The sequence below is a fragment of the Bradyrhizobium sp. 22 genome (assembly GCF_000482425.1).
Taxonomy (GTDB): Bacteria; Pseudomonadota; Alphaproteobacteria; order Rhizobiales; family Xanthobacteraceae; genus Bradyrhizobium; species Bradyrhizobium japonicum_B.
Window position 1 is genome coordinate 4,071,912 of the sequence record NZ_KI519399.1, and the last position, 53,175, is coordinate 4,125,086.

Annotated in this window: 43 protein-coding genes and 1 pseudogene (1 of these 44 cut by a window edge); 27 read left to right on the forward strand and 17 right to left on the reverse strand. The window is 65.7% G+C overall.

Annotated features, from left to right (window positions below; all coding sequences use genetic code 11):
- The 4 genes from tyrS to K410_RS0120795 form a co-directional block, all read left to right on the forward strand.
- Positions 1-535, forward strand: the end of a protein-coding gene (tyrS, locus tag K410_RS0120775) for a tyrosine--tRNA ligase (RefSeq protein WP_028136656.1). 719 nt of this gene lie to the left of the window's left edge; only the last 535 of its 1,254 coding nucleotides appear in the window; its start codon lies off the left edge, out of view; the stop codon is at positions 533-535.
- Between the two features lie 56 nt (positions 536-591).
- The gene (locus K410_RS0120780; RefSeq protein WP_028136657.1) at positions 592-1,863 is read left to right on the forward strand and encodes an MFS transporter; all 1,272 of its coding nucleotides are present in this window, start codon (positions 592-594) and stop codon (positions 1,861-1,863) included.
- Positions 1,864-2,071: 208 nt separating this feature from the next.
- A complete protein-coding gene (locus tag K410_RS0120785) occupies positions 2,072-2,476 on the forward strand; it encodes a DoxX family protein (protein ID WP_028136658.1) in 405 nt (134 codons plus the stop codon).
- Positions 2,477-2,851: 375 nt separating this feature from the next.
- Positions 2,852-4,546, forward strand: a complete 1,695-nt coding sequence (locus tag K410_RS0120795; protein ID WP_028136659.1) for a methyl-accepting chemotaxis protein — start codon at positions 2,852-2,854, stop codon at positions 4,544-4,546.
- A 169-nt stretch (positions 4,547-4,715) separates the two neighbouring features.
- Here the strand turns inward: K410_RS0120795 and K410_RS0120800 are convergent, their stop codons facing one another.
- Positions 4,716-8,537 carry a YhdP family protein gene (locus K410_RS0120800; protein WP_049820282.1) on the reverse strand — a complete coding sequence of 1,274 codons (3,822 nt, stop codon included), beginning with the start codon at positions 8,535-8,537 and terminating at the stop codon, positions 4,716-4,718.
- A 204-nt stretch (positions 8,538-8,741) separates the two neighbouring features.
- Between K410_RS0120800 and K410_RS0120805 the strand changes: the two genes are divergently transcribed.
- Both K410_RS0120805 and K410_RS0120810 read left to right on the forward strand, forming a co-directional pair.
- On the forward strand, positions 8,742-9,431 hold the full coding sequence (locus tag K410_RS0120805; protein WP_080672184.1) for a peroxiredoxin: 690 nt from the start codon (positions 8,742-8,744) through the stop codon (positions 9,429-9,431).
- A gap of 111 nt (positions 9,432-9,542) precedes the next feature.
- Complete coding sequence (locus tag K410_RS0120810) at positions 9,543-10,895, forward strand: M23 family metallopeptidase (RefSeq protein WP_028136662.1); 1,353 nt, start codon at positions 9,543-9,545, stop codon at positions 10,893-10,895.
- 91 nt (positions 10,896-10,986) lie between these two features.
- Here K410_RS0120810 and K410_RS0120815 read toward each other — a convergent pair whose 3' ends face one another.
- The 5 genes and pseudogenes from K410_RS0120815 to K410_RS0120840 all read right to left on the reverse strand — a co-directional run bounded on the left by K410_RS0120815 (position 10,987) and on the right by K410_RS0120840 (position 18,123).
- Positions 10,987-11,898, reverse strand: a complete 912-nt coding sequence (locus tag K410_RS0120815) for a DMT family transporter (RefSeq protein WP_028136663.1) — start codon at positions 11,896-11,898, stop codon at positions 10,987-10,989.
- Between the two features lie 86 nt (positions 11,899-11,984).
- Positions 11,985-12,856: pseudogene (locus tag K410_RS0120820) on the reverse strand (NAD(P)-dependent oxidoreductase).
- Between the two features lie 2 nt (positions 12,857-12,858).
- Positions 12,859-13,990 (reverse strand): peptide chain release factor 2 gene (prfB, locus tag K410_RS0120825; protein WP_155253526.1). Its coding sequence is split into 2 segments (ribosomal slippage): positions 12,859-13,920 and positions 13,922-13,990, totalling 1,131 coding nucleotides; the frame shifts between segments, so codons are not numbered across the junction.
- A gap of 107 nt (positions 13,991-14,097) precedes the next feature.
- On the reverse strand, positions 14,098-16,596 hold the full coding sequence (locus K410_RS0120835; protein WP_028136665.1) for a penicillin-binding protein 1A: 2,499 nt from the start codon (positions 16,594-16,596) through the stop codon (positions 14,098-14,100).
- Between the two features lie 231 nt (positions 16,597-16,827).
- The gene (locus tag K410_RS0120840; RefSeq protein ID WP_028136666.1) at positions 16,828-18,123 is read right to left on the reverse strand and encodes an N-acetylmuramoyl-L-alanine amidase; all 1,296 of its coding nucleotides are present in this window, start codon (positions 18,121-18,123) and stop codon (positions 16,828-16,830) included.
- A 703-nt stretch (positions 18,124-18,826) separates the two neighbouring features.
- Here K410_RS0120840 and K410_RS0120845 point away from each other — a divergent pair.
- The 3 genes from K410_RS0120845 (at position 18,827) to K410_RS0120855 (ending at position 24,851) form a co-directional block, all read left to right on the forward strand.
- A complete protein-coding gene (locus K410_RS0120845; RefSeq protein WP_028136667.1) occupies positions 18,827-21,967 on the forward strand; it encodes an Rne/Rng family ribonuclease in 3,141 nt (1,046 codons plus the stop codon).
- Between the two features lie 104 nt (positions 21,968-22,071).
- Positions 22,072-23,568 carry an amidase gene (locus K410_RS0120850; RefSeq protein ID WP_028136668.1) on the forward strand — a complete coding sequence of 499 codons (1,497 nt, stop codon included), beginning with the start codon at positions 22,072-22,074 and terminating at the stop codon, positions 23,566-23,568.
- A gap of 50 nt (positions 23,569-23,618) precedes the next feature.
- Positions 23,619-24,851: an NAD(P)/FAD-dependent oxidoreductase gene (locus K410_RS0120855; RefSeq protein ID WP_028136669.1), complete on the forward strand. Its 1,233-nt coding sequence runs from the start codon at positions 23,619-23,621 to the stop codon at positions 24,849-24,851.
- 164 nt (positions 24,852-25,015) lie between these two features.
- Here K410_RS0120855 and K410_RS0120860 read toward each other — a convergent pair whose 3' ends face one another.
- Positions 25,016-25,573 (reverse strand): biotin transporter BioY, encoded by a 558-nt coding sequence (locus tag K410_RS0120860; protein WP_028136670.1) that lies wholly within the window; start codon positions 25,571-25,573, stop codon positions 25,016-25,018.
- Between the two features lie 92 nt (positions 25,574-25,665).
- Positions 25,666-26,853 (reverse strand): pyridoxal phosphate-dependent aminotransferase, encoded by a 1,188-nt coding sequence (locus K410_RS0120865; RefSeq protein ID WP_028136671.1) that lies wholly within the window; start codon positions 26,851-26,853, stop codon positions 25,666-25,668.
- Between the two features lie 189 nt (positions 26,854-27,042).
- On the opposite strand from K410_RS0120865, the gene K410_RS0120870 reads away from it, so the two are divergent.
- From K410_RS0120870 to aat, 10 genes are all read left to right on the forward strand, one after another.
- Positions 27,043-28,440 (forward strand): M48 family metalloprotease, encoded by a 1,398-nt coding sequence (locus K410_RS0120870; RefSeq protein WP_028136672.1) that lies wholly within the window; start codon positions 27,043-27,045, stop codon positions 28,438-28,440.
- A gap of 109 nt (positions 28,441-28,549) precedes the next feature.
- Complete coding sequence (locus K410_RS0120875; RefSeq protein WP_028136673.1) at positions 28,550-29,317, forward strand: DsbA family protein; 768 nt, start codon at positions 28,550-28,552, stop codon at positions 29,315-29,317.
- A gap of 213 nt (positions 29,318-29,530) precedes the next feature.
- Positions 29,531-30,382 carry a DUF1236 domain-containing protein gene (locus K410_RS0120880; RefSeq protein ID WP_028136674.1) on the forward strand — a complete coding sequence of 284 codons (852 nt, stop codon included), beginning with the start codon at positions 29,531-29,533 and terminating at the stop codon, positions 30,380-30,382.
- A 227-nt stretch (positions 30,383-30,609) separates the two neighbouring features.
- Positions 30,610-31,077 carry a type II 3-dehydroquinate dehydratase gene (gene aroQ, locus K410_RS0120885; RefSeq protein ID WP_028136675.1) on the forward strand — a complete coding sequence of 156 codons (468 nt, stop codon included), beginning with the start codon at positions 30,610-30,612 and terminating at the stop codon, positions 31,075-31,077.
- A gap of 37 nt (positions 31,078-31,114) precedes the next feature.
- The gene (accB, locus tag K410_RS0120890; RefSeq protein WP_028136676.1) at positions 31,115-31,603 is read left to right on the forward strand and encodes an acetyl-CoA carboxylase biotin carboxyl carrier protein; all 489 of its coding nucleotides are present in this window, start codon (positions 31,115-31,117) and stop codon (positions 31,601-31,603) included.
- Positions 31,604-31,683: 80 nt separating this feature from the next.
- The gene (gene accC, locus K410_RS0120895) at positions 31,684-33,042 is read left to right on the forward strand and encodes an acetyl-CoA carboxylase biotin carboxylase subunit (protein WP_028136677.1); all 1,359 of its coding nucleotides are present in this window, start codon (positions 31,684-31,686) and stop codon (positions 33,040-33,042) included.
- Positions 33,043-33,146: 104 nt separating this feature from the next.
- A complete protein-coding gene (locus K410_RS0120900; RefSeq protein WP_028136678.1) occupies positions 33,147-34,673 on the forward strand; it encodes a sensor histidine kinase in 1,527 nt (508 codons plus the stop codon).
- Positions 34,670-35,110, forward strand: a complete 441-nt coding sequence (locus tag K410_RS0120905; RefSeq protein WP_028136679.1) for a response regulator — start codon at positions 34,670-34,672, stop codon at positions 35,108-35,110. Before K410_RS0120900 ends, K410_RS0120905 begins: the two co-directional genes overlap by 4 nt.
- Positions 35,107-36,210 (forward strand): sensor histidine kinase, encoded by a 1,104-nt coding sequence (locus K410_RS0120910; RefSeq protein WP_028136680.1) that lies wholly within the window; start codon positions 35,107-35,109, stop codon positions 36,208-36,210. Before K410_RS0120905 ends, K410_RS0120910 begins: the two co-directional genes overlap by 4 nt.
- A gap of 60 nt (positions 36,211-36,270) precedes the next feature.
- On the forward strand, positions 36,271-36,951 hold the full coding sequence (gene aat, locus K410_RS0120915; protein ID WP_028136681.1) for a leucyl/phenylalanyl-tRNA--protein transferase: 681 nt from the start codon (positions 36,271-36,273) through the stop codon (positions 36,949-36,951).
- Positions 36,952-37,010: 59 nt separating this feature from the next.
- On the opposite strand, the gene K410_RS0120920 is transcribed toward aat, so the two are convergent.
- Positions 37,011-38,036 (reverse strand): DUF2155 domain-containing protein, encoded by a 1,026-nt coding sequence (locus K410_RS0120920; RefSeq protein WP_028136682.1) that lies wholly within the window; start codon positions 38,034-38,036, stop codon positions 37,011-37,013.
- Positions 38,037-38,239: 203 nt separating this feature from the next.
- On the opposite strand from K410_RS0120920, the gene lipP1 reads away from it, so the two are divergent.
- The 3 genes from lipP1 to K410_RS0120935 all read left to right on the forward strand — a co-directional run bounded on the left by lipP1 (position 38,240) and on the right by K410_RS0120935 (position 40,587).
- Complete coding sequence (lipP1, locus tag K410_RS0120925; RefSeq protein WP_028136683.1) at positions 38,240-39,187, forward strand: LipP1 family hormone-sensitive lipase; 948 nt, start codon at positions 38,240-38,242, stop codon at positions 39,185-39,187.
- 13 nt (positions 39,188-39,200) lie between these two features.
- Positions 39,201-40,208: a hypothetical protein gene (locus K410_RS0120930; RefSeq protein WP_028136684.1), complete on the forward strand. Its 1,008-nt coding sequence runs from the start codon at positions 39,201-39,203 to the stop codon at positions 40,206-40,208.
- Positions 40,209-40,332: 124 nt separating this feature from the next.
- Entirely contained in the window at positions 40,333-40,587 is a 255-nt protein-coding gene (locus K410_RS0120935) for a PepSY domain-containing protein (protein WP_028136685.1), read from the forward strand.
- 63 nt (positions 40,588-40,650) lie between these two features.
- Here K410_RS0120935 and K410_RS0120940 read toward each other — a convergent pair whose 3' ends face one another.
- Positions 40,651-41,589 (reverse strand): GlxA family transcriptional regulator, encoded by a 939-nt coding sequence (locus K410_RS0120940; protein ID WP_028136686.1) that lies wholly within the window; start codon positions 41,587-41,589, stop codon positions 40,651-40,653.
- Positions 41,590-41,683: 94 nt separating this feature from the next.
- Here K410_RS0120940 and K410_RS0120945 point away from each other — a divergent pair, with 94 nt between their 5' ends.
- Entirely contained in the window at positions 41,684-42,370 is a 687-nt protein-coding gene (locus tag K410_RS0120945; protein ID WP_028136687.1) for a DJ-1/PfpI family protein, read from the forward strand.
- Between the two features lie 492 nt (positions 42,371-42,862).
- Here K410_RS0120945 and K410_RS0120950 read toward each other — a convergent pair whose 3' ends face one another.
- Positions 42,863-43,270, reverse strand: coding sequence for an NADH:ubiquinone oxidoreductase subunit NDUFA12 (locus K410_RS0120950; protein WP_028136688.1), 408 nt, complete (start codon positions 43,268-43,270; stop codon positions 42,863-42,865).
- Between the two features lie 241 nt (positions 43,271-43,511).
- Here K410_RS0120950 and K410_RS0120955 point away from each other — a divergent pair, with 241 nt between their 5' ends.
- The 4 genes from K410_RS0120955 (at position 43,512) to K410_RS37095 (ending at position 48,052) form a co-directional block, all read left to right on the forward strand.
- On the forward strand, positions 43,512-44,171 hold the full coding sequence (locus tag K410_RS0120955; protein WP_028136689.1) for a BA14K family protein: 660 nt from the start codon (positions 43,512-43,514) through the stop codon (positions 44,169-44,171).
- A gap of 243 nt (positions 44,172-44,414) precedes the next feature.
- Entirely contained in the window at positions 44,415-44,831 is a 417-nt protein-coding gene (locus tag K410_RS0120960; protein WP_028136690.1) for a response regulator, read from the forward strand.
- Positions 44,828-47,077 carry a CHASE3 domain-containing protein gene (locus K410_RS0120965; protein WP_028136691.1) on the forward strand — a complete coding sequence of 750 codons (2,250 nt, stop codon included), beginning with the start codon at positions 44,828-44,830 and terminating at the stop codon, positions 47,075-47,077. Before K410_RS0120960 ends, K410_RS0120965 begins: the two co-directional genes overlap by 4 nt.
- A 219-nt stretch (positions 47,078-47,296) precedes the next feature.
- On the forward strand, positions 47,297-48,052 hold the full coding sequence (locus K410_RS37095; RefSeq protein ID WP_049820141.1) for a hypothetical protein: 756 nt from the start codon (positions 47,297-47,299) through the stop codon (positions 48,050-48,052).
- Between the two features lie 101 nt (positions 48,053-48,153).
- Here K410_RS37095 and K410_RS0120975 read toward each other — a convergent pair whose 3' ends face one another.
- The 6 genes from K410_RS0120975 to K410_RS40805 all read right to left on the reverse strand — a co-directional run.
- A complete protein-coding gene (locus K410_RS0120975) occupies positions 48,154-48,780 on the reverse strand; it encodes a hypothetical protein (RefSeq protein WP_028136692.1) in 627 nt (208 codons plus the stop codon).
- Positions 48,781-48,815: 35 nt separating this feature from the next.
- Positions 48,816-49,415 carry a papain-like cysteine protease family protein gene (locus K410_RS0120980; RefSeq protein WP_028136693.1) on the reverse strand — a complete coding sequence of 200 codons (600 nt, stop codon included), beginning with the start codon at positions 49,413-49,415 and terminating at the stop codon, positions 48,816-48,818.
- An 18-nt stretch (positions 49,416-49,433) separates the two neighbouring features.
- Entirely contained in the window at positions 49,434-50,681 is a 1,248-nt protein-coding gene (locus K410_RS0120985; RefSeq protein ID WP_028136694.1) for a lanthionine synthetase LanC family protein, read from the reverse strand.
- Positions 50,671-51,669 (reverse strand): T3SS effector HopA1 family protein, encoded by a 999-nt coding sequence (locus K410_RS40460; protein ID WP_196236028.1) that lies wholly within the window; start codon positions 51,667-51,669, stop codon positions 50,671-50,673. Before K410_RS40460 ends, K410_RS0120985 begins: the two co-directional genes overlap by 11 nt.
- The gene (locus tag K410_RS0120995) at positions 51,666-52,778 is read right to left on the reverse strand and encodes a phosphotransferase family protein (protein ID WP_196236029.1); all 1,113 of its coding nucleotides are present in this window, start codon (positions 52,776-52,778) and stop codon (positions 51,666-51,668) included. Before K410_RS0120995 ends, K410_RS40460 begins: the two co-directional genes overlap by 4 nt.
- A gap of 118 nt (positions 52,779-52,896) precedes the next feature.
- The coding region (locus tag K410_RS40805; protein ID WP_210164237.1) for a hypothetical protein at positions 52,897-53,175 on the reverse strand (279 nt) is incomplete at its 5' end.

Genomic DNA, 53,175 nt, shown 5'->3' on the forward strand with positions numbered 1-53,175 from the left:
CGCGCAAGGCGCGGTGTGGCTCAACGCCGACCAGTTCAGCCCCTACGATTTCTGGCAGTACTGGCGCAACACCGAGGATGCCGACGTCGGCAAGTTCCTGAAGCTGTTCACGACGCTGCCGATGGCCGAGATCAGGAAGCTCGAGGCGCTCGGCGGCTCGGAGATCAACGAGGCCAAGAAGGTGCTCGCCACCGAAGCGACCGCGCTGCTGCACGGCCGCGACGCCGCGAACGAAGCCGCCGAAACCGCGCGCCGCACCTTCGAGGAAGGCGCGCTCGCCGAGAGCCTGCCGACGGTGGAAATTCCGCGCGGCGAACTCGATGCCGGCCTCGGCGTGCTCAATGCTTTCGTCAAGGCGGGCCTCGTCGCCTCCAACGGCGAGGCACGGCGGCAGATCAAGGGCGGCGGCCTGCGTGTGAACGACGCGCCGGTCACCGACGAGAAGATGGCGCTCTCTGCGGCCAATCTGACGCCGGAAGGCGTGATCAAGCTGTCCTTCGGCAAGAAGAAGCACATCCTGATCAAGCCTGCATAGGCGTATGAGCTTTTCGCTGCTTGTCAGTGTGGGCGGATGCGCGCTCCCTGACGGCAATGGATCAGAACACGCCCAAGGGAACGACAGCGGAAACGCGCAAGGAACAGGGCGCAAGCACGCGGCGGCAGGCGGTGCGCACCGCGCTCGTGGTGCTCTGCCTGTGTTTCACGCTGGCTGTTCTTGGCCGCGGGCTCAGCGAGAGCTTCACCGTCTTCCTCAAGCCGATCTCCGAGAGCTTCGGCTGGGACCGCGCGCAAGTCGTCTCGATCTATTCCCTGACATGGCTGATCAGCGGACTGACCGCGCCGCTGGTCGGGCGGCTGTTCGACCATTCCGGTCCGCGCGTCGTCTACGCACTCGGGCTGCTCCTGCTCGGCTCGGCCTTCCTGATCGCAAGCCGGGCCCAGGCGCTGTGGCAATTCCAGCTCTCGATCGGGCTGTGCGTCGGCATCGGCGTTGCCTTCATCGGCAACGTGCCGAACTCGATCCTGCTCGGCCGCTGGTTCGGACCAAAGCTGCCGACCGCCATGGCGGTGGTGTACTCGGCGATGGGCGGCGGCGTGCTGGCGCTGCTGCCGGCCTCGCAGCTGCTGATCGACCATCTCGGCTGGCGCGAGACCTACCAGGTCTACGGCCTCGCCGCGCTCGCGCTCTTGGTGCCGCTGCTGCTGCTGCCCTGGCGGATGTTTTCGGCAGGCTCCCCGCATGTCGCCAAGAGAAGCGACCCTGATTTCATCGACCATGGCTGGACGCTGGCGAGCGCCATGCGCCACCATGCCTTCTGGGCGCTGTTCTCGACCTTCTTCTTCACCGCGGTCGGCATGTACGCGATCGCCGCCCAGATCGTGGCCTATCTGATCGACGCCGGCTTCCCGCCGCTCCAGGCTGCGACCGCCTGGGGGTTTTCAGGCGTCGTGCTCGTGTTCGGCATGATCGGCGTGTCGGCACTCGACGGACTGATTGGACGGCGCCCGTCGGTGCTGCTCAGCTACGCCATCTCGATCCTCGGCATCGTGCTGCTCTGGCTGCTTCAGTATTATCCTGATGTCATCCTGCTCACCGGCTTCGTCGTCTGCTTCGGCAGCATGATGGGCTCGCGCGGGCCGCTGATCACGGCGACCGCGATGAGGATCTTCCGCGGCAAGCGCGTCGGCACGATCTTCGGCACCATCTCGATCGGCAGCGGCCTCGGCTCTGCCGTCGGCTCATGGAGCGGCGGCCTCATCCACGATTTCACGCACGGCTACAATCTGCTGCTCGTTTTCGCACTTGCGAGCGTGATCCTCGGAATGATTCCATTCCTCATCGTCCCCGCCTTGCGGGAGTAAGTCTCCCCAACGTAACCTGCGCCCCTCGATGTCACCGGGGAATTACGCACGTCATGCGGACACCGTAAGCAATCGCTCGGACGCGAACGGAGGAAGTGTGGTGTCGCGTCCGACATGACGAAAATGTCAGCGCGAAATTGATCTGAGATGACTTGCGAGGCGGCGCTGAATACGGTCCTAGTCACAGCATTGGATGGAGGGCAAACCAATGGACTTTCCTTATCTCACTCGCTTTCAACCGGTTCTCCTGAGCCTGTTTCGCTTCATGACCGGCTTGTTGCTGTTTCAGTACGGCGTCGCCAAGATCTTCAAGTTTCCGGTGCTTCCCTACTTCGCCAACATCCCGCCGCTGATCTGGACGGCGGGCGCAATCGAGCTCGTGCTCGGCGCGCTCTTGATGATCGGGCTGTTCACCCGCCTGACCGCATTCATCCTGTCGGGTCAAATGGCGTTCGCCTATTTCATCGGCCACATGTTCAAGGGCGAGACGCCGGTGTTCCTTCCGCTGCTCAACGGCGGCACCTCGGCGATCCTGTTCTGCTTCGCCTGTCTCTATCTGTCGGCAGCCGGCGGCGGCTCGGTTAGCGCCGACGCAGCGATGGGCAAGGACTAGCGACCCGGGCCCGCGGCGCTGCGGCGCCGTCGTCGACCCCGCAAACGGACGGCACCGGCAGACCGGCGGTGCCGTCTCAGCGCGCCCCCAGCACGTTCCAGATCAGAACGAGGGCCGCGACGAGCAGCACGGACATGATGATGCGATGAACGAATCGAGTCATTGCAGGTCCAGCCAGGCTGTTTAGATCCCAAAGTCCAAAATCGATTCTGTCCCCCGGACGGGCTTGAGCCGGTCGGCAAGGCGATTTGCCTGCACGATTGCGCATGAGGCTGCAAATGCCGCGCGCCCGGTAGGCCGCCGCATGCCTACATTCATGATTGGTAAGAACTTCATGCTACCCAGGCGAGCAATAACCATTCCGTAGGGGCTGTGATGAAACTGCTGAGCCATCTGACGATCCGCACCAAGCTTGCCAGCATGGTCTGCCTTGCGGCCCTCACAGTCGCGGCCATCATCGGCGTATCGTCCGTGCTGAGCAAGAGCCGCATGATGGAGGATCGCGTCCAGCAGATGCGGACCGCGGTCGAGTTGCTCTACAATTACGCACAATCGCTTCAGGACGAGGTGACCGCCGGCAAGCTGACATTGGCCGATGCCAAGGCTCAGTTCCACCAGCGCGGACGCCGTATGAATTTCAACGGCAACCAGGGCTACCCCGTCGTCTACAATCCCGACACGTCGATCCTGGTGAACGGCGCCAACCAGCAGCTCGAGGGCAAGATCACCGGAGCCAAGGACTCCAACGGCGTCCTGATCGCCGACGCCATTGTCAAGGCGGGCGAGCAGACGGCGCAGGGCGGGGTCACCTCTTATCTCTACCCCCGTCCCGGCCAGACCGAGCCGGTCCGCAAGACCGTGTTCGCGCGCAAATTCGCGCCCTGGAACGCGACCATCAGCTACGGCCTCTATGTCGACGACATCGACGCCGACGTGCGTGCGCTGACCCTGGAGCTTGCCGCGATCGGCACCGGCCTGATGCTGCTGATGGCGGCATTGTCCTGGCTGATCGCCCGCGACGTGCTCAGCGCGCTCGAACGCCAGAAGAACCGCATGCAGAAGATTTCCGAAGGTGCCATCGACAAGCCGGTCGAGGAAACCGACCGCGGCGACGAGATCGGCCGCATGGCCGAGACGCTCGAGGTGCTGAGGCAGACCGCTTTGACGGCCCGCGCGCTGGAGGCCGAACAAGCCGCCACCAAGACGCGCACCGAGCAGGAGAAGCGCGACGCCCTGATCGCCCTTGCCGACCGCTTCGATGCCTCCGTCGGCCAGCTCGTCGGCCTGATGGCCTCCGGCTCCGGGGAGCTCGAGCATACCGCCCAATCGATGTCCTCGACCGCCGAAGGCACCAACCGCCGCGCCGCATTGGTCGGCTCTGCCGCCACCGAAGCCAGTCAGCGCGTCCAGACCGTCGCGGCCGCCGCCGAGGAGCTCTCCTCCTCCATCACCGAGATCAGCCGCCAGGTCGCCCAATCCGCAGAGGTCACCGGACGCGCGGTCGACAGCGCCCGCCGCACCGACACGATCGTGCGCGCGCTCTCGGACGGCGCCCAGCAGATCGAACACGTCGCCGAGCTGATTTCCAACATCGCCGCCCAGACCAATCTGCTCGCGCTCAACGCCACCATCGAGGCCGCGCGCGCCGGCGAAGCCGGCCGCGGCTTCGCCGTCGTCGCCTCCGAGGTGAAGTCGCTCGCGAGCCAGACCGCGGAAGCCACCCGCGAGATCGGCGACAAGATCGCCCAGATCCAGGGCGCGACCAGGGAGGCCGTGGACGCCATCGGCGGCATCACCGCCACCATCGAGGAGGTCAGCCGCATCGCCACCTCGATCGGCGCCGCGATTGAGGAGCAAGGCGCCGCCACCGCCGAGATCGCCCGCAGCGTCTCGCAGACCGCGGAGGCGACCCAGGAGGTCACCACCAATATCGGCGGCGTCTCGACCGCCGCGAACGAGACCGGCAATGCCGCCGGCATGGTGCTAGCCGCGGCCAGCAACCTCTCCAAGCAGGCCGAACAGCTCTCCGGCGAAGTCGGCACGTTCCTGGCGGGCGTGCGCGCGGCGTAGACCTTCAGGCCCGAATATCTCCACGTGCGTCATGGCCGGGCTTGTCCCGGCCATCCACGTTTTGGCCGCGTGGCAGGAGAACGTGGATGCCCGAAGCTTCGCCGCGCAAAGCGGCTACGGCCGCGCAGGCGGGACAAGCCCGGGCATGATGGAGTCTGGGCTTCGCGCTTTACCGCCGCGTGAGGCTGCAGCCGCTCGAGAGCTGACGCGTCGAGCCGGTCGAGCCGTCGTTCGACTGCGAAGGGAATTCCTCGAACGGCGTGTTCTGCTTGCCGGTGTTGAACTCGAAGATCTTGCGGAACACGCCCGGCACCATGGCAGAGACCGGATTGACGCGCATCACGGGCGCGGCCGGCGTGCCGATGACCTCGTAGGTCACGCCGATCAGTCCCTCCTTGTCGCCACCGCCCAGGAACAGTCCGAGCACCGGAATCTGTCCGAACATGTTGTTCAACCCGTACATCGGGACGAAGGTGCCGCTCATGCAGACCTGGTTGCCGGGATAGTCGATCGAGCCTTCGATGGTGGCGCCGATCATCGGGCCCTTGACGACGCCGTCGCGGATCGTCAGCGCGCCGTTCTGCCGGGTGAACTCGGCGCGCAGCGCACTGAAGGAGACGCCGTTTCCGGTGCCGTTGGGCGCGCCGGCGGCGACGCGCTCGAGCTGCGCCTCGCCCTTCACCGTGAAGTCGCGGACGTTGATGAGGCCCTCGCGCGAGGTGTTCGGCTCGGATGTCGGCGGCTCCATCGCCACCACCATCTGGCCGCCGACCGCCTTGGTGTAGGTGTCGGTGAAGCGCAGCAGCGCGCCGGCATCGTTGGTCTGGAGATAGATCACCTCGCGGCTGCCCTGCGCACGCCCGCCGCGCAGATCGGCCGCCACCGGCGTATCGCGGCCGATCTTGCCGCTCAGGGTAAAGGCCTTGATGGCGCCGTTGCGCTTCGACATCTTGGCATCGACGCTGCGCATCGCCTCGCCGTTGAAGCCCGCGACGGCACCGAGCTTCACGTCGATGTCGAAATCGACGCCCTTCATCTTGTTGTTTTTGTCATCCTTGGAATTGCCTGAGATCGCCGACTTCAGGAAGCCGCGGCCATCGAACACGTCGCCGCGTATGGTGCCCCTGATGACGCCGTCCTGACCACGCTCGGCCTTCAACGAGGTCTTGTCGCCGTCGGACGGCGAATAGATCGGGAAGTTCGCGTTGACGAGGTCGCCGTTCGCGTCGACCTCGAGCGACCCCTTGATCGAGGCGCCGCCGCCTTCGATGACGATATCCTCGATACGCGTCGATTGCGCCGTCGGCACCACCTTGAAGCTGGCCTTGCCCGACTTGCCCGGCAGCTTGACCCAGCCCGGCAGGATGTTGTCGAGCTTGACCGACGTCAGGTCGGCCTCGACGCCGAGCTTCGTGGTCTGGTCGGGACCGCCGGCGATCTTGCCCGACAGCTTGATCGGCAACGATCCGCTGACGGCGGGGCTGAGATCAAAGCCGAGGCGCGCGCGGCTCGCATCGTCCAGCGTTGCCTGCAGCCTGACGTCCGCATCGCCTTCGGTCGGCTTGCGATAGTCGAGCGAGGCCGCCTGCCCGTTGATCTTGACGTCGCCCTTGACCTGATAACCCCCGTTGTTGGCGACGATCTTGAGGCTGTTGGCCTCGAGCTTCTGGTTCATCACCAGCTTGTCGGCGGCAAAGCCGTTGAGGTCGGCGGTGACGGCATAGATGGTGTCAGACTTGGTCAATTCGCCCTTCACCGGCAGGCCGAGCTGGATGTTCGCCGTGAACGTCCCCTTGCTGGTGTTGGGATCGATGATCGTCGACGACAGATCGCTGAGGCGATCATTGGACAGCATTTCAGCCGCCGCGGGCACCGGGCCATCGACGCGGAACCTGGTCCGCGACGGCGACGGCTTCGGCGCCATGTCGGGCACCTCGAAGACGAAATCGGAGATGGTGATCTTGCGGCCCGCAGGCGTATCGGCGATGCCCTGGCCGATCGTCACGGTCGCGGTGCGGCCGGTCACGCGCGCCTTCAGATCGGCATCGTGCACGACCGGCATGCCGTCCACCGGACGGACCGCGACGCCGCTCGCCACGATGTTAACCGAGAGGCCGTCGTCGGGAATGGGCGGGCCCTTGCGCGGAAGATTCTTCGTCGGCGAATTGATGCCGATCTCGATGCGCTGGAGCGTGCCGCGCTCGATCCGCTCGATCACCCATTCGCGAAGCTCGGGAACGACGAGCGTCGGCCACATCCGCTTCAAGGCGGAGGCCGACATCGGCGTTCCCGCAAAGCCCAGCGTCAGGCGCGGCTCGCCCGAATAATCGATCGCACCGGTGCCGGCGACGCCGATCTCGCCGTTGCTGATGTCGGCCTGCGTCAGCAGGAAGCGCTTGTGGTCGGTGTCGAAGCGGAATCCGATCGCGATGCGGTTGAAGACGAGCGGCGGCTCGTTGTCGATGCCGCCGAGCAGGATCGACCCGCCGCTGAAGCCGAGCTGCCAGTCGTTGACGGTGCCGTTGGGCGGCTCGAGATGGGCCAGCAGCGTCAGCCGGTTCGCGCCCGACAGGACCTTGAACGGCGCCACCAGCACCCGGCGGTTGGCATCCCATTCGAGATTGATCTCGGCCTGGTCGATCGCCATCGGATAGTCGGGCGTGTCGGTGTCGATGATATTGCCCGCGCCGACCGCGATCTTGCCGCGGAAGAAGGTCGGCACGCCGTCGCGGCCGAGCTCGCCCTTGAGCTCGCCGGTCAGCGGCAAATCGGCGGTATAGGTGAGGTCCTTGACCCGCAGCGCCAGGAGGATGTTGGAGGTCGAGACCTTGTCGGCCTTGATGTCGACCGAGCGCACGCCGTTCTCGGCTGGACCGATCGTGGCCCGCAGCATCCAGGGGCGCGCGCCCTCCTCGCCGAGGCTGAGCGTGACGCCGCCGCGGCTCGGCCGGCGCAGGCTGAGCGTGATGTTCTCGAACGACCATTTGCTGCCGCGCTGCTGATCGTCGACGATCAGATTGCCGTTCTTCAGACCGATCTCGTTGAGGTTCTGGCCGTCGAGACCCGTCATGCTCAGGCTGTCGAGCCAGTCGAGGCCCTGAAGAATGCCGCTCTGCGCGGTCGCCTGGGGCGCGCCCTGGGAAGCAGCTTGGGAGGCGGCTTGAGATGGATCCTGGCCGGCGGGCGCCGTGGCGAAAGGCGGCGGCGGAACGCCGCTGCGCGGGAATGTCGGCGGCAGGCCCGCATCCTTCTTCGAGGCGACGCCGGTGGCCAGCGGCTTTGCGGTGTCGCCGGCGGACACCGTGACAGTACCGTCGGGCGCGATCCGGATCGCGAGCTCGGCATCGACGAGATTGAGGCTTTCGGCCCGCAGGTGCCCCATCAGCAGGCCCGCCCCCGACAGCTTGACCTCTGCCTTCGGCGCGCTGGCGACGACGGCATGATCGCGGTCGCGGACGATGATGTCACGGATGCGGACGGCGATGCGGACGCGCCCGGCCCGCTCGATCTGGGTGCCCCCGATCTCGACTGTGTTGCCGTGGCCGATATTGTCCTCGATCGCGGCGGCCAGCCACGGGGTTGCGATGTCGAGATTGATGGGACCGGCGCCGAGCCGCCACCACAGCGCAGCGAAACAGCCGACGAAGATGACGGCGACAGTCCCGACGACGAGGACGAGGCGCTTCAGCCAGCGATCGGCGGCCAGCCAGCGGCGCAGCGCGCCAAACCCGTCACCGAAGCGAAGGAAGCGCGAGCTGGAACGCGCCAACAGCCGGCGCGCGCGATGACCCGCGGCCGCCTCCTGATCCGGATCCCAATCGGCGTCGTCCCATTCCTGCGGCTGTTGACCGCCGTGCCGATCGAAGTCCCGATTGTAATCCTGGGGCGACTTATTCCTTGCCATTGCCTCTCGATACAGGCGCCCGTCATGAGATTGAGCGCCGCCGGGACCACAGCCGTCCCCAGGGAGCAAAGCTCCCTGCGCCGGCATCGCAGCCATACTTCGAATATTCCTGCTGTTCGTCATTTCGCCCCGGGAGCGCGTTCAACGAGCAGTGGGGTGGTGCGTGGAATTCCTTGTAACCATACTCCGGCGTCGTCAGACTTGCCCAGCCAAGGGCGCCAGTCCGGCACACCGGACGAGAGCTGCAATACCGTTTCGGTTGACCCGCCGAAAGCGTCGAAAGGAAGGCGTATGTCCAAGAAATCCCGAAAGAAATCGTCCAAAGCGCCCTCCGGCAGTCCGACGGCTAAGAAGAACACCCTGAAACCGCGGGCATCGAGTCAAACAAAGTCCGCAAAGACGCAGCGGACACCGGCGAGCAAATCAGCCGGGACATTAGCAAAAGCAGGATCACATAAGGCCGCATCGAAACAGTTAAATTTCTCCAAATCGGCCTCCGCGCCCGCGACGGCGAAGGCCAGCCTGGCCGAGGGCCAGAAAGCCCCCGCCTTCCGCCTGCCCCGCGACGGCGGCGACGTCGTCACATTGGCGGACTATGCCGGCCGAAAGCTGGTCCTGTTCTTCTATCCCCGCGCCGACACGCCCGGCTGCACCCGGGAGGCGATCGACTTCACCCGCCTCGCCGGCGCCTTCGCGGCCGCCGGCACCGCCGTGCTCGGGATCTCCGCCGACCCGTTAAGGGCCCAGGAGAAATTCCGCGACAAGCACGGTCTCGGTGTCCCGCTCATCTCGGACGAGCAGCACGAGATGCTCGAGGCCTATGGCGCCTGGGGCGAAAAGTCCATGTATGGCAAGAGCTTCCTTGGAATTCTTCGCACCACGATCCTGGTCGGGGCCGACGGCAAGGTGGCCAGGATCTGGCGCAATGTCCGGGTCGACGGGCATGCCGATGCGGTGCTGGAGGCGGCAAGAAGCCTTTAACCAGTCCTTTGAATTCGCCTGTTCCCGTTTCCGGAAAATTAACCATGACCGGCCCAGATTGCTACGGCAATTAGGGCCGTACGGACTCATCCGACCGGCGCGGGAGTGCCGATGTCGAAAAGTTCTGCCCAATACTCGCAGTACCCCCAACATCATCCGCACGACCACGGCCGGGCCTTCCAACGCCGTCCCGCAGTTGCGCCCGCCGCAGCGATCCCCCTTCCCGCGACCGACGATGCCTACACCATCGTCCATGCCGGCAAGCAGGTCCGCTTCGGGCCCGTGGTGTTCTGGATCGTGGTCGGTACGGTGGTGCTGCTCGGTCTCTGGTCGGCGGCGACCGCCACCTACTTTGCTTTCCGCGACGACGTTCTGACCCGGCTGATCGCCCGCCAGGCCGAGATGCAATACGCCTACGAGGACCGCATCGCCGAGCTGCGCGCCAAGGTCGATCGCACCACCAGCCGGCAGCTGCTCGACCAGGAACAGTTCGACCAGAAGCTCGACCAGATCATGAAGCGCCAGACGGCGCTGGAGTCCCGAGCCACGGCGCTCGGGGCCATGCCCGACGTGACCGGCTCGATTCCCCGTGCGGTCCCGCAGCGCGGCGATTCGAGCCAGAGCACGCCAAAGCCATCGCCGATCAGCGACACCGTGATCTTCGTGGCGCCGCCGGACCGTGAGGCGCGGCTCGAATCGCGCGCCCCGGCCGTCGTGGCTCCACAGACCAATCAATTTGCGAAGAACCATGGCTTCGACAACGTTCTGGTCCGGCTCACCACCTCGCTCGATCAGGTCGAACGTCGCCAGATGGCGGTGCTCAGCGCGGTCGAGGAAAGCATGGATTCACGCATGCGCCGGATGCGCGGCGTGGTCAGCGATCTCGGTCTCAACCTCGCCAGTCTCGAAGCCGCCGTGCCGCGCAGCGCAATGGGCGGGCCCTTCGTTCCCATCAAGCTGACCGCCAATGCCGGGCCGTTCGAGAAGCAGCTCAATCGCATCAACATCACCCGCGCAGAGATGGATCGTCTCAACCGCACGCTGGCGCTGGTGCCCTACCGCAAGCCCGTCATCGGCGAGGTCGAGTTCACCTCAGGCTTCGGCGTCCGCAGCGATCCCTTCCTCGGCCGGCCCGCGATGCATACCGGGCTCGACTTCCGCGCCGCCAGCGGCGATCCGGTCCGCGTCACCGCCAACGGCAAGGTCGTTTCCGCCGGCTGGTCCGGCGGCTACGGCCGCATGGTGGAGGTCGATCACGGCAACGGGTTGTCGACCCGCTACGGCCATCTCTCGGAGATCAACGTCAAGGTCGGCGAGATCGTGAAGATCGGCCAGGTCGTCGGTCTGGTCGGCTCCACGGGCCGTTCGACCGGTCCTCACCTGCACTATGAGACCCGCATCGAAGGCGAAGCGGTGGATCCGCAAAAATTCCTGCGCGCCGGCGTCCGGCTCAGCGCGGGTTAGTTTCCGACCTGCACCGCGGAAAGCTCCACAGTCTCCCCCCGAACGATCACGTTCCATTCGCGTGGAGCACCGCCTCAGCCAGTGGTGTCCTTCAATGCGACCGAACGAAACGACGCAATACGCGTCCATCGATCACGAGAAGCGCGCTGGCAATGATCAGGGCGCCGGCAATCTCACGCGCCGAAATCGGCTCGCCCAGGACGAGATAGCCGAGCAGGATTGCCGTCACGGGAACGAGGAGCGTTACCAAAGTCACGTTGGTTGCGCCTGAGCGCCGCAGCACTTGGAAAAAAACGAGATACGCGAGCGCGGTCGAGAGACCAGCCGAGCCGAGCACGGCGAGCCAGGTCGTCACGCCGGGCATCGGCAGGCGCCATGGCCGGTCGAACACGAAAGCCAGCACCGTCATCATGACCGTCGATGCGAGCAACTGACATGTCGCCGTCGCAAGCGGAGGTGATTTCGACAGCCAGCGCCGTGCCACCAAGGCCGCGAATCCGTAGCTGAGAGCCGCACCGATGCAAAGCAGGATCCCGATCCCCTGACCAGTCAGCAACTCGATCCCAGCTCCCTTCAGAATGATGACGCCGATCAGGCCCACGACAACACCGGCAGCGCGACGCGCTATCAGCCTCTCCTCTCCGACAACCGCCATGACGACGACGGTGAACAAGGGAGTGGTCGCGTTGAGGATCGACGCCAGCCCGCTCGAAATGTACAATTGCGCCGTCACGATCATGGAAAAAGGCAACACGTTGTTCAGCAACGCCATGACGACATACGGCCGCCAACTCGCGACGTCTTTCGGAAGGCTGATCCGATAAAGCCGCAGCAGCGGCAGAAGCAGGGCCGCACCCGCCGCCACTCGCAGCAGCACCAGCGTCAATGGCGGCAATTCCCTCAAGGCCGCACTGTTGAAGAAGAACGAGCCGCCCCACAGGATCGAAAGGAGACCCAACAGCAACCAGTCGCGTGCGTCGATCCTGTTATCCGTCGGAAGCATGAGGTCTCGCATCTGGCGCCCAGAGCCTTCGCCTAGCCCGAAGCCATGGAAGTGACCACCCGATTTCCGGAACAGCGCCAAGCGGCTTATTTCGGCCGCGACACCAGCTCGATCATCCTGCCTTCATCATCATCAGGCATCGCCGCCTTGGCCTGCGCGTAGGCCTCGACCGCAGCGCGCGCGACCAGCGGCTTGCCGGCCAGGAGGCTCTCGGCGAGCTTCACCGCGTAAGCAGCATCCTTGTGCCGCAGCGCCGCGGTGAAGGTCGCGCCGGAAAAATCGCGGCCGACCATGCGCTTGGAATGACGCAAGACCTGCGGGCTGGCAGCGACACCCGCCTGGATCGATTCCAGCACAAGGTTCATGTCGAGCCCGCCTGCTCGGCAATCGCAAGGCCCTCGGCGAGGCCGGCGATCTGGATCGCACCCATCAGATTGTTGATGAGCTTGTAGACGGTGCCGGAGCCGACCGCGCCGAAATGGCGGATGGTCGAGCCGATCGGCTCGAGATAGGGCCGCGCGCGTTCGAGATCGGCGCTATCTGCGCCGACCAGCAGCGTCAGCTTTCCGGCGGCTGCCGCATCGGGCAGTCCGGTCACGGGGCAGTCGATGTAGATCAGCCCGCGCGCATTCAGCTCGCGGCCTATCTCGCGGGCATGGTCATAGGAGACGGTCGAGCACTCGATCGCGATGGTGCCGGCCTTGGCGGTCTTGGCCGCGCCCTTCGGCCCGAGCCAGACCGCGCGCGAGGCCTCGTCGTCGGCGACCATGGTCACGACGGCGGCGGCATCGATCGCGGCATCCTCCGGCGAGGTCGCCCAATGGGCGCCGCGGGCGATCAGGTCTTCCGCTTTTGCCCTGCTGCGATTCCACAGCGTCACGGTGAAGCCGGCATCGAGATAGCGGCCGGCCATGCCGTGCCCCATCCGCCCCAATCCGATGAAGGCGACACGGGGCATGATCAGTCCACGTCCTCGATCTCGCCGGTCGTGGTGCCGAACGCGCGCTGCGCCAGCGTCGCGGCCATGAACTCGTCGAGCTCGCCGTTGAGCACGCCCGATGTGTCGGAGGTCTGCACGCCCGTGCGCAGATCCTTCACCATCTGATAGGGCTGCAGCACGTAGGAGCGGATCTGGTGGCCCCAGCCGATATCGGTCTTGGCGGCCTGGTCGGCGGCGGCCTTCTCCTCGCGCTTCTTCAGCTCGATCTCGTAGAGACGCGCGCGCAGCATGTCCCAGGCCTGTGCCCGGTTCTTGTGCTGGGAGCGGCCGGCCTGGCAGACCACCGCGACGCCGGTCGGAATGTGCGTCAGGCGCACCGCGGATTCGGTCTTGTTGACGTGCTGGCCGCCAGCGCCGCCGGATCGCATCGTATCGACGCGAACGTCGGATTCCTTGATGTCGATCTTGATGCTGTCGTCGATGACGGGAAACACCTGCACGCTGGAGAACGAGGTGTGGCGCCGTGCGTTGGAATCGAACGGCGAAATGCGCACCAGGCGGTGCACGCCGGCTTCCGTCTTCAGCCAGCCATAGGCGTTGTGGCCGGAGACCTGGATGGTCGCCGACTTGATGCCGGCCTCTTCGCCCTCGGACTCTTCGAGATATTCGACCTTGAAGCCGTGATTTTCCGCCCAGCGCGTGTACATGCGCAGCAGCATCTGCGCCCAGTCCTGGCTCTCGGTGCCGCCGGCGCCGGCGTGGACTTCGAGGTAGGAATCGAAGCGGTCGGCTTCGCCCGACAGCAGCGCTTCGAGCTCGCGTCGCGCCACTTCCTTCTTGAGGTTCTTCAGCGCGGCTTCGGCCTCGGCGACGACGCCGTCATCGCCCTCGGCCTCGCCGAGCTCGATCATGCCGATATCGTCTTCGAGCTCCTGCTCGACCTTGCCGATGCCCGAGAGCGAATCCTCAAGCGAGGTGCGCTCCTGCATCAGCTTCTGGGCTTTCTGGGGATCGTTCCAGAGATTGGGATCTTCAGCGAGCTTGTTCAGCTCAGCGAGGCGCGCCGTCGATTTCTCGACGTCAAAGATGCCTCCTCAGCAGCCCGACCGACTGCTTGATCTCTTCTACCAACCGTTCGATTTCGGCGCGCATGTTGTTCTCTGTCTTGCGGAATCCCGCGTGCAGTTCGAGAGGGGATGTAGCGGCGGCGGCCGTAAAGCGCAACCGCCGGGCCTGTGATCGTCGACCTTATCCGCGGCCTACCACAGCCCGCCGGTGCCCGGCCGCATCAGGAAGCCGGAATCCGGCTGCTGCTGCGAGACCGGCATGCGCCCTTCGGCGTCGGCCACGCCGATGACCGAGTAATTGTCCGGCGGCGCCGTGCCCGGCTTGAAGGCTTCGAGGATGGTGCCGCCGGTCTCGCCGGGACCGGCGCGCATGCCGGTCTTGGAGACGACGCGGACGAGCTTGATGCCGGCTGGCACCTTGAAGGGAACCGCAGGCTTGTCGGCGAGCGCGAGCTTGAGGAAATCGCGCACGATTGGCGCGGCGAGATGGCCGCCAGTTGCCGCATTGCCTCTGCCGAGCGGACGCGGCTTGTCATAACCCATATAGACCGCGACCGCGATGTCCGGCGAGAAGCCGACGAACCAGGCATCCTTGGCCTCGTTGGTGGTGCCGGTCTTGCCTGCAATCGGCTTGCCCACGTCCTTGAGTACCGTTGCCGTGCCGGCCTGGACCACGCCTTCCAACAGTTCGGTGATCTGGTAGGCAGTCATGGAATCCAGCACCTGCTCGCGGCGGTCGATCAGCTGCGGCTCGGCCTGGTTCTTCCAGCCGCCCGGGGCGTCGCAGCCGCGGCATTCGCGCTGGTCGTGCTTGAAGATGGTGCGGCCGTAACGGTCCTGGATACGGTCGATCAGCGTCGGCTTCACGCGGCGGCCGCCATTGGCGAGCATCGAGTACGCCGTGACCATGCGCATCGCCGTCGTTTCGCCGGCGCCGAGCGCATAGGAGAGATAGTTCGGCAGCTCGTCATAGACGCCGAAGCGGCGGGCATATTCGCCGATCAGCGGCATGCCGATGTCCTGCGCAAGCCGCACCGTCACCGTGTTGAGGGATTGCCGCAGCGCGTTGCGCAGCGTCACCGGTCCCTGGAATTTGCCCGAGGAGAAGTTTTCCGGCCGCCATACGCCGGCGCCCTGCCCCTGATCGATCTCGATGGGAGCGTCGAGCACGACGGTCGAGGGGGTATAGCCGTTGTCGAGCGCAGCCGAATACACGATCGGCTTGAACGACGAACCGGGCTGCCGATAGGCCTGCGTGGCGCGATTGAACTGGCTCTGGTCGAACGAGAAGCCGCCGACCATCGCGAGCACGCGGCCGGTCCAGGGATCCATCGCCACCATCGCGCCGGACACTTCGGGGATCTGGCGCAGGCGGTACTGGCCCTCGACCGGCTGGCCGTCCTTGTAGAGCGGATCGGCATAGATCACGTCGCCCGGCTGCAGCACCTGCGAGACTGCCGTCGGCGTCTTGCCCTTGGTACCGCCCTGCGCGGCTCGCGCCCATTTGACGCCGTCGACCGTGATGATGCCGGTCTCGCGCTGCTTGCTGACGGCGCCGCCAAGCTCGCGGCTCGGCTGGAAGCCGATGCGCGCCGACTGGTCGCTGGTTTCCAGCACGACCGCCATGCGCCACGGCGAGATGTCGGAGAGCGACTTGATCTCGGCGAGCTTGACGCCCCAGTCGCCGGAGATGTCGAGCTTGCTGATGGCGCCGCGATAGCCTTGCTGCTCGTCATAGTTCACGAGGCCGGTGACCATCGCCTTGCGCGCCATGACCTGGATCTTCGGATTCAGCGTGGTGCGGACCGACAAGCCGCCTTCATACAGCTTCTTCTCGCCGTAGCGCTCGAAGATGTCGCGGCGAACTTCCTCGGCGAAATATTCGCCGGCGAACGTGTGGGCGCCGTTGGAACGGCTGGTGACGGCGAGCGGCTCCTTGCGCGCCTTGTCGGCGTCGGCCTGCTTGATCCAGCCGTTCTCCAGCAGACGGTCGACGACATAGTTGCGGCGCTCGATGGCGCGGTCGCGGTTGCGGACCGGATGCAGCGTCGCCGGCATCTTCGGCAGCGCCGCCAGATAGGACGCTTCCGCCACGGTCAGCTCGTTCACCGACTTGTCGAAATAGACCAGCGAAGCGGCCGCGATGCCGTAGGCACCGAGACCGAGATAGATCTCGTTCAGATACAGCTCGAGGATCTTGTCCTTCGAATAGGTCTTCTCGATCCGCATCGCCAGCAAGGCTTCCTTGATCTTGCGGGCGAACGAGACCTCGTTGGTCAGAAGGAAGTTCTTGGCGACCTGCTGGGTGATGGTGGAGGCGCCTTGCGGGCGGCGGTTCGAGCCGTAGTTCTGGATGTAGACCAGGCCCGCGCGCGCCATGCCGGTGTAGTCGATGCCGCCATGCTCGTAGAAGTTCTTGTCCTCGGCCGCGAGGAACGCGTTGATCACGAGCTTGGGCACCGCCTGGATCGGCAGATAAAGGCGCCGCTCCTTGGCGTATTCGCCGACCAGCGAACCATCGACCGCGTGCACGCGGGTCATCACCGGCGGCTCGTAATCCTGAAGCTGAGAATAGTCCGGCAAGTCCTTGGAGAAATGCCAGATCAAGCCTGCCACGGCCCCGACACCGACAAGGAACACCACTGTTCCCGCGGCGAACAGGAAGCCCATGAACCGCACCAGCAAGCGCATTATCTATTTATCCGTTCAAACTCTGGATCAGCCCAGTATCAGCCCCATGGCGACCCCAAATGGCCGCCAACCTCACGTCGCGCATTCGGCGGCTTACGCAATCACATCAATGCCGGACTTCCGACGCTTGCCGAGCAGGATTCTCGCCGATTCCGGAAACCCCTACGGGGTTTTTATAGAGCGTCCGCTGTGGCCAAACTAGGGCCTTTGGGTCGGCAGGAATTAACCGATTCAGTTCGGAGTTCCCGCCGTGGCCATCCGCTTGGTCAAAAACCCGTCGATCGCCTGCGCCATCGAGCCCACGGCACGGGATCGCCAGCCCTCGGAAACCAGATGCTCGAGGTCGCCCTTGTTGGAGACGTAGCCGATCTCGACCAACACCGACGGCACGTCGGGCGCCTTCAGGACCCGGAAGCCGGCCGATTTCAGGGGATGCTTGTGCATCCGCACGGTCGACTTCATTTCGCCCATCAGGAGGCGGGCGAAACGGTTTGAAAAAGTGCGGGTTTCTCGCTGCGTGAGGTCGATCAGGATGTCGGCGACCTCGTTCGGCTCCTCCGCGAGGTTGAAGCCGGCGATCGCATCGGCCCGGTTTTCCGCATCCGCCAGCCGCTGGGCCTCGGCGTCGGACGCCTTGTCGGACAGCGTATAGATGGTCGCGCCCTGCGCATCGCCCTCGGCCCGCGGCAGCGCATCGGCATGAATCGAGACGAACAGCGCCGCCTTGTGGTTGCGGGCGATCTTGGTCCGGTCATTGAGGGGAATGAAGGTGTCGTCGTCCCGCGTCATGACCACACGGTACTTGCCGGCCTTCTCCAGCCTGTCGCGCAGCGCCAAACCGAAGGCCAGCACCAGGTTCTTCTCGCTCTCGCCGCTCGACTGCGTGCCATTGTCGATGCCGCCATGGCCGGGATCGATCACGACCACCGGGCGGCCATCGGCCTTCTGCTGCGCAGTGTCCGGGGCTGTGGTCGCGGGTGCCGTTGCAGGCTGCGCCTCGGCGATGGTGGGCCGCAGTTCAGGGCGGCCTTCGGGCGCGAGCGCCTGCATGAAGGCGGCACGGTCGACCTCCTCGAGCTCCAGCACAAGCCGGGCCGGCTGGCCGTTGGCCGCCTCGACCACGTAGGACTTGGCGATCTTGGCCGGTCCCGTCAGATCGAACACGATTCGCGAACCGCCAGGCATGACGAGCCCGTAGCGGAAGGCCTTGACCAGTCCGCGCCCCCCGGCCCCGGTGCCCGCGGGCAGCTGAAAATTGACCTGCGGCACGTCGATGACGACCCGGTAAGGGTCTGCCAGCGTGACGGCGCGGAAGGTCACGGCCTGGTTGATGTCGAGGATGAAGCGGGTCTGCTTGCCGTCGCCGGCCAGCCGGGCGGCCGAGGCGATCGGAAAATTCGCCGCTGCAACAGTGGGTTGCGACTGGCTTTCCGCTGCCCTCAGGCGCGAAGAATCAGCACATGGCAATGCCGCAACGCACAACAGCGCGCATCCCAGCAAAACCCGTCGATGTGTGCGGCTCGCCACCGATTCCGTGCCTCCGAGCAGCCCTCTTAACGCAATAGAACCACAGGGTTAATCGATCCTTAATGACGGACGTGCGAAACTCTTCGACTGTGACCGCCGTGCGACGCTCCTTGCACGGATGGCTCATTCCTCGTATGTACGGAATGCTGACGGCCGATATTTCGGTTGTGTCGCATTCAGCCTCCCGGTGCAGCGCCGGAACTCCCCAAATTTGGGAATTCCAGCGTTTTCCGTTTCCCTCTAAGGCCAGCGCAGTGCGCGGCAGCGGGTGGAACGGGTCACGCGTCGGCGGCGGACCGGTCCCGGGTTACCACTCACGTTACCGGGACGGTTCTGACAGCGACGTAACCCATTACCCGTTCCCTTGATCCCAAGGGAACGGTTCTTGATCCCCAAGGCGAGCGCGCTCGCGCCATGCCTGGCCAGCAGCAACTGATTGAAGGGCGGCCTCGCCGCCCAATGTTTCATACGGGCCGACGCTTGATGCGCCAGACTGTGCCGACGAATTCTGAAGGACCATTCGCGACGCTGCGGAGTGAAAATCCCGCGCGCCGCAATGGTCCTGAAGCTTCCGGTCCGGCAAGGCGCGAGAGACGGCGTTTCGGCCTTCCCCTCACCCCCGAATCAGGTGGACCGTCGCGTCACCCGGCGGCGCGATACGCGCCCACGGTGATTAGCGCCCGCCGCCGCCAAGAGTTAAGACATGCCCAACAAGATGTTGATCGATGCCACCCACCCGGAAGAGACCCGGGTCGTCGTGGTCCGCGGCAATCGCGTCGAAGAGTTTGATTTCGAGACCGCGCAACGCAAGCAACTGCGCGGGAATATCTACCTCGCCAAGGTCACACGGGTCGAACCCTCGCTCCAGGCCGCCTTCGTCGAATATGGCGGCAACCGCCACGGCTTCCTCGCCTTCAGCGAAATCCATCCCGACTATTACCAGATCCCGGTCGCCGACCGGCAGGCGCTGATCGAGGCCGAGGAACAGGCCCATCGCGAGGCGGAAGAGGAGAGCGAGAATCGCTCCCACGGGCGCCGTCGTTCACGCCACCGCAATGCCCGCCGCCGCGGTCACGGCGAGCGCGTGCGCAGCGACATCGTCGAAGGCCTCGAGGCCGGCGCCGATCCGGCCGCCCAGCCGATCGAGGGCGCGGCGCAGCCGGAGCATGGCGAGGGTGCCTTGCAAGGTACCTTGCAGGAAGGCGAGCACCTGCATGCCGATGCCGAGCATCACGGCGAGCACGACAGCCACGACCACGATCATGACGGACATGACCATGCCGAGCATGATCGCGACGATCGTCATGCCCATGCTGACGCGCCCGCCCACGATCACGACCATGGTCACGATCACGACCATCCGCACGACCATCACGACCATGATCATGCAGGCGAGACGCCCGCGCCTGTCGCGGCCGTCGGCGCCGAGCCCGTGGTCGCGACCGCAAATGTTGCCGAGCCGCAGGAGGCCGCCCCTTCCGAAGCGCACGCCGAGGCCCTTGCCGAAGCCGTGACTGCCGCCGCCGAGCCGGCCGACGCCGTGTACGGCGAGAGCACCGAAGCGCCGCATGCCGACGCCGGGGACGCAGCCGACGAAGACGACGAAGACGAGGATGAGGACGAAGACGGCGATGAAGCCGAAGAGGAAGTCGTCGAATCCGTCGGTGGCGACGACGTGCTGGAGGAAGTGCCGGAGCGCACCTTCCGCCCGCGCCGCCAGTACAAGATCCAGGAAGTCATCAAGCGCCGCCAGGTGATGCTGGTGCAGGTCGTCAAGGAAGAGCGTGGCAACAAGGGCGCTGCGCTGACGACCTATCTGTCGCTCGCCGGCCGCTATGCCGTGCTGATGCCGAACACCGCGCGCGGCGGCGGCATCAGCCGCAAGATCACCAGCGCCCAGGACCGTTCCCGTCTGAAGGAAGTGGTGCAGGATCTCGACGTGCCCGAGGGCATGGGCATCATCCTGCGCACAGCCGGCGCCGCCCGGACCAAGCCGGAGATCAAGCGCGACTTCGAATATCTGATCCGGATGTGGGAGACGGTGCGCGACCTCACGCTGAAGTCGCAGGCCCCGACCCTCGTCTACGAGGAAGGCTCGCTGATCAAGCGCTCGCTGCGCGACCTCTACAACAAGGAGATCGACGAGATTCAGGTGGCCGGCGAGTCCGGCTACCGCGAAGCGCGCGACTTCATGAAGATGCTGATGCCGGCCAATGTCAGCGCGGTGAAGCAATATCGCGACGGTCAGCCGTTGTTCTCGCGCATGGGCGTCGAGAGCCAGCTCGACGCGATGTTCTCGCCGACCGTGCAGCTGCGCTCCGGCGGCTACATCGTGATCAACCAGACCGAGGCGCTGGTCTCGATCGACGTCAATTCCGGCCGGTCGACGCGCGAGCACCATATCGAGGACACCGCGCTCAAGACCAATCTGGAAGCGGCCGAAGAGGTCGCCCGCCAGCTTCGCCTGCGCGACCTCGCCGGCCTGATCGTCATCGACTTCATCGACATGGACGAGAAGCGCAACAACCGTGCGGTCGAGCGCAAGCTGTCGGACTGCCTCCGGCAGGATCGCGCTCGCATCCAGGTCGGACGCATTTCGCATTTCGGCCTGCTCGAGATGTCGCGCCAGCGCATCCGCGCCAGCGTGCTGGAGAGCTCGACCGATCCGTGCCCGCATTGCGGCGGCACGGGCCATGTCCGCTCGGTGTCCTCGGTGGCGCTGCAGCTGCTGCGCGGTCTCGAAGAAATCCTGATGAAGGGCGCGACCCACAACCTCGTGGTCCGCACCCGTACCGACGTCGCGCTCTATGTGCTCAACCACAAGCGCGGCCACCTGCGCGACCTCGAGAACGGCTTCAAGGTGACGCTGTCGGTCATTGCCGATCAGTCTGTCAGCGGACCTCAGGCTTACGTGATCGACCGCGGCGAGCAGGTGCATACGCTGGAAGCCGCCAAGGCGCTGCTTGCGGCGCAGGCGGCTGCAAGCCCGCCGCCAGCGGCCGAAGAGCCCTACGAGGATGAGGACGTCTTCGACATCGAGACCGAATCCGAGGTCGAAACCGAGGAGACCGAAGGTCTCGCCGAAGAGCAGGCGTCCGGCGATGCCGCGTCCGACCAGGACGGCCAGCGCCGCAAGCGCCGACGTCGCCGCCGCGGCCGCGGTGGGCCGCGCGACGGCGAGTTGCGCGAGGATAGCCCTCCCACCCTTCCCGAGGCGGCCGTTGCGGCCGGCGAAGGCGAGGACGATGCCGAATCCGAGCAGGACGGCGAGGAAGGCGAGGAACAAGCAGCCCGCGGCGAGCAGCAGGGCAGCGGCGAGCGCCGACGCCGGCGCGGTCGCCGCGGCGGTCGCCGCCGTCGCGGTGGCAGCGAGGAAGGTCTCGCCGGCTCGATCAGCGACGAACTCGGCACCAATCAGCCATCGGAGGCTGCCGAGGCGGTCGCCGATTTCGACGGCTTCGGCAATGAGTCTGCGCCTTCGATCGCGCAGGCCGAGCACAGCGCTGAACCGCAAGTCTCGCAGCCTGAACCGCAAGCCTTGCAGCCCGAACCGCGCGCGGAGGTGCAGGCCGAGACACCGGCTCAGCCCGAGCCGGTTGCCGCGGAGGAAGAGCCCGTCGACGACAAGGCTGCACGGCGCCGCTCCACGGTGCGCGAAAAGGTGAGCTTCCTGTCGAGCGGCCCGAGCGAGCCGGCAACGCAGGTATCGCAGCTTGCGCAGGCGGCCGAGCCGGTCACGCCGCCCGCGCCGGCAACTGAACCTGCGCCGCAACCGGCAAGCGATACGCCCGCCGTCCCGCGCCGCGCCGGCTGGTGGTCCCGCCGTTTCGGCGGCGGCGAATAAGGCCGAACATTCAAAATGCAAAACGCCCGGCATCCGCCGGGCGTTTTCGTTTCGTCGTTGCGCCGATGTGCTAAGCCGTTTTCGCAATCTGAAAGGGACCGGCATTGTCAGAGCTTTGCGATTCCAGCGCCGTCGAGCTGCGGCGCCTGTTGGCCGCGCGGATCATCTCGCCCGTCGAGCTGCTCGACGCCTGTCTGTCCCGCATCGCCGCGATCAACCCCGCCGTCAACGCCGTCGTGACGCTGGACGAGCCGGGCGCACGCGCCGCCGCCAAGGCGGCCGAAGCCGCCATCCTGCGCGGGGAGGATCGCGGTGCTCTGCACGGGCTTCCCATTCTCATCAAGGACACCCAGGACACCGCCGGGATGCGCTCCACCTATGGCAGCCCGCTGCTGAAGGACAACGTCCCGGCTGCCGACCAGGGCTCGGTCGCGCGCCTGCGCGCGGCGGGCGCCGTCATCTTCGGCAAGACCAACACGCCGGAATGGGCGGCGGGCGGCAACACCCGCAATCCCGTATTCGGCGCGACCGGCAATCCCTTCGATCCCCTGCGCTCGGCGGCGGGCTCCTCCGGCGGCTCGGCGGTGGCGCTGGCCTGCGGCATGGCTCCGCTCGCCTCCGGCTCGGACACCGGCGGCTCCCTGCGCAATCCGGCAGGCTTCGCCGGCATCGTCGGCATGCGTCCGTCCTACGGCCTCGTGGCCAGCGAGAAGCGTGCGTTCGGCTGGTCCAATCTGTCGACCGACGGGCCGATGGCACGCAACGTCGCCGACACTGCACTGATGCTGTCGGTGATGGCGAGCGATGATGGCCGCGATCCGCTCGCCTATACGCTGCCCGGCGAGCCCGTGCGCGCTCGCGCCGAACGCTGGGCCGCCCCGCGCCCCGCAGAGCTCGGCAAGCTGCGTCTCGCCTTCACCGAGGATTTTGGCTTTGCCCCGACCGAGCAGGCGATCCGGCGCGTGTTCCGCGCGCGGGTGAAGAAGCTCGCGCCGCTGTTCGTACAATCCCGCGAGGCGACGCCGGATTGCTCCGGCGCGGACGACGCCTTCGCGGTGCTGCGCGCAGGCCTGTTCCTGGCCATGCACGGCAAGAACTACCGGGAACGCCGCGAGATGCTCGGCCCCAATGTCCGCGCCAATGTCGAGGAAGGGCTGGGCTACACGCTCGAAGACCACGCACGGGCCACGGCGACGCAGACGCGGATATATCGCGCCTATCAGAGCTTCTTCGAAACTTGCGACGTGCTGATCAGCCCGACCATTACGCTGAGCCCGCGGCCGTGGTCGGAGCCTCATCCGGCTGAGATCGACGGCGTGCCGACCAGGTCCTATTTCCACTGGCTCGCCCTGGCCTACGCCGTCACGCTCCCCGGTCATCCCGCGATCAGCATTCCGCTCGGCCTCGATGAAGCCGGCCTGCCGTTCGGCCTCCAGATCATCGGTCCGCGTGGCGGCGACGCCATCGTGCTCTCGGTCGCCGCGGGCATCGAGGCGGCGTTCGCGGGCGATGCGCAATTGTGCCGGCCCGTCCCGGATCTGGCGCGGCTTGCCGCGGCGCCGCCGCTCTCCGCTGCCCCCGGCTTCCTCACCTGGGAATGATCCTGGGAATGATCCCGGGAATAACGCGATCCGACAGGAGAAGTCTTCCGATGCAAAGCGCAATGGTTCTCGGCGGCGGCATGATCGGTGTGAGCGCCGCACTGCACCTGCAGCAGCGCGGCTGGACCGTCACGCTCGTCGATCGCAGGGAGCCCGGTCGCGAGACCAGCTACGGCAATGCCGGGATGATCCAGGCCGAAGCGGTCCGCCCCTATCCGATGCCGCGCGACCTTGCGACGCTGCTGAAGATCGCGACAGGCCGCACCAACGACGTGCGCTACAGCCTGTCGTCGCTTCACCGCCATATCGAGCCCCTGCTCCGCTATTGGTGGCATTCGGCGCCGAAACGGCATCGCGAGGCGATCGAGGCCTGGGCGCGACTGATCGCCTACGCGACTTCGGAACACGACATCCTCGTTCGCGAGGCTCACGCCGACAATCTGATCCGCCGCGCGGGCTACCGGGCGCTGTACCGCAACGCCGCGGAGCTGGAGCTCTCGATCAAGGCTGCGGAGGAAGACCAGCGCGAGTTCGGCGTGAATTTTCGCGTGCTGTCCGGCAGCGAGCTCGCCAAGGCCGAGCCGATCCTGCGCGACGATCTTCCCGGCGCGATCCATTGGCTCGACACCTGGACCGTGTCCGATCCCGGCGCCCTGGTCACGTCCTATGCCGAGCTTTTAGAGCGCCTCGGCGGCACCATCGTGCTCGGCGACGCGCAGTCGCTGCAGCAGACCGCAACCGGCTGGTCGGTCGCGACGGACCAGGGGCGCCTCGACGCCGCCCACGCCGTCGTGACCCTCGGACCCTGGTCGCCCGATCTGCTGCACAAGTTCGGCTATCGCATTCCGCTGGTCCGCAAGCGCGGCTACCACATGCATTACAGCGGCGGCGCCTCGCTCGATCTGCCGCTGGTCGACAAGGGCGGCGGCTACGCCATGGGGCCGATGGCGAAGGGAATCCGCATCACCACCGGCGCCGAATTGACCGGCATGGACGCCCTCGCCACGCCCGTGCAGCTCGCCAGCGCGGAAAGCTCCGCACGCGAGCTGATCGACCTCGGCCAACGCGTCGAGCCGGATCCGTGGTTCGGCACCCGCCCCTGCACCCCCGACATGCTGCCGGTGCTCGGGCAGGCTCCGCGTCATCCCCGCCTATGGATGAATTTCGGCCACGGCCATCAGGGATTTACCCTGGGACCCGCGACCGGACGCCTGCTCGCCGAGATCATGAGCGGCGAGACGCCGGCGATCGATCCCCGGCCCTATCGGCCGGAGCGATTCTAGACTCGAAGAAAAGGGCTGATCGAGCATATCGACCAGCCCCGTTACTTCGAGCGTTACCCTGGATGTGGGCGATGCCGAGCGCCTTGATCTCATCGTTGGCGGCAGCGGTCGGCCAGAGTCAGCCGACGCGTGCGCGAGCACGATGGCGATCAGGGTTTCGCGCTTTATTGCCGGCGCTCGATCAGCCTGCGCGCCGCCGGCATCAACGTCGCGCCAAGCGAGTTCTTGATCAGCGAAGCCGCCACGAACGGCACGATGCCGACCTGCCAGGCCTTCGCAGCGCCGAGCCCGAGGCCGAACGCCAGCCAGCCGAAGCCGGCGGCCAGAATGACGACATGGCCAACAGCCATGGCTGCAAACAACCGCGCCACGCTGCGATCCCAGCCGCGCTCGGCGAGCCAGCCGGTCACGAAGGCGGCCGCAATGAAGCCGAACAGATAGCCTGCGGTCGGGCCAATCAGCGGCGCAATCCCACCCACCGGCCCGGCAAAGACCGGCGCGCCAAGCGCGCCCTCGGCGAGGTAGGCGATCATCGTTGCGCTGCCAAGACGCCAGCCATAGGCCGCGCCGATCATCAGCACCACCAGCGTCTGCAACGTCATGGGCACATAGGGCAGCGGCAGGCTGACCTTGGCTGACAGCGCCATCAACGCGGTGCCGAGCCCAACCAGCACGACGGCACGCACTGCGCCGACGGCTTCGCCGGGCCGGGTCGGCCACATCAATGCGGCGAGAGAAAAATGTGGCGCAGCAGCAGTCGGGACGGATCGGTGGTCAGGCAAGATGAACTCCGGAGCTGGTCGAAAACTGGCGGCTATTTAAGCCAGTGAGCGATCCGGTCAACTGCCTCGCGCATCTCTCCCGGCGAGCGTGCATACGAAAAACGAATGAACGATCGGCCGTGAACGGGATCGAAATCGAGGCCGGGCGTCGCCGCAACGCGTGCCTGCTCGAGCATCTGCTTGGCGAACTCGAAACTGTCGGAGGTGAAGTCCGAGACGTCGGCATAGAGATAAAATGCACCATCGGCCGGCAGGAATTTGCTGAGGCCCGCTTTCGGCAATCCCTCGATCAAAATCTGCCTGTTTTCCTGATAGCCGTGCTTGATCGCTTCCATCTCGGCCGCACCGTCGAAGGCGGCCTCTGCCGCGATCTGCGACAGCGCCGGCACCGAGATCGACAGGTTCTGCTGCAGCCGCTCGATCGGCCGCACCAGGATTTCGGGCACGACCATCCAGCCGACGCGCCAGCCCGTCATGCAAAAATATTTCGAGAACGAATTGATCACGAGTGCGTGCTCGGACAGCGCGGCTGCGGTGACGGCCGGGAACGCATAATCGAGCCCATGATAGATCTCATCCGAGATGAAGCGGATGCCCGCGTCTTCGGCGGCCGCCATCAGGCCGGCGAGCGCTTCGCGCGACATCATCGTCCCCGTCGGGTTGGCCGGGCTGCCGACCAGCACGCCCTTCAGCGGCGCCTTGCGATGGGCGGCGAGCAATGCCTCGCCGGTGAGCGCATGGCGCGTCTCGTTCGTGGTCTCGATCAGCACCGGCTCGCAACCGAGCGCGGTCAGGATATGCCGGTAGGGCGGATAACCCGGCACCGTCACGGCGACGCGGTCGCCCGGCTCGAACATCGACAGGAAGGCCAGGATGAACCCGCCCGAGGAGCCGGTGGTCACCACAATCCGCTCGGGGCTGACGTCGCAGCCATAGGCGTCGCGATAATGGCGTGCGATGCGCGCGCGCAAGGAGGGGATGCCGAGCGCGGAGGTATAATCGATCCGCCCGGTCTCGAGCGCCATATGGGCGGCGGCAATCGCCGTCCTGGGCGCGCTGGCCGCGGGCTGGCCGACCTCCATGTGGATGACATGGCCGCCGGCGGCCTCGATTCGGGCCGCCGCGGCCATGACGTCCATCACCATGAACGGGGGAACATCGCTGCGGCGGGAGGGCTCGAGCCACTGCCCCAACCGGCTCCTTAAAGTCGCATCGTGCATCGATTTCTGCTATTTCGCTGGCGGGCCGGCGCCTCCGGCCCGGGAACGGGGCGCTTGCGCCCCAGACTGGCCGCATTGTGCGGCTCATAAGGGGAACGGCTCACAAGGGCATATCGCGTATCCGGTCCGCCGCCAATCGCCAAACCCATCACGAAACTGCTTTCCAGACCGTTGATCCAAGACCGTTTGATGTCGCTCCAGATCGCATTGCGCAAGAAGGCTTCCGCCCTCACCGCCCTCGTCACGGCCGCGGCGATCGCGCTGACGCCGTTCTCCACAGCGCACGCGCAAGCCAAGGGGCCACCGGTCCTGCGCGACACCGAGACCGAGCAGCTGCTGCGCGAATATACGCGCCCGATCCTGCGCGCCGCGGGTCTGGAGAAGCAGAACATCCAGATGGTGATCCTCAACGACGGCTCGTTCAACGCGTTCGTCGCCGATGGCCGCCGCATCTTCGTCAATTACGGCGCGATCCTTCAATCGGAGACGCCGAACCAGATCATCGGCGTGCTCGCGCACGAGACCGGGCATCTGGCGGGCGGCCATCTGTCCAAGCTGCGCGAGCAGCTCGCCGCCGCCCAGACCCAGATGATCATCGCGATGCTGCTCGGCGCCGGCGCGATCGCCGCGGGCAGCACCCAGCGCGGCACCGGCAACAACGGGCTCGCCAATGTCGGCGCCGCCGCGATGTCCGCTCCCCAGGAGGTGATCCGCCGGTCGCTGTTGTCCTATCAGCGCCAGCAGGAGGAGAACGCCGACCGCGCCGGCGTGCGATTCCTGACCGCGACCCAGCAATCGCCGAAGGGCATGTACGAGACCTTCAAGCGCTTCACCAGCGAGAGCCTGTTCGCCGCGCGCGGCGCCGACCCCTATCTCCAGTCGCATCCGATGCCGGCCGAGCGCGTTGCCGCCCTGCAGGAGTTCGCAAGCTCCAGCCCCTATTGGAGCAAGAAGGACGATCCCGCGCTTCAGCTTCGCCACGACATGGTTCGCGCCAAGATATCCGCCTTCATGGAGCGGCCGGAGACGGTGTACCGCCGCTATCCGCTCTCGAACGACAGCATGCCGGCGCGCTATGCCCGTGCCATCAGCACCTATCTGCACGGGGACTTGCGCAGCGCCCTCGCCCAGATCGATGCGCTGATCCAGGTTCAGCCGAACAATCCGTACTTCTACGAGGTGCGCGGCCAGGCCTTGCTGGAAAGCGGCAAGGCCGCCGAGGCCATCGCGCCCCTGCGCAAGGCTGCCGCACTCTCGAACAACTCACCCCTCATCGAGATGTTACTTGGGCAGGCTCTGGTTGGAACCGATAATAAGGCCTACACCGACGACGCCGTTCGGATTCTCCGCGCCGCGGTGGCGCGGGAGCCCGAGGCCATCCTCGGTTACAGCCAGCTCGCGATGGCCTATGGCCGGAAGGGAGATTATGCCGAGGCGGATCTCGCATCGGCCCAGGCCGCTTACTTGCGCGGCGACAACAAGACCGCCCGCGAGCTCGCCACGCGCGCGAAAACCCGTTTTGCCATCGGCACGCCTGGATGGGTCAAGGCCGACGACATCGTGGCGGCCAAGCCGCCGCGCAACTGACGAGAACGACGCCAAACCTGAAGACGCCTTGCACCACGACGTCACGACACCGAGCTTTGACGCCGCCGGGACGTTTCCCGAAACCTGCTTTGGATAAGAGGATTTGCCTATGCCTTCGCTGCGTTCGCTTGCTCCCGCGCTGTTTGCGCTCGCCATGTTCGGCGCAGTCGCGCCGGCCGCTGCCGACAGCTTCTCCGACCCGCAGCGCACCGAGATCGAGAAGATCATCAAGAACTATCTCGTGAGCCATCCCGAGGTGCTCGAGGAGGCCATGGCCGAGCTCAGCAAACGTCAGGCCGCGGCCGAAACGAAAAAGCATGAAGCGAGCGTCGCGCAGAACGCCGAGGCGATCTTCAACTCGCCGCGACAGGTCGTGCTCGGCAACAAGGACGGCGACGTCACGTTCGTCGAGTTCTTCGACTACAATTGCGGCTATTGCAAGCGCGCGATGGACGACATGCTGACCATCATGAAGAGCGATCCGAAGCTGAAGGTCGTGCTGAAGGAGTTTCCTGTGCTGAGCCAGGGCTCGGTCGAAGCGGCGCAGGTCGCGGTCGCCGTGCGCATGCAGGATCCCACCGGCAAGAAATATCTCGACTTCCACCAGAGGCTGCTCACCGGCCGCGGCGCCGCCGACAAGGCGCGCGCGCTTCAGGCGGCCAAGGAAGCCGGCCTCGACACCGCCAGGATCGAGAAGGACATCGGCAGCCCCGAGGTGCGCGCCACCATCGAGGAGAACTTCAAGCTCGCCGAAGCGATGGGCATGAACGGCACGCCGAGCTACGTCATCGGCAAGCAGATCGTGATCGGCGCCGTCGGCGTCGAAAGCCTCAGGGAAAAGATCGGCATCGCCCGCTGCGGCAAGGCAACCTGCTGATCACAGGTTTTTCGATATTCGGAAAACGCGACAAGGCCGGCTGGAAAAGCCGGCCTTTCTTCTTGCGCCGAACATTGGCGTCTTCGCGCAAAGTCATTCATCTGGCGTTCAACAAACAAATGCCGCGGAACAGACGAAGTTCCGGAACAACTCAAATCTCCTTTCGTTGTCGGCGCGGGCAATGACGCAAAGAAACACGTGAGGAGAATTTCGATGTTGAACCGCTTCATGATCTCAGTTGCCGCAGCCGCACTCGTCGCGGGCACCGGTCTCGCCAACGCACAGGGCACCATGGGCCGCGACAGCGGTGGTGGCGCCGGTGGCGCACAGATGCAGCAGTCGCAGCCTTCCGGCGGCGCCGCTGAGCGCGGCGGCTCGATGGGCCGCGATTCCATGAGCCATGACAAGGGCACTGTCGGCCAGTCCGGCGGCTCCAGCTCCATGAAGTCCGAAGACAAGTCCGGCGCGATGAAGGACGAGCGTTCCTCGGGCGGCGCGATGAACAAGAACGCCGAAGACAAGGCCGGCACCAAGGGCCAGCGCACCGACGATCGCGCGCAGGGCCAGATGGACAAGTCCCAGGACAAGTCCAAGAGCATGAGCCAGGACACCACCAAGTCCGGCAAGGACAAGGATATGAAGGCTGAGGGCAGCAAGAGCGGCACCTCGACCAACAACGCCGAGACCCAGAAGGGTACCGGCACGAGCACCAACCAGAATGCTCAGGGCCAGACCGGCACCAGCACCAACCAGAACGCCCAGGGCCAGAGCTCGACCTCGACCACGGTCGGCCAGGCGGGCGCCGCCGCGAAGCTTTCGACCGAGCAGCGGACCCAGATCACCTCGGTGATCCGCGAGCAGCGGGTGACCCCGGTGACCAACGTGAACTTCTCGATCTCGGTCGGCACCCGCGTGCCGCGCGAGGGCATTACCTTCCACACCTTGCCGTCCCGGGTCGTGTCGATCTATCCGGAGTGGCGGACCTACAAGTACATCCTGGTCAAGGAAGAGATCGTGATCATCAATCCGGACACCTACGAAATCGTGGCGGTCCTGAACGTCTAAGCCGGATCACCGGCAGCCGCAGGGGGCGGGCAGCAATGCCCGCCCCCTTTGCGGTTGCCGGCAGCCATGGTTCGGGCTGGTTAACAAGCAATTTCCGTAGCTTCCGCACAGATTTTTGCAGCCAGGATGAGGTACCTGAGGGCCCCTCGAAGGTCCTTCAAGGCTTCCCCTGGGACGCTTTGTTACCTATAACCCCGCCACGCCGAAGCACCTCTTCCGGGATTGGAATGGCAGAACCCGCAACCGACACGATCCTTGTCCTGAACGGGCCGAACCTCAACATGTTGGGGACGCGCGAGCCGGAGAAGTATGGCCATGCGACGCTGGCCGACGTCGAGGCGCTGTGCCGGGAAACGGCGGCGACGTTCGGCCTCAAGGCCGATTGCCGGCAGTCCAACCGCGAGGGCGAGCTGATCGACTTCATCCACGAGGCGCACCGGCGCAAGATGAAGGGCATCATCGTCAATGCCGGCGGCTATTCCCACACCTCGATCGCGCTGCACGACGCGCTGCTCGCGGTTCAGATCCCGACGGTCGAGGTGCATGTGACCAACATCCACGCCCGCGAGAGCTTTCGTCATCACTCCTACACGGCACGCGCGGCCTTCGCATCGCTCTGCGGTTTCGGCATCGAGGGCTACCGCCTCGCCATCCAGGGCCTCGCCGCCAAGCTTGCCATCAAGCCCAAAGCCTGAAGCTCCCTCATCAAACAGAACATTCGGATCAAACAACATGGCGCGCCAGCCAGACGACAAAGCAGCCGCAAAGTTTTCCAGCGAGGATTCCGCGCTCGTCCGCGAGCTCGCGCTCCTGCTCGATGAGACCAGCCTCAGCGAGATCGAGATCGAGCGCGCGGGCCTGCGCCTGCGCGTCGCCCGCAATATCAGCGTGGCTGCGACCATGCCGGTGCCGATGGCTGCGGCTCCCGCCGCCCTGCCGGGTGTCCCCGCCGCGACGGCCGCCGCCGGGCCCGACCTGTCGAAGCATCCCGGCGCGGTCAGCTCGCCGATGGTCGGCACCGCGTATTGGGCGCCCGAGCCCGGCGCCAAGCCGTTCATCGAGGTCGGCAGCAAGGTCTCGGTCGGACAGACGCTGCTGATCATCGAAGCCATGAAGACCATGAACCAGATCCCCTCGCCGCGCGCCGGCACGGTGACGCAGATCCTGGTCGAGGACGGCCAGCCGGTCGAGTACGGCGAGCCGCTCGTCATCATCGAGTGAGGCAGTGGCGAATAGCGCGTAGCGACCAGCTGCTCCACCCTATTCGCCATTCGCCATTCCCCATTCGCCCCTGAGGCACCATGTTCGACAAGATCCTGATAGCCAATCGCGGCGAGATCGCCCTTCGCATCCTCAGGGCGTGCAAGGAGCTCGGCATCGCGACGGTCGCCGTGCACTCCACCGCCGACGCCGACGCCATGCATGTGCGCCTGTCGGACGAGAGCGTCTGCATCGGCCCGCCGGCGTCCAAGGACAGCTATCTCAACGTCCCCGCGCTGCTCGCGGCCTGTGAGATCACCGGCGCCGATGCCGTGCATCCCGGCTACGGCTTTCTGTCGGAGAATGCGCGCTTCGCGGAGATCCTCGCCGAGCACAATCTGCATTTCATCGGCCCCAAGGCCGAGCATATCCGCCTGATGGGCGACAAGATCGAGGCCAAGAAGACCGCCAAGAGGCTCGGCATTCCCGTGGTTCCCGGCTCAGACGGCGCGGTTGGCCCCGACGACGACGCCCTGGCCATCGCAAGGGAGATCGGCTTTCCCGTGCTGGTGAAGGCGGCGGCCGGCGGCGGCGGCCGCGGCATGAAGGTCGCCCACAGCGAGGCGGATCTGCAGGTGGCGCTGTCGACGGCGGCCAACGAGGCCAAATCCGCCTTTGGCGATGCCTCGGTCTACCTGGAGAAATACCTCCAGAAGCCGCGCCATATCGAAATCCAGATCCTCGGCGACGGCCGCGGTGGCGCGATCCATCTCGGCGAGCGCGACTGCTCGCTGCAGCGCCGCCACCAGAAGGTCTGGGAGGAAGGCCCCTCACCCGTGCTCGCCGCCGCCGCGCGCGCCAAGATCGGCGAGACCTGCGCCAGCGCAATGCGCGAGATGAAATATCTCGGCGTCGGCACCATCGAATTCCTGTTCGAGGACGGCGAATTCTACTTCATCGAGATGAACACCCGAATCCAGGTCGAGCATCCCGTCACCGAGAGCATTACCGACATCGACCTCGTGCTGGAGCAGATCCGCATCGCCGCCGGCGGTGACCTGCCGGCCAAGCAGGAAGAGGTCCAGGTCATCGGCCACGCCATCGAGTGCCGCATCAACGCCGAAAATCCCCAGACCTTCCGCCCCTCGCCCGGCCGCATCCTGCAATACCATCCCCCGGGCGGGCTGGGGGTACGGATCGATTCCGCCGTCTACCAGGGCTACACGATCCCGCCCTATTACGATTCCCTGGTCGGCAAGCTGATCGTGCACGGCAAGACCCGCGCAGAATGCCTGATGCGGCTCCGGCGGGCGCTGGACGAGATGGTGGTGGAAGGCATCGAAACCACGCTGCCGCTGTTCCGCGCTTTGGTGCGCGAAGGCGATATCATCAACGGCGACTACCACATCCACTGGCTGGAGCAGTATCTGGCCGGCAAGATGGAACCTGCCCCGCGATAATCCACTTTGCCGTGGAACCTTTTGGCCCCGATTGCGTTCTGGACGCGGGGACAGTTCCAAGGGGGCGTTTTGACTTCCGCGAGACGTGATAGAGTGAGGCCGTCGTGACGGCCGAGGCGCAACGACGGCGGGCTTTTTGGCAGATCCTGCTGATCGCGGCGGGTCTTCTGGTGCTGACCGTGATCAGCGCCGGCTCCGTCTACCTCGTCAACGAGGCGCGGGAAGACAGCAAATGGGTGCTCCACACCATCGAGGCGCAGAGCCAGATCAACGCCCTGTTGCTCCAGATCCGCCGTGCCGAGAGCAGCGCCCGCGGCTTTCTCCTGACGCAAGGTTCGGATTTCCAGTCGGATCACGAGAAAGCCGTCGCCGCGATCATTCCGGCGCTCGACAAGCTCACGCGCCAGATCGGCGACAATCCGGCGCAACGCGACAGCATCGAGAAGCTAAGCGTGGCCATCGAGACCCGGCTCGACCAGTTCTCGCGGGAGATGAGCCTCGTCAAGCAGGGGCAGCTCGACCGCGCCACGGAGCTCGTCCGCGAGGCCGCCCGCGGCAACACCACGACCACGATCACCAACCAGGCCAATGCGATGATCCGCGAGGAGGAGCGGCTGTTTCGGCTCCGCACCGCCAACTCCGACCGCAGCCAGACCCTGGCCGCATCGATGACCGGCATCGGCTCCGGCCTCGTCGTGCTGCTGGCCATGATCTCGACCTGGCTGGTGCGGCGCTCGGCCCGCGCCCGTGACGAGGCCGAAGCGCGCCTGCGCGACGCCAACGTCAATCTGGAATCCATCGTCGACGAGCGCACAGCGGACCTGCGCGAAGCCAACGACGAGATCCAGCGTTTTGCCTATATCGTCAGCCACGACCTGCGCTCGCCGCTCGTCAACATCATGGGCTTCACCAGCGAGCTGGAAGAGCTCGGCGGCGACATCTTCCGCCGCATCGGCAGCCTCGCCCATGTCTCTGCCGACGGTGCGCCGCTGGCGCCCGCCGGCCCTGGCGAGATCGCGCTCGAAGGCGCCGACAAGCAGCTGTCCGAGGACTTCTCCGAAGCGCTCGGCTTCATCAAGTCTTCGATCGCCAAGATGGACCGGCTGATCTCGGCGATCCTCAACCTCACCCGCGAGGGCCGCCGCGAATTCCAGCCGGTCAAGATCGACACACGCGAGCTGATCGAGGCCATTGTGACCACGCTGGCCCACCAGGCGGACGAGGCGCAGGCCCAGATTCATGTCGAGCCGCTGCCGAATGTCGTGAGCGACCGGCTCGCGCTCGAACAGATTTTCTCCAATCTGATCGACAATGCCATCAAATATCTCAAGCCCGGCGTGCCCGGAGAGATCAGAATTCGCGGGCGGACCAAGCTCGGCTACGCTATCTTCGAGATCAGCGACAACGGCCGGGGGATCGACCCGAAGGATCACCAGCGGATATTCGACCTGTTCCGCCGCGCCGGAACCCAGGACAAGCCCGGCCAGGGCATTGGTCTTGCGCATGTGCGTGCACTTGTGCGTCGCCTCGGCGGCACCATGTCGGTATCATCGGAACTGAACGCGGGCAGCACCTTCACGATCACGCTGCCGATCGCCTGGAACGTGAACAACCGGAACAGAGATCGATGACCCAGCCTGTCACCATCATCATGATCGAGGACGACGAGGGACACGCCCGCCTGATCGAGCGCAACATCCGCCGCTCGGGCGTCAACAACGAGATCGTCTCCTTCACCAACGGCACCGATGCGATGCAGCACCTGTTCGGCGCCGACGGCAGCGGCCTCGTGCAGAAGGGCAATGCGCTTCTGATCCTGCTCGATCTCAACCTGCCCGACATGACCGGGATCGACATCCTCCGGCAGATCAAGGAAAACAAATATCTGAAGGCTTCGCCCGTGGTGGTCCTGACCACCACCGACGATTCCCAGGAAATCAAGCGCTGCTATGAGCTCGGCTGCAACGTGTACATCACCAAGCCCGTCAACTACGAGAATTTCGCCAATGCCATCCGGCAGCTCGGCCTGTTCTTCTCGGTCATCCAGGTCCCGCCCGCCGCCCCATGAACCAGCGCACGCCAACCCTGCTCTACATCGACGACGACCGTGCGCTGGCGCACCTGGTCGAACGCGGCCTGACGCGGCGCGGCTACAGGGTCGTCCATGCCGCGAGCGGCGAGGAGGGCCTGGAGCGCATCCGCCGCGCTGGCGCCGAGGGCGGCATCGACGTGGTCGCGCTCGACCAGTACATGCCGGGTCTCGACGGGCTGGAGACGCTCGAGCAGATCATGGCGATCCCGGACGCTCCGCCCGTCGTGTTCGTCACGGCCTCGCAGGATTCCAGCATCGCCGTCACCGCGCTGAAGGCCGGCGCGTCCGATTATCTCGTCAAGGACGTCACCGGCGATTTCATCCCCCTGCTCCACGTCGCGGCCGAGGGCGCGCTGCGTCAGGCTGAATTGCAGAAGGCGCGCGAGGAAGCCGAAGCCGAGATCCATGCCTCGCGCGACCGCTACGCAGCTCTTGCCGCCGAACGCGAGCTGCTGCTGCGCGAGGTCAATCATCGCGTCGGCAACTCGCTCCAGATCATCGCCTCCCTGCTGCACCTTCAGGCAAGCTCGGCCGCGCAGGACGAGGTCAAGGCAGCGCTGACCAACGCCATGGGCCGTGTCGCCGCGGTCGCGCAAGTGCACCGGCGCCTCTACACCTCGCAGGACCTCAAGAGCGTGGTGCTGAACCAGTATCTGGAGTCCCTGCTCGAGGATCTCCGCCGCTCGGCCGAAGGCAACCGGATGTCGCGCCTGACCCTGAAGGCCGAGCCGATCGAGATCGATCCGGACCGCGCGGTCGCCGTCGGCATCATCGTCAACGAGCTGGTGATGAACGCCGTGAAATACGCCTATCCCGACGGCGCCGGCCCGATCCATGTCGATCTGACCGCGCAAGGCGACGATCTCCTGCTGTCGATCGCCGACAACGGCGTCGGTGACGCCGTCAAGGCCGATCCGCGCTCCACCGGCATGGGCCAGCGCATCGTCGCGGCCATGGCCGCCAAGCTCGACGCCTCGGTCGAGCGCGATCCCGCGCATTCCGGAACCCGGGTCGTGCTGAAGTTCGCCCGCGTGCCCGCAAGCCCGGGCAAGACCAGCACCGCTGCCGCCGGCTGACCTCGCGCTGCCGTTGCGCCCCATCGCAACGGCCTCGCGATCCTGCTATCATCGCGAACCATGACTTCGCGCGACTCCGCTCCGTCTGAAATCACCCCGGCCGTGCTGCTGCGCGCCTATGCCTGCGGCATCTTTCCGATGGCGGAAAGTGCCGACGATCCGACCCTGTTCTGGGTCGAGCCGGAATTTCGCGGCGTCATCCCGCTCGACGGATTTCGCGTCGCCTCGCGGCTTGCGCGCACGGTGCGCTCGGACGTGTTTCGCGTCACCGTCAACACCGCGTTCAAGGCAACGATCGCGGGCTGCGCCGCGCCGCAGGCCGGGCGCGAGGACACCTGGATCAACAAGCGCATCCGTGACCTCTATGGCGGCCTATACCAGCTCGGCCATTGCCACAGCGTCGAAGCCTGGCAGGGCGATGATCTCGTCGGCGGGCTGTACGGCGTCAGCCTGGGGCGGGCCTTCTTCGGCGAGAGCATGTTTCACACCGCGCGCGACGCCTCGAAGGTCGCGCTGGTGCATCTGGTCGCGCGGCTCATTCATGGCGGCTTCGAGCTGCTCGACACTCAGTACGTCACCGAGCACCTGAAGAGTTTTGGCGCGGTCGAGATCTCACGGCGGCGCTACACCGCGCTGCTCGACAAGGCGCTGGCCGGCGAGCCCGGCGATTTCCTCAGACTCTCACCCGGCGAGGCCATCCCGGGCGCGCGCGCACTCGAGATCATCGCTTCAAGGCAATAGGACCCGATCAGCTAAGCGCTGATGCTTCACCTCTCCCGACGGGAGAGGTCGACCATGGCCTAGCGGCCAAACCCGGGAATCCCGAACAGGCCCGGCCGCTGCTCCGGCGGCGGGGGTGGCGGTGGCGCCGGTTGCTGCTGCTGGATCGGCGGCAGAGGTTGCGGTGGACGCTGCTGCACCTGCTTCGGCGCAGCCTTCTTCTGTGCGGGCGGCGGTGGCGGCGGCTTGGCCGCCGGATCCGGCGCCGCCGTCGCAATGGTCTGCTGCGGCTCTTTGCAGTCGGTGAGCCAGATGTCGTAGATCGGATGCTCGACGCCGTGCAGGCCCGGGCTTGCCGCGTACATCCAGCCGGAGAAGATCCGCTTCACCTCGCCCTGCAAGGTGATCTCGTCGACCTCGACGAAGGCATCGGTGTTGGTGGCCTCCGTCGCCGGCCGCGTGTAACAGGCGTCGGTCTTGACCCTGAGCGCGCCGAACTGGACGGTCTCGCCGATCTCCTCGTCGAAATTGATGATGCGGCCGGTGATCTTGTCGAGGCCGGAGAAGGTCGCCTTCTTGTTCACGATCTTCTGCGCCGGCGGCTCGGTAACGACCTCGTCGCCCGGCTGGAGACTTGCCGGGGTCTGCGGCACGGCGCCTGGAGCGCCCTTCTGCTGCGGCTGGCGCTGGCCGGGCGCACCCGGCGCGCCGGGCGGTGTGATCGCCGCGGAGGGCGGCTGGTTCGGCGGAGCCACGGTGGAGCCTGGCGGCGGCGCCAGCGGTTGGGTTTCGACCGGCCCCGGCATCACGTTCCCCTGCCGGCCCGGCGGCGGCGGCATCGGACGCGACGGCAGCACGCGGCCCTGGGGCGGCAGCTCCGGCACCTCCTCGTCGTCGTCGGGGATCTGCTGCGGCTGCGGCTGGCCGCGCGGAATGGTGCCGGGCGGCCGCAGCGGCGGCGGATCGGAAAAGATCGTGCCGATTTGGGCCTGAGCCGGCGTCGCAACCGTCAGTGCGGTGGCGGCCAAAAGCGCCGCAAGACCTGTCAGGGTAATGGTTCGAAACATCTCGCGCGGCTTCAACAGCGAATCGGGCTTGTTGGACATTCTATAGGGGTTACCGCCGCTCGCAGGCCATCCGGTTAACACGGCGAATAAGGCGGCGGAAGGGCGGCATCCCTGCCCTTCCCGGCCCCATCTGGCCAGACCGGGTCCCGAATGGGATAGTCAGTCAGCCCCTCCCAGGGGCGCGGGGCCGGCATCGCCCCCCAAACGACATCCAACCAGACTGGAAACCCCGAGGTCGCCCCATGCCCGTTGTGCTCGATCCCGATGCCGCCGCCGTCTACAGGGCTTTCCAGGACGCCGGCCGCCCGGCCTACGAGACCCTGACCGCGCCGGAGGCCCGCGCCTATTATGCGCAGGCGCGCTTTGCCACCAACCCTGATGCACCCGAGCTTGCCCGCGTCGCTTCGCTCTCGATCCCGGCCCCGCACGGCGCGATTCCCGCCCGTCTCTACGTTCCCAAGGAGCCGCGCCGGCACGAGAGCCTGTCGCCGGCCCTGGTGTTCTTCCACGGCGGCGGCTGGGTGATCGGCGATCTCGACTCCCACGACGTCGTCTGCCGTCAGCTCGCGGTCGAAGGCGCGCTGATCGTGATCTCGGTCGACTACCGCCTTGCGCCCGAGCACAAATTTCCCGCCGCCACCGAGGACGCGGTGGCCGCGACCCAATGGATTGCCGCCAACGCGCGCGAGCTCGGCATCGACGCGTCGCGGCTCTCGATCGGGGGCGACAGCGCCGGCGGCAATCTTACCGCAGTCGTCGCGCTCGCCGCGCGCGACGCTGGCGGCCCTGCGCTTGCGGGCCAGGTGCTGATCTATCCCGCCACCGATTTCGCCATGACGCACGGCTCCCACAGCGAGCCCGAGACCAGCGTGCTGCTGACGCATTCGGTGATCCGCTGGTTCCGCGACCATTATCTCAACGGCGCCGCCGACATCCACGACTGGCGCGCGTCGCCTGCGCGCGCGCCAAGCCTGGCCGGCTTGCCGCCGGCCTATGTGCTGACCGCCGGCGCCGATCCCTTGCGCGACGAAGGCAACGAATATGCCGTGCGCCTCGAGCAGGCCGGCGTGCCCGTGACGACCAGGCATTATCCCGGCCAATTCCACGGCTTCTTCACCATGGGCAAGCTGTTGCGAGAGGCCAATGTTGCCGTCGGCGAGGTCGGCGCGTGGCTGAAGGGACTGGGCTGAAACGCCGTTCCGCATGGCTTCTCCGCTCCAAACCATCGCCGCCCTGCCGCTGCGCGTCCTGAGCTGGCTGGGCAGCCAGGGCACGCGCGGGGTCGCCGCCATCGTGTTCATCGCAGCCGCGGTGCCGCCGCTCGGCGCATTGCTGCGTCCCTATCTCACCGAGGCGATCCTCTGCCTGCTCTGCATCTCCTTCATGCGGGTCGATGTGGCCGCGCTCTACAGCCATCTGCGCCGACCGGCGCTGGTTGCGACCGCCACGGCCTGGACCACGATCGGCGTGCCGCTGATCGTCGGCCTAATCGCGCATGCAACCGGCCTCACGGCTCGCGCGCCCGGGCTGTCGCTCGCATTGATGCTGCAGAGCATGGCCTCGCCGATGATGGCCTCGCCGGCCCTCGCCGCGCTGATGGGGCTCGATGCCACGCTCGTGCTGATCACGCTGGTGACCTCGACCGCGCTGGTGCCCTTCACGGCCTCGCTGTTCGCCGGCCTCTTCCTCGGCGACATGCTCAGCATCACGCCGCTCACACTCGGCCTGAAACTGCTGGGCATCCTCGCCGCATCGCTGCTGGCCGCGACCGCCATCCGGTGGATCTTCGGCAAAGAGGCGATCCAGCGTTACAAGACGCCGATCGACGGTCTCAACATCATCATCCTCTTCATCTTCGCTGCGGCGATCATGGGCGACGTCGTGAACGACCTCCTGGCACAGCCGCTGTTCACCGTCAGCCTCGCAGCCCTGTCCTTCGCGATCTACTTCACCCTCCTCGCCGTCACCACGCTGCTGTTCCGCCGCGTCGGCACCGAGCGCGCGCTGGCACTGGGACTGATGGTGTCACAGCGCAATCTCGGCCTGATGCTGGCGGCAACGGCCGGCGCATTGCCGACGACGACCTGGCTCTATTTCGCGCTGACGCAGTTTCCCATCCATCTTGCGCCGTACATCCTGATGCCGATCGCACGGCGCCTGACCGCGCGCGCAGATTCATCCCGCCGCGTGCCGGCAAAGGGCACCCCATAAGAATGCCCTCATCGATTCGGAGATGTCGAGGTGAGCCACGGCCGTTCCCTCATTTGCACCGCCGCAGTCGAGGAACCTCAATTCGGCGATCCCGTTGAAGCCTCTCACCGCAAGGAGGTTCGCGATGAAGTTTGCCACAATCCTGGTTCTCGGCTCGCTCGCCATGGCCTCGGCAGCAAGAGCAGATCAACCCGGACCTGACTGGATGCCGATGGAGCAAGTCAAGGCCAAGGTCATGGAATCCGGCTATTCGCAGGTGACCAAGCTTGAAGCCGACGACGGCCGATGGGAGGGCGAAGGCGTCAAGAACGGACAGAAGATGGAATTCCATGCCGACCCCAAGTCCGGCGCCATCGTGAGCGAAAAGCCGGATCGTTAGGCATCTCTGCTCGATGTGGACGTCGCGACTCCGCGGGGCGCACCGAGTTCAAGAGTACACGCCCTACCCCGCCCGCGCCGCACGCCGCAGCGCCTGCGGCGGCTGGCCGAAGGCCCGGATGAAGGCGCGGCGCATGCGCTCGGGATCGCGAAAGCCGGTCGCCTCCGCGACGCGCTCGATGCCCTCGCGCGAGGACTGCACGCGCTCGCGTGCGACCTCGAGCCGGAGCCGCTCGATCGCCTTGGATGGCGTCGTGCCGGTCTCGGCGGCGAAGGCGCGGGCGAAATGCCGCGCGCTCATGCCGGCGCGGTCGGCGAGATCCTCCACCGTCAGCGGCGCGTCGAGATTTTCACGTGCCCAGGACAACAGCGCACCGAAGCGGCCGTTCGGCGCCTTCAGCTCCAGCAGCGAGGAAAACTGCGACTGGCCGCCGCTGCGGCGATGATAGAGCACGAGCTGGCGCGCCGCGGCCCGCGCGATCTCCTCGCCATGGTCCTCGGTGACCATCGCGAGCGCGAGGTCGATGCCCGCGGTGATGCCGGCCGAGGTCCAGACATTGCCGTCGCGGGTGAAGATCTGGTCGGGCTCGAACTTCACCTTCGGATAGCGCGCGACGAAGTCGCGCGTCCGCCCCCAATGCGTGGTGGCGCGGCGGCCGTCGAGAAGACCCGCTTCTGCCAGCACATAGGCGCCCGAGCAGACGCTCGCGACCCGCACGCCGCGCCGCGCCAGCCGCTGCACGAAGGCGCGCGTGGCCTCGCAGCGCGCAGCATCCGCAACGCCGACGCCGCCCGCGATCACCAGCGTGGTGATCGCATTCGCCGACTTGAATTCGCGCGCCATCATCTCGACGCCTGACGAGCTGCGCACCGCTCCCGCGTTCAGCGCCAGCACCCGCAGCGCAAGCGGCTTGCCGGCGCAGCGGGCCGCGACCTCGAACACCGAGATCGGGCCGGCCGCATCGAGCAGCTGGAAATCCGGGAAAATCAGGATGCCGATCATAGCTCTGTCCGAAATAGTGGGAATTATGCCATTTCGGACACGACGGCAGCATGCCAATCTCTGTTCGTCAAGCTCTTCTTAGGAGGATCCGCCGATGTCTTCCCCGCTCCAGATCGGACTTCTGATATTCCCGCGCGTGACCCAGCTCGACTTCACCGGCCCCTTGCAGGTGTTTTCCATGGTGCCCGGCGCAAAGCTGCATTTGATCTGGAAGCGGATCGAGCCGGTGCCGAGCGATTCCGTGCTGACGCTGACGCCGACCACGACATTCGCCGACTGCCCGCAGCTCGACGTGATCTGCGTGCCCGGCGGCGGCGGCACCAACGACCTGCTGGGCGATGACGAGGTGCTCGACTTCCTGCGCCGGCAGGCCGTAGGCGCAAAATACGTCACCTCCGTCTGCACGGGATCGCTGGCGCTCGGCGCCGCCGGCCTGCTCAAGGGCTACCGCGCCGCGACCCATTGGAGCGCGATGGAGATGCTCGGCCAGTTCGGCGCGACGCCAACAAAGACGCGCGTCTGCATCGACCGCAACCGCATCACCGGCGGCGGCGTCACCGCCGGCATCGATTTCGCGCTGACGCTGGTGTCGATCCTGATCGATCGCACCACCGCGCAAGCGATCCAGCTCCAGATGGAATACAACCCGGCTCCGCCGTTCAATTCCGGCTCGCCCGATACGGCGCCAGCCGAAGTGATGGCCCTGCTCCGCGAGCGCGGCGCGCAAAACCACGCGCGGCGGCTGGAGGCAGTGAAGCGCGCCGCCGAGCGGGTCGTGTAGCACGCGTCGATGCCCCCGCGTCCCGGACGCGCCGCAGCGCGTAGCGCTGCTGCGCAGAGCCGGGATCCAGCAAGCCACACTGTCTGCGGCAACATAGGCCCCGTCTCTGCAGCGCACCGTCGAAACGACGCTGCGCTGCGTCCGGGGCACGAGATCTCCTCAAAGAAAAAGGCCGCTCGGTTTCCCAAGCGGCCTTTCCTGTCTTACGGCGGCTGCACATTCACATCGGGCGATGTCGGAGCTTCCAGACCGGGGGCCTATCTCCCGATCGAGTCCTTCCTCGGCGGCCGCTGCATCTCGGGACAGTCGCGAACTGTTGCCCGAACCGAACGCAATGGTCTCCCATCTCCGTAAGATGGGCTCATTGAGCCGCATCGCTGGCGCGGCTGCAACGTCCGCGCAGACGCCATCCCCGCTGTTCCCGTTGTCCACAGCGGCGTGAGGCGGATGCGGGTGCATCCAATTGATCGATGAAGATCGCGGGCTGAAGGACTAGCCAGGGGTCCAGGGCTGATAGTCGCCGGTCGCCTTCGGACGCTTGCCGCTGGCGAGGGTCGATCCCGAGGGACGATAGGCCTTGGCCGTGCCGGTGAGATTCGGCTGGTGCGGCTTCTCCCACTCGCGCGGCTGATAATTGGCCTCGGTCGGCGGCACATCGACGACGTGATGAATCCAGCCGTGCCAGGACGGCGGGATCCGGCTCGCTTCGGCATAGCCGTTATAGACCACCCAGCGCCGCTCGAAGCCCAGGGTCGGATCGATCGCCCCGCCGCGGGTGCGATAGTAGAGATTGCCCTGCTCGTCCTGGCCGACCAGCTCCCCGTACCTTTTGGTCCAGAGTTGGGTGCCAAAGGTCTGGCCGTTCCACCAGGTGAAGAACTTGAGGAAGAATTGTTTCATGCGGCAAGGGCCCTGCTTCGTCGGGCCCTGATGCCATCCGGCCGGCGAAATGTCCAGTTCGGCGGCGCGGTGCTGCCTGGGCACGTGCGCAGCGGCGACCCATGCATCGCCGCAAATCGGACGCGATCCGTTCATGCCGGGTACAGCGGCCGTGCGCGAGACTCCCTTCCCGCGCAAACCGACGTGATCCCAGGAACCACTGCTCTTTCATAGGGTTTGCTTTCCGGGAAAGGAGTTTACCATGAACAATCTGAGAGTTTTGAGCGCAGCTGCGACGCTGGCGCTCGTTCTACCCATGACCACACCGGGCTTCGCCCAGGATCGCGCCGCAGGTGCCGGCGGTGCCGGCGTACATGTCGGCGGTGGCGGCGGCGGAGCGCATATCGGCGGCGGTGGCGGCGGAGCCCGGATGGGCGGCGGTGCCGCGATGCACGGCGGTGGCGGCGGTTTCGCTGCAGGTGCCGCGGCACGTTCAGGCGGCGACAGTTTCGCGGCCGGTGCAGCGGTTCGTCCAAGCGGCGGCACGTCCTTCACCGGTGGCGCAGCCCGCAACTTCGCAGCCGCCAACGGCGGCACCTGGCAAAACCGCGGTGGCAGCTGGAGCGGCGGTAGTCATTGGAGCGGAGGACGGCACCATCATCACCACCGTCGCGGCGGCTTCTGGCCGGGCTTCGCGGCTGGCGCGGCGATCGGCGGCCTGGGCTCATACGCCTATTACGGCAGCAACTATGGCTATTACAGCGACCCCTATTACTACGACAGCTATTATGACGAACCGACGGTCGCGGTGGTCCCTGGCGGCGGCGATTCCTCAGCCTATTGCGCGCAGCGCTTCAAGTCGTATGACCCGGCTTCGGGCACCTATCTCGGTTATGACGGCCGGCGGCATCCCTGCCCGTAACCAGTCGAGCCACGCGTAACGGAAGGCGTCGCAGCATTGCGACGCCTTTTCCGTGCATCGGGCACATCTTCGTGATGTCGCCTGCGGCGAGCCCATCGCCGGCGATGATGTACAATTGCATGTAGATGGACCTGTATGCACCCAACCGTGCATATCTACCCGGACCCAATCCAAAATTGACCCGACACACGATTCGCGGATATCACCAATCCTAGTGGGGACTTCGATCTACTGGGAAGTGTCATGCCGCGTATTCTCGTGGTTGATGACGATCCGATGGTCGGCGCGACCATCGAGGTCCTCCTCCAACGTCAGGGCTTCGACGTCACGCTGACCGACGGTGGTGAAACTGGACTGGCTGCGCTGGAAACGCAGACCTTCGACGTGATGCTGGTCGACATCTTCATGCCGCACATGCGCGGCTTTGAGTCGATCCGCATCTTTCACGAGCGCGCACCGGCAACTCCGCTGATCGCGATGTCCGGTTACGCCTTCGCGTCATCCGCCTCGCCCTCTCCCGATTTCCTCCGCATGGCGCTGGAGCTCGGCGCGACGCGCTGCCTGCGCAAACCGTTCACGCCGGACGCGTTGCTGACCACGATCCGGGAATGCCTCGCAAGCGAGAGCGCGCAGCCGAAGGACAAGAAAGAAGCCCCTTGATTCCAACGCAGCGCGTCATTCTGGGTGCCGGACTTGCCATCCTCCTGATCATCACCGCGGCCTCGATCGCCCTCGACGTGAAGTCGCGCTCGGATGCTGCGCGGGTCAACCAGACGGTGCACGTCCAGAAGAAGATCTCCGATCTGCGCGTGCTGTTGCGCCGCGCCGAGAGCGCCGCGCGCGGCTACGAGCTGTACCGCACCCCGGGCTTCAGCGCCGAGTTCCAGGCGGTACAGGCCCAGATCGCGCCGGCGCTGGCCGACCTCAAGCGCGGCGTGCGCGACAATCCCGATCAGGTCGCGCTGCTGGAGGGCACCGAACCGCTGGCGCTGCGCCGGGTCGAGATCGCGGCCGAGGCGATGCGGCTGCGCGCGGCGAACGACCAGGCCGGCATTGCCGCGCTCAACGGCAGGGCCGAGGGCCGCGGCCTCATGGACACGGTGATGGCCAACCTCGACCGATTGAGCGCGGAGGAGGAACGCCTGCTCGCCGCGCGCTCCCAGGATTCGCGCCGCACGGGCGTCGTGCTGCTCGGCATCGATGTCGCGGGCGCCGTGCTGATCCTGCTGCTGGTCGCTTTGGTGATGCGCGAGAGCCGGCGCGCCACGGGCCAGCTCCAGACCTCGCTCGAACAGACGCAAGCTGCCAAGCAGGCGCTCGAAGCGGCGGTGGCCGAGCGTACCGAGCATCTGGTCACCGCGCATGACGAGCTGCGCCTGTCGGTCAACGTGCTGCAAAGCACGTTCGACAGCATGGCGGAGGCGGTGCTGGTGATCGATGCCGACGGCAACGTGCTGCTGTCCAATCCGGCCGCGGAGCGCATGCTGCTGCATCGCACCGGCATGAACCTGAGCAATCTGCGCGCGCTGTCGGACGTCTTCAACGGCGACGGCGTCACGCCGATGCAGGCCGACGAGCTGCCTTCGGTCCGCGTGCTGCGGGGCGAGAAGTTCGAGGACCTGGAGATGATCGTCCGGCCGCACAGCGGCAATCCGCCCCGCCATCTCATGGTCAGCGGCCGGCCGATGCTGGACGGGCACGGCGAGATCTCCGGCGCGGTGCTGGTCTATCACGACGCCACCATGTCGCGCGAGACCGAGCGGCAGCTGTACCAGTCGCAGAAGCTGGATGCGATCGGCAAGCTGACCGGCGGCGTCGCGCACGACTTCAACAACATGCTGACCGTGATCTCCGGCAACACCGAGACGCTGGTGGAAAGCCTGAAGCAGCAGCCCGAGCTGCAGCGCGTGGCGCGGCTGATCGACGATGCGGCCGAGCGCTGCGCCGAGCTGATCCAGCATCTGCTCGCCTTTGCGCGCCGGCAGCCGCTGCAGCCGCGCAACGTCGAGATCAACGCCGCGATCGCGGACATCGCCAAGCTGCTGCGCCCCACCCTCGGCGAACAGATCCAGATCGAGACCGTGCTGGAACAGGGGCCGATGACCGCGCATATCGATCCGTCCCGGCTCACCAATGCCGTGCTCAACATGGCCATCAACGCGCGCGACGCCATGCCGAACGGCGGCAAGCTGCTGCTGGAGACCCACCGCGTCGTGCTGGACGAGGCCTATGCGCAGGCCCATGCGGACGTGACCGCCGGCCCCTACATCATGCTCGCGGTCAGCGACACCGGTACCGGCATGTCCGTGGAGACCCAGCACAAGGCGTTCGAGCCCTTCTTCACCACCAAGGAGGTCGGCAAGGGATCCGGCCTGGGCCTCTCCATGGTCTACGGCTTCGTCAAGCAGTCCGGCGGCCACATCAAGATCTACAGCGAGGAAGGCCACGGCACCACGATCAAGCTCTATCTGCCGCCGGGCGAAGGCACCGCGGAGGTCGCGGTCGCCGCCGCGGCGCCGGCCGAGGGCGGCGCCGAGACCATCTTCGTCGTCGAGGACGATCCGCTGGTGCGCAATTTCGTCACCGCGCAGCTCACGAGCCTCGGCTACAAGACCATCGCCGCGCCCGACGGCAAGACCGCGCTGGACCTGATCACGGCCGGCCAGACCTTCGACCTGCTCTTCACCGACGTCGTCATCCCCGGCGGCATGAGCGGCCGCGAGCTCGCCGAGGAGGTGGCCAAGCTGCGGCCGGGTGTGAAGGTGCTCTACACCTCCGGCTACACCGACAACGCCATCGTCCATCACGGCAAGCTCGACGACGGCGTGATGCTGCTGACCAAGCCCTACCGGCGCAACCAGCTCGCGGAGATGATCCGGAAGGCGCTGGGCAGCGGACAAGTCTGATCGTCTGGATGATCGCTGGCACGCAGGATCGACGCCGGAAACTTTGGCGGTCGCCCAAAAGCATGGACCCGGCGCTCCAACTATCGACTTCACAAATGCGCAGTTCTCGTTAAAGTTGTCGGAGGCGCGCAAGGCGCGATGCCATGCGCGACATAAATCCGCGCGCTCCACATTGCCGATCCAGTTTGACAAATATTCACATGAACATGGGGTTTTGTCATGCAATCCAAATATTCTCTGGACCTCACCGATAGACGCAACCGTAACGGCGTTCTCCTCTCACGCATCGTTCGCAGCGACGGCACGCGCGGAGGCTACGTGCAGAACGAAGCGAACTTGAGCCAAAGCGGAACTTGCTGGCTTCACAATGACTCGGAAGCCTTTGGAGACGCCAGGATAACGGATAACGCGCAGGTGTATGGCCAGGTTTTTGGTCAGGCATCCGTCAGCGGCGATTGCCGGATCAACGGACAGGTCTTCGATTCCGCCGTCGTAGGCGAACACGCTCAAGTCACGGGGCGCGTCTACGGCCGGGCAGATGTACGCGGCAGCGCCCGCGTCATGGGAGAAGCGCTGGACGACGCGGTCGTCGACGGCAATGCGCTGATCCTGGGACGTATTGCAGGCGCCGCCAGGGCAACCGGAAATGATATCGTCATCGGCGTACGGTTCGTCCCGAAGGCACTCGGCGGGGGAGCACCGGGCGCCGCGCAGCCGGCGGCTCCAACTGTCGTGCTCACAGGCTATTCTTCTCCGACCCTCGTCAACGGCGCGGTGAGGATTTACCTTGAGCCGTCATTCGGGACCTTCGTCGACATCCACACCCCCCAACAAAGCATCCTCGGGTGGACGGAGATCAATAAGGCCACGGGGCTGGCGCAGCTTTCCCTGAAGGCGGCCGCGAAGGTCGACATCGGCAGGATTAAACGCTCGGTCAGCGTGGCGACGTTCGCCGAAGGCGGTCGCGCCGACTAAAGCATGATCCGGAAAAGTGCGTAGCGCTTTTCCGACAAGATCATGCTCGGGCAATTGCCAAAGCGCGATGCCGCGTCGTTCTGATCCTATCGCGCGCGAAACTAGCCCGGCGGCCCGAGCCCCTGGACCACCGGCTCCTTCTGCAGGAGACCGAAGAACTCGTCACTGTCGTAGATGCGCTGGTAATGCAGGTGTGTGAAGCTTGCGGGCATGTCGACGACGACCACACAGTCCTTGTCAGGATAGGACAGCCAGAAGCAGTGGACGTATTTCGACGGGATCACCAACAGGCGGATCAGAGGATTGCCCACAGCGTTTTTGTCAATCCAATAGGCCGCATTGCGTATCCACCGCGGCAGATTATTGCCGGGTGGCGGCGTGGTGATGGCTTCGATCTTCGGGATTCCGCCCGGTCCATGCACGATCGAGCGCGCGGATGCCACCACTTGCGTGCTCCCGGGCGCTGCGCCGGGCGCATTGCTCGCCACGCAAACGTTGTGATGAAAGCTACCTGTATCCCGCGCACCTGCGCGGAGCAGATTTGACGCACCTCCCGGAGCCGAGCTGATGCGATCGTCGACGATCCAGACGGGGAACGTCTCGGTGATTTCGTGCACCGGCGGGGCCGCACCGGGCGCCTTGGAGACCGCAGCCGCCCCCAACTTCGCGCCAATCTGCTGAGCAACGACTTTCTTCTGCTGGTCGGTCAATTCGACGGTGTAAGCCATGACTCAATGCTCCGTGTCCGAGGCAAATGGATCCTTCAGGCGCCCGCGGCGGGCGCAATCTGGAAATCAGAGTAGGTGCCGGCCCATCGGCCCATACCCCGGCCGCCCCTGACGTAGTCGTAGGAGACGGGAGATTCGATACCGAACCAGGGATCGAAAACTTCGAGCGTCCCGTCACCGTAGACGCCGGTGATGAGCACAACATGTGCGCCATGGGTGCTCCACTTGTACATCACCTCCACGGGACGACGGTTGGTCAAGATTTGCTGACGTATCTCGTCCAGGGTCAGCACTCTCTCGCTGTTGACCGGCGGAGACGGTATGTCGGGATTGACGTTGATGCTCAGATGCGAATACGCGATCTCGGGCCAGGCCCCCATGTCGCAAGCCGAGGGGTCTACGCAACAATTCGGGATGTTGTGAGCGATGCTGGCCAAGTGGCACATCGTCGGCGGTCCAGCCAGATCCTGGTCCATCACGCCGAGATGGCTGGCGACCATGACCGTGCAGGCTGCCCAACACCAATTGGCTTGGGGACGCTGCGAGACGTAGGCAATACCCAAGGACTCGATCGGCGCCGCGCCAGGTGCGCTCGTGATTTCAGTGCCATTGCCGGGCGCAATATAGACCGCCATTAGAACCTCCCAAAATTGCTATGCAAACGATTCAAACAAGGTCACAACCGAGGGCAGCCTCATTCCACTGAGCGACAGGAGCCCATAGCCGACGCCGGAAATGCCGAGCATGAGCCCCGGCCGGGCCACGACATCGCCCGGCCAGTCCCGGAACTCGCCCATGTCGATGATCCCTTCCGCGACGGTCGCGGCAGCCTGATCCACCTTCGGCGAAAAGGTCGGGACCGAGAGCATCCGGCCACCGATGCGGCATATCTCGGCGAGCCCGATCGTTCCGTGACAGAGCCCCTCGTCGCGCTGGGGACTGTCGATCGATTCACACAACGCCTCGTGGGTTCTCTCCAGAGCGGTGATCGCAACCGACCGATGGTGATCCCTCAGCAAGATGTCGCTGCGCATTGCCTGCAACCGCGCGATCGCAATTCCGCCGGCGCCGTGGCACCACGCGTCGAAACCTCTTTGCGCCGCAGTAGCCGCACGAAGATCGGGCCAGCTGCCGAGTTGCGGGTCGAACGCCTGTTCCTCGTATCTGAACGCCGAGCGAGCGCCCGCGAGGAACTCCGCGCGGCCCGATCGCTCAAACAACCGCAACAGCGACACGGCCATTCCCGAGGCTCCATGGGAGAGACCGCACAGCGGCACGGTACCGCTCACGGCACCATTGATAGTCCTCGGAGGCCAGGCGAATCCTCCGCCGCGAGCTTCGGCCTGACCGAGGATTTCCTCTCCAAGCCTCGAGGCCAACGCAGCCAGATGCATCCGGAAGCCATGCGGCTCAAAATTCAACAGCCCGAGGATCGTACCGGCGCTTCCGGCCATCACATCGAGCGAATGCGGCCGGCCGGTTCCCTGCGCAAGCAGATGAAGGACGTCCGGCAGGGCAATGCTCGGTGCGGGGGCATCCAGCATGCGCCCGATCAGGCCGGTCACAAAATGCAGCCCGAAACGGCCTTCGAAGATAGACAGATCGGAAGGCGAGACGGGCACGGAATGGGCTTGGAGATGAGCCGCGCGCAAGGCGCCGATGCTGGTTTCGGCATATTGGGGCCGACCAAAGGCCGCATGCGCGGCCGCGAGAAACAGTGCGACCCCTCCGAGCCCGTTGTAAAGATCGAACCCCAATGGACGCAGTGTTGGAACACTGGCCAGCGGGCTGGCACCGATCCAGTTGCAGGAGCGGTTGTCTCGGTCCCAGATCGCCGTTGCGCACAGCATGTCTGCAATGCGCCGGACCGCCTCGAGACACGTGCTGGTCTTAGGGTCCATGGCGCGTGCTTTCGTAGATGTCCTCAGAGCGCGGACCAAGATGGGGCCGCGCACAATCCAAGCCTGCGCGCTGAAATTCTCCGATGACGTACCGAAGCTTCGACTCGCGGCCTTCCGCCTGCGCCACGAAGGCACGCCAAAGCCCACGGGCGACGAGCCGCGAGCGGTTCTGTCCGAAGCTGCTGCCGTCTGCCGGATCCTCTGCGACCGCGATCCCACGGGCCATCTTCCTGGCGAAGGCCGGAATCCCCTCTCGAGTCTTGACGGAGTCGAACAGTCTCCGCAGCACGTCATGGCTGGCGCGATAGATGCGCTTCCGCAGATAGAGGACGGCTGCGTCGGTTCGCCCATACGAGCCGGGATCGTCGGGGACCTTGAGGCGGAAGGGAATTGCGCAGCTGTTCAGTAGTGCGCAGCAGCGCTCCACCAGTTCGGCGCCCGCCGCCGCGCCGACGTTGAAGTACACACGCGTCGTGATGTCCGGCTCGTCGAAAGGATCCGGCGTTTCGCCGAGTGCGACGTACCAGCCGGGAATCAGGTTGAAGAGCTCCTTGCCGACATCGATCTGATAGTGCCTGTGCACTCCTTCGATGTCCGGGTCAGGGAACATTTCCGATGTGGATACATGGATCTGCAGTCCGTCCCGATGCAGGACAGACACGTTCCCCATTCGCGTCAGCACCGACCAACCCGGCTCCCAGCCTCGCCTGCTGCTGTTCGCGGCGGACAGACGCGCCGCGAACGGCACGCGCTCGCCGCGCGATCCCGAGTGACGGGCGAACTGCAACCGCGCATAGATGCGCCGGTATATCTCATCGGCGATCACACCCACGATGGCATCGCCCTCACCTACCCCAGCCCCCGGCGATGGCCCGGCAACGCCCGGAGCCAGGGTTCGCTTCTGCCCAAACGCCGTGTATTCGTTGAGACCCGTGACATTGATCGCATCGACACAATAGAAGACAGCGGCGTGGACTTGCGGGGTCATTGAACTCTCATCGAAGCTGTCGCCGTTGCTTCCAGCAAGGCATGCCTGACCCAGCCCGGAATGCAGATCGCGCGCTCCGCCACCTGGAGCGCCATCTCGCAATGCTGAAGCGCGTGTTGCTCGTGTTGATGCTGGGCATACTCGACCGCGAATTGGACGAGGCGCGCACCAGACAGCGCGAAGGCGCGTTCGAACGCCTCGCGCGACGAGGCCGTACCGCGAGCATCGGCATAGGCCCGCATGAACTCGATCACGGCTGCACGCTGGGTGATCAGCGGCACGCTCGCCAATGGGGCCAATCGATCGAGGCTTGGGGCCGCGACGATCGGAAATGAAAATATCCAGTAGAGTAAGATGCCCTGGAGAAAGCCCGCGATGTCCCACGCGGGATCACCGATCTGGCAGAGCTCCCAGTCGACGACGGACAGCCGGTCGAGCGCCCGGGTCGCGCCATGCGAAGCCACGCTAAAGAGCAGATTGTCAGACTTGATGTCGCCATGTATGACGCATTCGGCTCGCCAATCGTCATGTAGACGCTGCATTCCGGCGCAGAGTTCGCCGTGGCGCTGCAGGGCCTTGAGACATTGATAGCTCCCGGGTGAGACCAGGCGAAAGCTCGCGGCGCCGGGCCGATGCAGCTTGAGCGCCCAGGGCGCGTCGTGAGAGAGCCCCGCCTTGCATGATTCAAGTGCGGCGGTCGCATCGTGCAAACGTCCCAAGAACTCTCCGAGACGGCGACCCACGGTTGCTGCTTGCGTGGGAAAGGCCTGCAAGGCCTGGAACATCGTCACGGAGTCAGGCACGAACTCCACCGCCAGCGCCTCCTCCTGATCGTCGATGAGCAAGGCACGCGGAATCTGTGCCTGGAGTTCGGACCGCAGGAGCGGCGCGATCTCGCGGTAGAAACTCCGTTCGACCTGAAACGCCTTTCGGTTCTCCTCGAGCCAAATGCCCTGCTTGAGGATGAGGCCGCGCGTTCGATCACGCACCAGGTAGTTATAATTTCGGCCCGGCAGGGGCGCGATCTCGAGCAGCCCGGCAACAACCGATCCAGGCTCTATCAGCTTGTGCTGTACAAGATAGCTGGCAATGAAAGGCGAACTGATCACGTTCGGACTCGCTCGCAGCAAAGACCACATAGACCCGGTCGGCTGGCAAGAGAGATGCAGCCGGTGCCGCCGCTCTCTTGCCATTGCTTGGTCAGGACAGGTGTCCCTAGAGGGGTGGCTATCCCCTCGGTCCGCATATGAAGAGATGGGTCTCCATCTCCGGTGGATAGCCGGGCGCGCCGCAGACGAGACCCTGCGTGCCGATGCCGCCGGGCGCCTGACAAATCGGCCACGACGTCGGGAAGCAACCATAGGTCAGCGAACCCGGGGGCAAGAACGAGCCGCCAGGCGCGCCGCAAACCAGACCTTGCGTACCAATTCCACCGGGCGCGCCGCAGACCAGCCCTTGCGTGCCGATGCCACCGGGCGCGCCGCAGACAAGACCCTGCGTGCCGAT

Coding starts and splice junctions, on each gene's coding strand:
- K410_RS0120795 (WP_028136659.1), top strand. CDS start 2,852: ATGAAACTGCTGAGCCATCTGACGATCCGCACCAAGCTTGCCAGCATG.
- K410_RS0120980 (WP_028136693.1), bottom strand. CDS start 49,415: ATGGCGGTCTATATTGCGCCCGGCAATGGCACTGAAATCACGAGCGCA.
- K410_RS0120940 (WP_028136686.1), bottom strand. CDS start 41,589: ATGATCGGCATCCTGATTTTCCCGGATTTCCAGCTGCTCGATGCGGCC.
- accB (WP_028136676.1), top strand. CDS start 31,115: ATGGCGCGCCAGCCAGACGACAAAGCAGCCGCAAAGTTTTCCAGCGAG.
- K410_RS0120975 (WP_028136692.1), bottom strand. CDS start 48,780: ATGGCTTACACCGTCGAATTGACCGACCAGCAGAAGAAAGTCGTTGCT.
- K410_RS0120845 (WP_028136667.1), top strand. CDS start 18,827: ATGCCCAACAAGATGTTGATCGATGCCACCCACCCGGAAGAGACCCGG.
- K410_RS0120810 (WP_028136662.1), top strand. CDS start 9,543: ATGTCGAAAAGTTCTGCCCAATACTCGCAGTACCCCCAACATCATCCG.
- K410_RS37095 (WP_049820141.1), top strand. CDS start 47,297: ATGCAATCCAAATATTCTCTGGACCTCACCGATAGACGCAACCGTAAC.
- K410_RS0120870 (WP_028136672.1), top strand. CDS start 27,043: ATGTCGCTCCAGATCGCATTGCGCAAGAAGGCTTCCGCCCTCACCGCC.
- K410_RS0120920 (WP_028136682.1), bottom strand. CDS start 38,036: ATGTCCAACAAGCCCGATTCGCTGTTGAAGCCGCGCGAGATGTTTCGA.
- K410_RS0120960 (WP_028136690.1), top strand. CDS start 44,415: ATGCCGCGTATTCTCGTGGTTGATGACGATCCGATGGTCGGCGCGACC.
- K410_RS0120805 (WP_080672184.1), top strand. CDS start 8,742: ATGTCCAAGAAATCCCGAAAGAAATCGTCCAAAGCGCCCTCCGGCAGT.
- K410_RS0120835 (WP_028136665.1), bottom strand. CDS start 16,596: ATGCGCTTGCTGGTGCGGTTCATGGGCTTCCTGTTCGCCGCGGGAACA.
- K410_RS0120865 (WP_028136671.1), bottom strand. CDS start 26,853: ATGCACGATGCGACTTTAAGGAGCCGGTTGGGGCAGTGGCTCGAGCCC.
- K410_RS0120930 (WP_028136684.1), top strand. CDS start 39,201: ATGGCTTCTCCGCTCCAAACCATCGCCGCCCTGCCGCTGCGCGTCCTG.
- K410_RS0120910 (WP_028136680.1), top strand. CDS start 35,107: ATGAACCAGCGCACGCCAACCCTGCTCTACATCGACGACGACCGTGCG.
- K410_RS0120855 (WP_028136669.1), top strand. CDS start 23,619: ATGCAAAGCGCAATGGTTCTCGGCGGCGGCATGATCGGTGTGAGCGCC.
- K410_RS0120950 (WP_028136688.1), bottom strand. CDS start 43,270: ATGAAACAATTCTTCCTCAAGTTCTTCACCTGGTGGAACGGCCAGACC.
- K410_RS0120815 (WP_028136663.1), bottom strand. CDS start 11,898: ATGCTTCCGACGGATAACAGGATCGACGCACGCGACTGGTTGCTGTTG.
- aat (WP_028136681.1), top strand. CDS start 36,271: ATGACTTCGCGCGACTCCGCTCCGTCTGAAATCACCCCGGCCGTGCTG.
- K410_RS0120935 (WP_028136685.1), top strand. CDS start 40,333: ATGAAGTTTGCCACAATCCTGGTTCTCGGCTCGCTCGCCATGGCCTCG.
- K410_RS0120860 (WP_028136670.1), bottom strand. CDS start 25,573: ATGTGGCCGACCCGGCCCGGCGAAGCCGTCGGCGCAGTGCGTGCCGTC.
- K410_RS0120945 (WP_028136687.1), top strand. CDS start 41,684: ATGTCTTCCCCGCTCCAGATCGGACTTCTGATATTCCCGCGCGTGACC.
- K410_RS0120875 (WP_028136673.1), top strand. CDS start 28,550: ATGCCTTCGCTGCGTTCGCTTGCTCCCGCGCTGTTTGCGCTCGCCATG.
- lipP1 (WP_028136683.1), top strand. CDS start 38,240: ATGCCCGTTGTGCTCGATCCCGATGCCGCCGCCGTCTACAGGGCTTTC.
- aroQ (WP_028136675.1), top strand. CDS start 30,610: ATGGCAGAACCCGCAACCGACACGATCCTTGTCCTGAACGGGCCGAAC.
- K410_RS0120880 (WP_028136674.1), top strand. CDS start 29,531: ATGTTGAACCGCTTCATGATCTCAGTTGCCGCAGCCGCACTCGTCGCG.
- K410_RS0120800 (WP_049820282.1), bottom strand. CDS start 8,537: ATGCCGGCGCAGGGAGCTTTGCTCCCTGGGGACGGCTGTGGTCCCGGC.
- K410_RS0120785 (WP_028136658.1), top strand. CDS start 2,072: ATGGACTTTCCTTATCTCACTCGCTTTCAACCGGTTCTCCTGAGCCTG.
- K410_RS0120985 (WP_028136694.1), bottom strand. CDS start 50,681: ATGGACCCTAAGACCAGCACGTGTCTCGAGGCGGTCCGGCGCATTGCA.
- K410_RS0120955 (WP_028136689.1), top strand. CDS start 43,512: ATGAACAATCTGAGAGTTTTGAGCGCAGCTGCGACGCTGGCGCTCGTT.
- K410_RS40460 (WP_196236028.1), bottom strand. CDS start 51,669: ATGACCCCGCAAGTCCACGCCGCTGTCTTCTATTGTGTCGATGCGATC.
- K410_RS0120780 (WP_028136657.1), top strand. CDS start 592: ATGGATCAGAACACGCCCAAGGGAACGACAGCGGAAACGCGCAAGGAA.
- K410_RS0120905 (WP_028136679.1), top strand. CDS start 34,670: ATGACCCAGCCTGTCACCATCATCATGATCGAGGACGACGAGGGACAC.
- accC (WP_028136677.1), top strand. CDS start 31,684: ATGTTCGACAAGATCCTGATAGCCAATCGCGGCGAGATCGCCCTTCGC.